This is a genomic window from Microbacterium sp. NPDC090225 (genome assembly GCF_044772365.1).
Taxonomy (GTDB): Bacteria; Actinomycetota; Actinomycetes; order Actinomycetales; family Microbacteriaceae; genus Microbacterium.
In genome coordinates this window covers 2,261,094-2,316,936 of the sequence record NZ_JBIVYS010000001.1, presented here as the reverse complement: position 1 = coordinate 2,316,936, position 55,843 = coordinate 2,261,094, and the positions used below count along the sequence as shown (strand labels likewise).

Annotated in this window: 53 protein-coding genes (1 of these 53 running past the window's edge); 24 read left to right on the top strand and 29 right to left on the bottom strand. The window is 69.0% G+C overall.

All coding sequences use genetic code 11. From position 1 onward, the window contains the following. On the bottom strand, positions 1-1,093 hold the 5' portion of the coding sequence (locus ACIQTT_RS11090) for a dihydroxyacetone kinase family protein (protein WP_402789579.1). It extends 656 nt beyond the left edge of the window; 1,093 of the gene's 1,749 nt are visible here — the first part of the coding sequence; its start codon is at positions 1,091-1,093; the stop codon falls past the left edge of the window. Between the two features lie 148 nt (positions 1,094-1,241). After that, positions 1,242-1,979: a FadR/GntR family transcriptional regulator gene (locus tag ACIQTT_RS11085; RefSeq protein WP_402789577.1), complete on the bottom strand. Its 738-nt coding sequence runs from the start codon at positions 1,977-1,979 to the stop codon at positions 1,242-1,244. A gap of 95 nt (positions 1,980-2,074) precedes the next feature. On the opposite strand from ACIQTT_RS11085, the gene ACIQTT_RS11080 reads away from it, so the two are divergent. The 5 genes from ACIQTT_RS11080 (at position 2,075) to ACIQTT_RS11060 (ending at position 6,539) form a co-directional block, all read left to right on the top strand. After that, positions 2,075-2,428, top strand: coding sequence for a hypothetical protein (locus ACIQTT_RS11080; RefSeq protein WP_402789574.1), 354 nt, complete (start codon positions 2,075-2,077; stop codon positions 2,426-2,428). Between the two features lie 348 nt (positions 2,429-2,776). Beyond that, entirely contained in the window at positions 2,777-4,585 is a 1,809-nt protein-coding gene (locus ACIQTT_RS11075; RefSeq protein ID WP_402789571.1) for a glycoside hydrolase family 15 protein, read from the top strand. A 32-nt stretch (positions 4,586-4,617) separates the two neighbouring features. Next, positions 4,618-5,514 (top strand): SDR family oxidoreductase, encoded by an 897-nt coding sequence (locus ACIQTT_RS11070; protein WP_402789568.1) that lies wholly within the window; start codon positions 4,618-4,620, stop codon positions 5,512-5,514. A 179-nt stretch (positions 5,515-5,693) separates the two neighbouring features. Next, on the top strand, positions 5,694-6,023 hold the full coding sequence (locus tag ACIQTT_RS11065; RefSeq protein WP_402789566.1) for a sugar ABC transporter ATPase: 330 nt from the start codon (positions 5,694-5,696) through the stop codon (positions 6,021-6,023). Positions 6,024-6,026: 3 nt separating this feature from the next. Continuing rightward, positions 6,027-6,539: a metallophosphoesterase family protein gene (locus tag ACIQTT_RS11060; RefSeq protein WP_402789565.1), complete on the top strand. Its 513-nt coding sequence runs from the start codon at positions 6,027-6,029 to the stop codon at positions 6,537-6,539. A 24-nt stretch (positions 6,540-6,563) separates the two neighbouring features. Here the strand turns inward: ACIQTT_RS11060 and ACIQTT_RS11055 are convergent, their stop codons facing one another. After that, positions 6,564-7,487 carry a DMT family transporter gene (locus ACIQTT_RS11055; RefSeq protein ID WP_402789562.1) on the bottom strand — a complete coding sequence of 308 codons (924 nt, stop codon included), beginning with the start codon at positions 7,485-7,487 and terminating at the stop codon, positions 6,564-6,566. A gap of 33 nt (positions 7,488-7,520) precedes the next feature. Between ACIQTT_RS11055 and ACIQTT_RS11050 the strand changes: the two genes are divergently transcribed. From ACIQTT_RS11050 to ACIQTT_RS11035, 4 genes are all read left to right on the top strand, one after another. Further along, positions 7,521-8,111 (top strand): TetR/AcrR family transcriptional regulator, encoded by a 591-nt coding sequence (locus ACIQTT_RS11050; protein ID WP_402789559.1) that lies wholly within the window; start codon positions 7,521-7,523, stop codon positions 8,109-8,111. A gap of 102 nt (positions 8,112-8,213) precedes the next feature. After that, a complete protein-coding gene (locus ACIQTT_RS11045; RefSeq protein WP_402789556.1) occupies positions 8,214-8,627 on the top strand; it encodes a DUF5684 domain-containing protein in 414 nt (137 codons plus the stop codon). Further along, positions 8,624-9,217, top strand: coding sequence for a DUF998 domain-containing protein (locus tag ACIQTT_RS11040; RefSeq protein ID WP_402789553.1), 594 nt, complete (start codon positions 8,624-8,626; stop codon positions 9,215-9,217). Before ACIQTT_RS11045 ends, ACIQTT_RS11040 begins: the two co-directional genes overlap by 4 nt. 69 nt (positions 9,218-9,286) lie before the next feature. Beyond that, the gene (locus ACIQTT_RS11035; protein ID WP_402789550.1) at positions 9,287-9,973 is read left to right on the top strand and encodes a spermidine synthase; all 687 of its coding nucleotides are present in this window, start codon (positions 9,287-9,289) and stop codon (positions 9,971-9,973) included. 67 nt (positions 9,974-10,040) lie between these two features. Here ACIQTT_RS11035 and ACIQTT_RS11030 read toward each other — a convergent pair whose 3' ends face one another. Continuing rightward, a complete protein-coding gene (locus ACIQTT_RS11030; protein ID WP_402791177.1) occupies positions 10,041-11,465 on the bottom strand; it encodes a CitMHS family transporter in 1,425 nt (474 codons plus the stop codon). Between the two features lie 265 nt (positions 11,466-11,730). Here ACIQTT_RS11030 and ACIQTT_RS11025 point away from each other — a divergent pair, with 265 nt between their 5' ends. Genes ACIQTT_RS11025 through ACIQTT_RS11015 form a run of 3 tightly spaced genes read left to right on the top strand, consistent with a single transcriptional unit; the run spans position 11,731 to position 14,831 of the window. Next, entirely contained in the window at positions 11,731-13,395 is a 1,665-nt protein-coding gene (locus ACIQTT_RS11025; RefSeq protein ID WP_402789547.1) for an ATP-binding protein, read from the top strand. After that, complete coding sequence (locus tag ACIQTT_RS11020; protein ID WP_402789544.1) at positions 13,392-14,054, top strand: response regulator; 663 nt, start codon at positions 13,392-13,394, stop codon at positions 14,052-14,054. The genes ACIQTT_RS11025 and ACIQTT_RS11020 overlap by 4 nt, the downstream gene beginning before the upstream one ends. A 45-nt stretch (positions 14,055-14,099) precedes the next feature. After that, positions 14,100-14,831 carry a hypothetical protein gene (locus ACIQTT_RS11015; protein ID WP_402789541.1) on the top strand — a complete coding sequence of 244 codons (732 nt, stop codon included), beginning with the start codon at positions 14,100-14,102 and terminating at the stop codon, positions 14,829-14,831. A gap of 50 nt (positions 14,832-14,881) precedes the next feature. On the opposite strand, the gene dnaB is transcribed toward ACIQTT_RS11015, so the two are convergent. Then, complete coding sequence (gene dnaB / locus ACIQTT_RS11010) at positions 14,882-16,228, bottom strand: replicative DNA helicase (RefSeq protein WP_402791174.1); 1,347 nt, start codon at positions 16,226-16,228, stop codon at positions 14,882-14,884. A 578-nt stretch (positions 16,229-16,806) separates the two neighbouring features. Here dnaB and ACIQTT_RS11005 point away from each other — a divergent pair. Beyond that, a complete protein-coding gene (locus ACIQTT_RS11005) occupies positions 16,807-17,847 on the top strand; it encodes a hypothetical protein (RefSeq protein WP_402789538.1) in 1,041 nt (346 codons plus the stop codon). Between the two features lie 107 nt (positions 17,848-17,954). Further along, a complete protein-coding gene (locus ACIQTT_RS11000; RefSeq protein ID WP_402789535.1) occupies positions 17,955-19,688 on the top strand; it encodes a chaplin family protein in 1,734 nt (577 codons plus the stop codon). Positions 19,689-20,142: 454 nt separating this feature from the next. Here the strand turns inward: ACIQTT_RS11000 and rplI are convergent, their stop codons facing one another. The 9 genes from rplI to ACIQTT_RS10955 form a co-directional block, all read right to left on the bottom strand. Next, entirely contained in the window at positions 20,143-20,595 is a 453-nt protein-coding gene (rplI, locus tag ACIQTT_RS10995; protein ID WP_247624087.1) for a 50S ribosomal protein L9, read from the bottom strand. An 11-nt stretch (positions 20,596-20,606) separates the two neighbouring features. Next, positions 20,607-20,861 carry a 30S ribosomal protein S18 gene (gene rpsR, locus ACIQTT_RS10990; protein WP_017829850.1) on the bottom strand — a complete coding sequence of 85 codons (255 nt, stop codon included), beginning with the start codon at positions 20,859-20,861 and terminating at the stop codon, positions 20,607-20,609. Positions 20,862-20,920: 59 nt separating this feature from the next. Next, positions 20,921-21,439, bottom strand: a complete 519-nt coding sequence (locus ACIQTT_RS10985; RefSeq protein WP_402789530.1) for a single-stranded DNA-binding protein — start codon at positions 21,437-21,439, stop codon at positions 20,921-20,923. A gap of 5 nt (positions 21,440-21,444) precedes the next feature. Continuing rightward, on the bottom strand, positions 21,445-21,813 hold the full coding sequence (rpsF, locus tag ACIQTT_RS10980; protein ID WP_029264265.1) for a 30S ribosomal protein S6: 369 nt from the start codon (positions 21,811-21,813) through the stop codon (positions 21,445-21,447). A 151-nt stretch (positions 21,814-21,964) separates the two neighbouring features. Further along, positions 21,965-22,804, bottom strand: a complete 840-nt coding sequence (locus ACIQTT_RS10975; RefSeq protein ID WP_247624085.1) for an ABC transporter ATP-binding protein — start codon at positions 22,802-22,804, stop codon at positions 21,965-21,967. Next, positions 22,797-23,585 carry an ABC transporter ATP-binding protein gene (locus ACIQTT_RS10970; protein ID WP_402789525.1) on the bottom strand — a complete coding sequence of 263 codons (789 nt, stop codon included), beginning with the start codon at positions 23,583-23,585 and terminating at the stop codon, positions 22,797-22,799. The genes ACIQTT_RS10975 and ACIQTT_RS10970 overlap by 8 nt, the downstream gene beginning before the upstream one ends. Then, entirely contained in the window at positions 23,582-24,490 is a 909-nt protein-coding gene (locus ACIQTT_RS10965; RefSeq protein ID WP_402789522.1) for an ABC transporter permease, read from the bottom strand. The genes ACIQTT_RS10970 and ACIQTT_RS10965 overlap by 4 nt, the downstream gene beginning before the upstream one ends. Beyond that, the gene (locus tag ACIQTT_RS10960; RefSeq protein WP_247624082.1) at positions 24,487-25,548 is read right to left on the bottom strand and encodes an ABC transporter permease; all 1,062 of its coding nucleotides are present in this window, start codon (positions 25,546-25,548) and stop codon (positions 24,487-24,489) included. The genes ACIQTT_RS10965 and ACIQTT_RS10960 overlap by 4 nt, the downstream gene beginning before the upstream one ends. 14 nt (positions 25,549-25,562) lie before the next feature. Continuing rightward, entirely contained in the window at positions 25,563-27,146 is a 1,584-nt protein-coding gene (locus ACIQTT_RS10955) for an ABC transporter substrate-binding protein (RefSeq protein WP_402789518.1), read from the bottom strand. A 206-nt stretch (positions 27,147-27,352) separates the two neighbouring features. On the opposite strand from ACIQTT_RS10955, the gene ACIQTT_RS10950 reads away from it, so the two are divergent. After that, a complete protein-coding gene (locus tag ACIQTT_RS10950; protein WP_402789515.1) occupies positions 27,353-27,886 on the top strand; it encodes an Lrp/AsnC family transcriptional regulator in 534 nt (177 codons plus the stop codon). A 5-nt stretch (positions 27,887-27,891) separates the two neighbouring features. On the opposite strand, the gene ACIQTT_RS10945 is transcribed toward ACIQTT_RS10950, so the two are convergent. After that, entirely contained in the window at positions 27,892-28,251 is a 360-nt protein-coding gene (locus tag ACIQTT_RS10945; protein ID WP_402789513.1) for a hypothetical protein, read from the bottom strand. Positions 28,252-28,299: 48 nt separating this feature from the next. Between ACIQTT_RS10945 and ACIQTT_RS10940 the strand changes: the two genes are divergently transcribed. The 3 genes from ACIQTT_RS10940 (at position 28,300) to ACIQTT_RS10930 (ending at position 31,345) form a co-directional block, all read left to right on the top strand. Beyond that, positions 28,300-29,271, top strand: a complete 972-nt coding sequence (locus tag ACIQTT_RS10940; protein ID WP_402789510.1) for a hypothetical protein — start codon at positions 28,300-28,302, stop codon at positions 29,269-29,271. Then, positions 29,268-30,395: a hypothetical protein gene (locus ACIQTT_RS10935; RefSeq protein ID WP_402789508.1), complete on the top strand. Its 1,128-nt coding sequence runs from the start codon at positions 29,268-29,270 to the stop codon at positions 30,393-30,395. Before ACIQTT_RS10940 ends, ACIQTT_RS10935 begins: the two co-directional genes overlap by 4 nt. A gap of 284 nt (positions 30,396-30,679) precedes the next feature. After that, positions 30,680-31,345, top strand: coding sequence for a Pr6Pr family membrane protein (locus tag ACIQTT_RS10930; protein ID WP_402789505.1), 666 nt, complete (start codon positions 30,680-30,682; stop codon positions 31,343-31,345). A 29-nt stretch (positions 31,346-31,374) separates the two neighbouring features. Here the strand turns inward: ACIQTT_RS10930 and ACIQTT_RS10925 are convergent, their stop codons facing one another. From ACIQTT_RS10925 to ACIQTT_RS10905, 5 genes are all read right to left on the bottom strand, one after another. Next, a complete protein-coding gene (locus ACIQTT_RS10925) occupies positions 31,375-31,764 on the bottom strand; it encodes a DUF779 domain-containing protein (protein WP_402789502.1) in 390 nt (129 codons plus the stop codon). Continuing rightward, the gene (locus ACIQTT_RS10920; protein WP_402789499.1) at positions 31,764-33,314 is read right to left on the bottom strand and encodes an aldehyde dehydrogenase family protein; all 1,551 of its coding nucleotides are present in this window, start codon (positions 33,312-33,314) and stop codon (positions 31,764-31,766) included. Before ACIQTT_RS10920 ends, ACIQTT_RS10925 begins: the two co-directional genes overlap by 1 nt. A gap of 108 nt (positions 33,315-33,422) precedes the next feature. Continuing rightward, entirely contained in the window at positions 33,423-34,745 is a 1,323-nt protein-coding gene (locus ACIQTT_RS10915; protein ID WP_402789496.1) for a GAF domain-containing protein, read from the bottom strand. A 159-nt stretch (positions 34,746-34,904) separates the two neighbouring features. Next, a complete protein-coding gene (locus ACIQTT_RS10910; RefSeq protein WP_402789493.1) occupies positions 34,905-36,332 on the bottom strand; it encodes a CCA tRNA nucleotidyltransferase in 1,428 nt (475 codons plus the stop codon). Between the two features lie 159 nt (positions 36,333-36,491). Then, complete coding sequence (locus tag ACIQTT_RS10905) at positions 36,492-36,785, bottom strand: hypothetical protein (RefSeq protein WP_402789490.1); 294 nt, start codon at positions 36,783-36,785, stop codon at positions 36,492-36,494. Between the two features lie 89 nt (positions 36,786-36,874). Here ACIQTT_RS10905 and ACIQTT_RS10900 point away from each other — a divergent pair, with 89 nt between their 5' ends. Both ACIQTT_RS10900 and ACIQTT_RS10895 read left to right on the top strand, forming a co-directional pair. Beyond that, the gene (locus ACIQTT_RS10900) at positions 36,875-38,668 is read left to right on the top strand and encodes an alkaline phosphatase family protein (protein WP_402789487.1); all 1,794 of its coding nucleotides are present in this window, start codon (positions 36,875-36,877) and stop codon (positions 38,666-38,668) included. A gap of 36 nt (positions 38,669-38,704) precedes the next feature. Continuing rightward, positions 38,705-39,181: an ASCH domain-containing protein gene (locus ACIQTT_RS10895; protein WP_402789484.1), complete on the top strand. Its 477-nt coding sequence runs from the start codon at positions 38,705-38,707 to the stop codon at positions 39,179-39,181. A gap of 117 nt (positions 39,182-39,298) precedes the next feature. On the opposite strand, the gene ACIQTT_RS10890 is transcribed toward ACIQTT_RS10895, so the two are convergent. The 4 genes from ACIQTT_RS10890 to ACIQTT_RS10875 form a co-directional block, all read right to left on the bottom strand. After that, the gene (locus tag ACIQTT_RS10890; protein WP_402789481.1) at positions 39,299-41,314 is read right to left on the bottom strand and encodes a collagen binding domain-containing protein; all 2,016 of its coding nucleotides are present in this window, start codon (positions 41,312-41,314) and stop codon (positions 39,299-39,301) included. 60 nt (positions 41,315-41,374) lie between these two features. Further along, a complete protein-coding gene (locus ACIQTT_RS10885) occupies positions 41,375-42,025 on the bottom strand; it encodes a dihydrofolate reductase family protein (protein WP_402789478.1) in 651 nt (216 codons plus the stop codon). Between the two features lie 213 nt (positions 42,026-42,238). Further along, positions 42,239-43,297 carry an LLM class flavin-dependent oxidoreductase gene (locus ACIQTT_RS10880; RefSeq protein WP_402789475.1) on the bottom strand — a complete coding sequence of 353 codons (1,059 nt, stop codon included), beginning with the start codon at positions 43,295-43,297 and terminating at the stop codon, positions 42,239-42,241. A gap of 29 nt (positions 43,298-43,326) precedes the next feature. Then, positions 43,327-44,832, bottom strand: coding sequence for a methyltransferase (locus ACIQTT_RS10875; protein WP_402789472.1), 1,506 nt, complete (start codon positions 44,830-44,832; stop codon positions 43,327-43,329). Between the two features lie 99 nt (positions 44,833-44,931). Here ACIQTT_RS10875 and ACIQTT_RS10870 point away from each other — a divergent pair, with 99 nt between their 5' ends. The 4 genes from ACIQTT_RS10870 (at position 44,932) to trxA (ending at position 50,141) form a co-directional block, all read left to right on the top strand. Next, entirely contained in the window at positions 44,932-47,070 is a 2,139-nt protein-coding gene (locus ACIQTT_RS10870) for a DUF6049 family protein (protein WP_402789469.1), read from the top strand. After that, positions 47,067-48,683, top strand: a complete 1,617-nt coding sequence (gene murJ, locus ACIQTT_RS10865) for a murein biosynthesis integral membrane protein MurJ (protein ID WP_402789467.1) — start codon at positions 47,067-47,069, stop codon at positions 48,681-48,683. The genes ACIQTT_RS10870 and murJ overlap by 4 nt, the downstream gene beginning before the upstream one ends. A gap of 93 nt (positions 48,684-48,776) precedes the next feature. Then, positions 48,777-49,751 carry a thioredoxin-disulfide reductase gene (gene trxB / locus ACIQTT_RS10860; protein WP_402789464.1) on the top strand — a complete coding sequence of 325 codons (975 nt, stop codon included), beginning with the start codon at positions 48,777-48,779 and terminating at the stop codon, positions 49,749-49,751. 66 nt (positions 49,752-49,817) lie between these two features. Continuing rightward, complete coding sequence (gene trxA, locus ACIQTT_RS10855; protein ID WP_247624063.1) at positions 49,818-50,141, top strand: thioredoxin; 324 nt, start codon at positions 49,818-49,820, stop codon at positions 50,139-50,141. A gap of 105 nt (positions 50,142-50,246) precedes the next feature. Here the strand turns inward: trxA and ACIQTT_RS10850 are convergent, their stop codons facing one another. From ACIQTT_RS10850 to ACIQTT_RS10830, 5 genes are all read right to left on the bottom strand, one after another. Then, entirely contained in the window at positions 50,247-50,765 is a 519-nt protein-coding gene (locus tag ACIQTT_RS10850) for a GrpB family protein (RefSeq protein ID WP_402789461.1), read from the bottom strand. Positions 50,766-50,776: 11 nt separating this feature from the next. Next, on the bottom strand, positions 50,777-51,112 hold the full coding sequence (locus ACIQTT_RS10845; RefSeq protein ID WP_247624061.1) for a tryptophan synthase subunit alpha: 336 nt from the start codon (positions 51,110-51,112) through the stop codon (positions 50,777-50,779). Positions 51,113-51,122: 10 nt separating this feature from the next. After that, positions 51,123-52,619, bottom strand: a complete 1,497-nt coding sequence (locus tag ACIQTT_RS10840; RefSeq protein ID WP_402791171.1) for a sugar porter family MFS transporter — start codon at positions 52,617-52,619, stop codon at positions 51,123-51,125. A 99-nt stretch (positions 52,620-52,718) separates the two neighbouring features. Beyond that, positions 52,719-53,693 (bottom strand): ParB/RepB/Spo0J family partition protein, encoded by a 975-nt coding sequence (locus tag ACIQTT_RS10835; RefSeq protein WP_402789458.1) that lies wholly within the window; start codon positions 53,691-53,693, stop codon positions 52,719-52,721. Beyond that, positions 53,693-54,616, bottom strand: coding sequence for a ParA family protein (locus ACIQTT_RS10830; protein WP_402789455.1), 924 nt, complete (start codon positions 54,614-54,616; stop codon positions 53,693-53,695). The genes ACIQTT_RS10835 and ACIQTT_RS10830 overlap by 1 nt, the downstream gene beginning before the upstream one ends. Positions 54,617-55,843 lie beyond the last annotated feature (1,227 nt).

Here is a 55,843-nt window from a genome sequence, read left to right as displayed (position 1 = left end):
GCGCCGCCCGCTGCGACGCGTCGTCGCCGGGCATGATCTCGTGCACCTCGACCGCGAACTCCTGGGCGTCGGACTGCGCGGCCGCGATGACCGACCCGCGGCGGTAGGCGGGGGCGTCGACCGGGGTGTCCCACAGGCGCTCGAGTTCGTCGTCGAGCCAGAAGAGCGTGAGCGAGGTGCCCGCCATGTCGAAGCTCGTGCAGTACTCACCGACGTGCGGGTCGACGAGCACGAGGCCGGCGGCTTCGAGCAGCTGTGCGATGCGCCGGTAGACGACGAACATCTCCTCGTACTTGAGTGAACCGAGTCCGTTGAGGATCGGCACGACGCGCGCGCCCTCGACCGAGACGCCCTCGGGGATCTCGTCGAGAAGACGTTCGACGAGCAACTGCGCGAGCCCGTCGGCGGTCGGGATGTCGGTCTCGTCGATGCCGGGTTCGCCGTGGATGCCGAGGCCGATCGCCATGCGCCCGCTCGGCACCGAGAACAGGGGCGCGGGGGCACCGGGCAGCGTGCAGCCCGTGAAGGCCACGCCGAAGGAGCGGGTGCGGTCGTTCGCGAGGGCGGCGACGCGGGTGACGCCGTCGAGGTCGTAGCCCGCCTCGGCCGCGGCCGACGCCGTGCGGAAGACGGTGAGGTCGCCGGCGATGCCGCGACGCTTGTGCTTCTCGGCGGGCGGGGCGCTGAAGATGTCGTCGGTGACGGTGACGGTCTGCGTGGGGATGCCTTCGGCGCGCAGCTTCTCCTGCGCGGCATCGAAGTTGAGCACGTCGCCGGCGTAGTTGCCGTAGCTGAGGAAGACCCCGGCGCCGCGGTCGACGGCCTTCGCGATCGCGTAGACCTGCTGGGCCGAGGGCGAGGCGAAGAGGTTGCCCATCGCGGCGCCGTGCGCGAAGCCCTGCCCGACCAGTCCGCCGAAGGCCGGATAGTGCCCCGATCCCCCACCGATCACGACGGCGACCTGCCCGTCGGGGATCACGGTGCTGCGGATGACGCCGCCGTTCGCGCGGCGCACCGACCGGCGGTGGGCGGCGACGAAGCCCTCGATCATCTCGTCGGCGAAGTCGGCGGGCGCGTTCCAGAGTCGGGTCATCGCGCGCTCGCGTTCGTCGTGCGGATGCTGTCCACGGTGACTCCTCTGTCGGTGGCCGTCGGTCGGGTCGCCGGTGCCGACCCGGGTCTATATTGACAAACCGGTTGACCAATTGCAAGCGCGGTGACGCCCGCTGCCGGGCAATGACTCAGCTTGCGGCGTCGCCGCTCAGTCGCAGCAGCGCGGTCGACATGTGCGTCGCCATCGCGGCGGCGGCGGCATTCTCATCGGATGCCGCGACCGCCCGCAGGATCGCGTCGTGCTCCTCGATCGCGGTCATCACGCTCTCGGTGTCGTGCACGGCGCGGTCGGAGTACACCTGCAGCAGCGACCGCACGACGTGCAGCATGTCGACGATCGTGCCGTTCGCGGCGGCCTCCGAGAGAGCGCGATGGAAGCGGCTGTCGGCCGCGGCGAATGCGGTGAAGTCGTCCTTCGATGCGCGCATCGCCTCGAGGGTCGTCGTGAGCGCGGCGACGGCCGAGGCATCCGCCCGTGCGGCCGCCAGGCGGGCGACGTAGATCTCGAGACCCGACCGCAGCTCGATGAGTTCGGCGGTGTTGCGGTCGCCGATGAGCAGCCCCCAGCGCAGGGTCTGCGGCAGCAGGTCGCTCGCCGATCCGCGCAGGTACGTGCCGGATCCGGGACGCACGTCGACGATGCCGAGGATCTCGAGCGCCGCGAGCGCTTCGCGTACCGCCGAGCGCCCCACCTCGAGCGTCGCGGCGAGCTGCCGCTCGGGAGGCAGCCGCGTTCCGGGAGCGATGTCCCCCCCGGTGAACAGGTCGAGCAGCCGCCGCGCCACCTCGGTCACTGGCGACCCCGGGGGCAGCGCGTTGAGCGAATCCGCGATGTTCAGCGTGCGGTTCTCGGGGTAGGCGGGCATGGGTTCGAGAATAGCCGTCGCCGTCGCGCTACCCGGTCGACGGCGTCCGCCGCAACCCCGCTCCCCTTTCGCCGACTCCCTGACAGGCTGTCGCCATGAAACTCGTCTCCTACGCCGCTCAGCAGCTCGTCACCACCGACGACGTCGCGGACGCTCTGGTCGTCCTCGCCGCCGAGATCGCGAACGAGGGAGGGTCGCAGGCCCTGCAGATCCCGATCCTCGTCGACGGCGAAGAGGATCTGGCCGAGCTCGTGGTCGGCGTCGGCAACGACGTCCTGGTCGGACCGCACGCCTCGACGGGCGCCGATCCGGACTTCTCGGAGCACGCCGCGCGCCTGCGCTCGCACCCCTCCTATCCGAAGCGGCGGGCCGCCGACGGCGATGCCGACGAGGAGGACGGCGCCTGGGTCGTCGACTTCGATCTCGACGCCGGGGCGAATCGACTCTGATCGCCCCTCGGAGGAAGACTGTCCGGTCCTCCGTCGCCCGAGACGGAGGACCGGCGAAGTCGACGAGAGGTGCGCAGAGCGCTCCGCCCCCCGGGGTGTCGCTCCTGACCGAGAGAGAGCAGAAGCGCGCCGTCCGGTTCGACCGACGCAGAACCGGCAGTGCCGACTCGTTGTACTCCGAGCGTACGAGCCACCCCCGAATCGACCTCATCGGCCCGCGACCATTGACGCACGACGCGCGCTGCTGCTAAGCGGTCGTACGAGCGGGTGCCGCCCCGCGCGATAGCGAGTGCGCGGCCATCACGCAAGGCTTTTGCCGCATCCGTCCGAGGCGCGCACGATGGCGACATGCCCTCCACCCCCACCGGTCGCCCGCTGGAGACCTACGCTCCGATCGGCGACGGCCGCACGGTCGCGCTGATCGGCACGGATGGCTGCATCGACTGGCTCCCGCTGCCCGATCTCACCGATCTCCCGGTGTTCGCGCGCCTCCTCGACGAGGAGACGGGCGGATGTTTCGAGCTGCGGCCCGTCGCCGACTTCCACGCCGAGCGGCGCTACGTGCCCGAGACGAACGTGCTCGAGACGACCTTCGTGACGGATGCCGGACGCGTCCGCGTCACGGACGCCCTGGTCTCGGGTGTCGCCGGGCGGCTGCCGTGGGCCGAGCTCGCCCGGCGGATCGACGGCATCGAGGGCTCCGTGGACATGCACTGGTGCGTGCGCCCCGGCACGTCGCTGCGCACGGCGGCACCCTGGATCGAGAACACCGACCACGGCCCGGTGGTGCGCAGCGGCGCCACGGCGTTCGCCATCGTGGGCTTCGATCACGGACCACGGCATCCCGATCCCGACGGAGCCGACGGGCCGCGGCTCGACGGCGCATTCTCGACGACGCCGGGATCCCGCCATCTGATCGCCCTCGCGGCCACGCACGACGAACCGCTCCACATCCCCGATCCCCACAACGTCGACGACGGCATCGACCGCACGATCGGCAACTGGGAGCACTGGTCGCGCGTCTTCTCTTACGACGGGCCGTGGAGCGAACACGTGCAGCGCAGCGCGCTCGCCCTAAAACTGCTCATCTACAGCCCGTCGGGTGCCATCGCCGCTGCCGCCACCACATCGCTGCCCGAGAACCCGGCCGGGGGCAAGAACTGGGACTACCGTCACGCCTGGGTGCGCGACCTCGCCTACACGGCCCATGCCCTGGTGCGCTTCGGGCTGCGGGAGGAGACCCAGGCCGCGCTGTCGTGGATGCTCCGCACGATCCGCGACCACGGCCCCGAGCTCCACGTCATGTACACGCTCGACGGCGGGCTCGTGCCCGAGCCCCACGAGTACGACGTCGAGGGCTGGCGCGGGATCGGACCGGTCGTGACCGGGAACCCCGCGGGCGACCAGCTGCAGCTCGGCGTCTACGGCGACCTCCTCGCGATCTGCCGCACCTACGTCGATGCGGGCAACGTGCTCGACATCGGCACGGCGCGGATGCTCGCGGGCGTCGCCGACCGCACGTGCGATCTGTGGCGCAACCCGGACTCGGGCATGTGGGAACTCCCCGAGGAGCGGCACTACGTCTCGTCGAAGATGGGCTGCTGGAAGGCCCTCGACGACGCCGTCGCACTCGCGGATGCCGGTGCGATCCCCGGGAGCGCCGATCGTTGGAGGTCCGAGCGCGAGCGCATCCGCGGGTGGATCGACGAGAACGGCTGGTCCCCCGACCGCTCGGCGTACGTCTTCTACGCCGGCTCGGAGGAGCTCGACGCCTCGGTGCTGCTCCACGCCCCCTCGGGCTTCGATCGCGGGGAGCGCATGTCGTCGACGATCGACGCGCTGTCCGACGAGCTCGGCGCGGGGCCGCTGCTCTATCGCTACAGCGGGGCGGATGCCGAGGAGAAGACCTTCGTGGCGTGCGCGTTCTGGCGTGCCGAGGCGCTCGCCTGCGTCGGCCGTCACGATGAGGCCCTCACCCTCATGGACGAACTCATCGCCCATGCCAACGACGTGGGCATCTACGCCGAGATGATCGACGCCGACGACGGCTCGGCCTGGGGCAACACCCCGCAGGCACTCAGCCATCTCGCTTTCCTCACCGCCGCCATGACCATCCGCGACGTCGTCCCTGACGAGCTGTTGCGCGACCGCACCTGACCGACCCACACGAAACAAGGAAGGGGAACACCATGTCCCGTGACCAGTACACCTTCACCAACCCCGCCGAGCTGTATGCCGACATCGAGCCGCAGAAGCAGCACATGCCCGAGCCGGGCCTCGATGCGGACCTCGCCCCGAAGGCCGATCTCGGTGAGGAGAGCTACCGCGGCTCCGGCCGACTGACCGGCCGCAAGGCCCTCATCACCGGTGGCGACTCCGGTATCGGCGCCGCCACCGCGATCGCCTTCGCCCGCGAAGGTGCCGACGTCGCGCTCTCCTACCTCCCCGAGGAGCAGGAGGACGCGGACCGGATCGCCGGCATCGTTCGCGATGCGGGGGTCAAGGTCGCGACCTTCCCCGGCGACCTGCGCGATCCCGAGTACTGCCGCACGCTCGTCGCCGAGACGGTCGGAGCCCTCGGCGGTCTCGACATCCTCGTCAACAACGGCGGGAAGCAGGTCTACCAGGAGTCGCTGACCGACATCACCGACGAGCAGTTCGACGACACGTTCAAGACGAACGTCTACGCGATGTTCTGGATCACGAAGGCCGCGCTCCCCCATCTGCCCGCCGGATCCGCGATCATCAACACCACGTCGATCCAGGCGTACTCGCCGTCCGACATCCTCGTCGACTACGCGTCGACCAAGGCCACGATCAACGCCTTCACGAAGGGACTCGCCCAGCAGCTCGCACCGAAGGGCATCCGTGTGAACGCCGTCGCCCCGGGGCCGATCTGGACCCCGCTGCAGCCGAGCGACGGCCAGCCCCAGGAGAAGATCGACCAGTTCGGCGAGGAGACGCCTCTCGGCCGCATGGGCCAGCCGGCCGAACTCGCCCCGGCCTACGTGTACCTCGCGTCGGCCGAGTCGAGCTACGTCATCGGCGAGACGCTCAACGTCAACGGCGGCATGCCTACTCCCTGATCGCTGCGGCGCTTCGTCTCGTCACTGCGCTCCTCGCTCAGGAACCGAACCCCGGTTCCTGAGCGAGCGCAGCGAGACGAAGGGCCGGCACCCCGCACGACGCGCAGTCGTCAAGGCCATCGCATCACGGCATCCGCCTCGACAGGCTGGATGCACCCACCATCCGACTGGAGGATCCCATGACTACCGAGAACACCGACGCCCACATCGTCTCGAACCCCGACGCGATCCAGCCGACCCGCGATGACGAGGCGACCTCGTTCGCCGACCCGTCCGACGATCCCGCTCAGGCCGAATGGGAGCGCACCGAGGCCATCGACGCCGGCGCCGACATCGACGAGAGCACCGCGATCGGCGCCGACCCCGACGAACTGCCGTCGGTCGACGACGAGATCCCGGCGACGGATCTGCCGTCGAGCGGCCTCCAGCCCGAGACGCAGGAGGGCGACCCGGTGATCGCCGAGATCGGCGAGGACGGCGAGGGCGACCTCTCGCCCAACGACCTCTGAGCAGTGGTCACGCGACTGCTGCTGCTCGCCGACACGCACGTGCCCGCGCGGGCGAAGCGCCTTCCGGACGACGTGTGGCGCGAGGTCGACCGCGCCGATGTCGTCATCCACGCCGGCGACTGGGTCGACCTCGCGACGTTCGAGACGCTCGACGCCCGGGCCGAACGGCTGATCGGGGTGTGGGGCAACAACGACGGCGACGAGTTGCGCGAGCGGATGCCGGAGTTCGCCGTCGAGGCGATCGAAGGGCTCACCGTGGGCGTGGTGCACGAGACCGGTGCGGCCACGGGCCGTGAGGGTCGCATGGACCTCGCGTACCCGGACGCCGCACTCGACGTTCTGGTGTTCGGGCACAGCCACATCCCGTGGGACTCTCGGACGCCCCGCGGCATCCGTCTGCTCAATCCCGGTTCACCGACCGACCGTCGGCGCCAGCCCGTCTGCACCCTGATGACGGCGGTCGTCGACGGCGATGAACTGCGCGACGTGACGCTGGTGCCGGTCGAGCGGGCCTGACCGTCACCACGCGGACCCCGCACCTCACGCGGCGAGCGCCGACTGCTCTCGCCGCGTCTTCGCCTCACCCCGGAGCACGGCGGCGACGCCGAGGCCGCAGAGCGCGAAGCCGATGAACGTCACGATCGTGAGGGGTTCGCCGAGCAGGATGCCGCCGGCGATCGCCGTCGCCGGCGCGATGAGGAACAGCAGCGCCTGCAGGGCGGTGATGCCGACGCGCCGCAACAACCACCAGTAGAGGCCGTAGGCGGCGAGGGTCGGGAAGAGAGCGGTGAGCACGACGGCGAGCCAGAACGATGCGGATGCCGGGGGCACGAGCGATCCCGTCGCCGCCGAGACGATCAGCAGCAGGACGGCGGTGACGGTGACGTGGATGGCGAGCGTCACGAGCACCCCGATCTGTGCCGTGGATCGCCGCTGCAGGAACGTGCCGACGATCAGGCACACCATCGCGGTGGCCGGCAGGAGGTAGGCGACCGGAGGCGCGGCCGACGACCCGAACTGCGAGCGCACGACGAGCAGCACCCCGACGGCGCCGATGGCGAGGCCGGCCCACTGCGATCCCCGCACGCGCAGCCCGAGGATCGGTCCGACGAGCACCGCGACGATGAGGGGCTGCACCGCATCGATCAGCGCGACCGTGCCCGTGGCGATGCCGGTCGCGACCGCTCCGTAGACGGCGGCGCAGTATCCGAACTGCGCGAAGAGTCCGATCAGGGCCTGGGTGCGCACGTCGCGACGGATGACCCCCTTCGCGGCCCCCGAAATCCGGACGATGAACAGGAGCACGATCGCCAGGGGCACGAACCGCCAGACGAGCAGCGTGAGCGGCGCGACGTCGACCGTGGCGAACGCCGGGATGATGAAGCCCGAGCTCCAGGTGACGATGAAGGCGGCTGCTGCTGTGGCCGTGAGCAGTCCGCGAAGTACACCGATCTGTTTACTCATGCCTCCGACTATACAGGTTGGTATAGTTTTTGCATGACCTCGTCCGTTCCCGAACTCGCGCCTCTGACCCCCGGAGCACGTCGCGTGCTCGACGCCGCTTCGCAGCTCTTCTACGAGCGCGGCATCCATGCGGTCGGTGTCGACACGATCGCCGAGGTCGCCGGCGTCACCAAGAAGACCCTCTACGACCGCTTCGGGTCGAAGGAGGCGCTCGTCGTCGCCTACCTCCAGCACCGTGACGCCCGCTGGCGCGACCACGTCGCCGCGCACCTCGCCCGGGTTCCCGAGCCGGGCATCGAGCGCGTGCTCGCGATCTTCGACGCCGCGATCACCTGGTCCGACGACAACAGCCCCAAGGGCTGCAGCGCCATCAACGCCCGCGCCGAGATCGGCGAGGGCAACGACGACCACCCGGTCTTCCCCGAGGTCTCTCGCCAGAAGGTGTGGCTGTTCGACCTGTTCGACGAGCTGTGCACCGAGGCCGGGATCCGCGACCCCCGCGCGATGGCCCAGGCGATGATGCTCCTCTACGAAGGGGCGATCGTCACGGTCGGCATGGCGACGTTCGCCGAGCCCTTCGTCGTCGCGCGCGGCTGGGCGCGCACGCTGCTCACGCAGAGCTGACCGCGCTGCGGGATTTTTCCGTGACCCGCGGGCAGTTCTGCGCCATACTGTTGCTCGACAACAGCGATATATCGGTAACCGGGGGTAATGATGGATGCTGCAATGGCCGTCGATCTGACGGTGGCGTACGTGTGGTCGCTCGTGAGCGGGTTGGCCGTGTACGTCTTCTACGGATTCGCCCTCATGGGGATCTTCCGAAAGGCCGGGCTGAAGGCCTGGCCCGCGTGGGTCCCGCTCTTCAACACCTGGCGCGTGCTCCAGCTCGGCGGGCAGAAGGGCTGGTGGGTGCTGATCGGGCTGATCCCGGTCGTGGGCACGCTGCTCTACCTGGTGTTCCTGATCATGGCGGGCCTCAAGATCCAAGAGGCGTTCGGCAAGCCCGGCGTGTTCTTCCTCCTCGCGATCCTGCTCACTCCGGTCTGGTACGGCATCCTCGCCTGGGACTCGTCGGTGTGGCAGCCGAAGCACACGCCGATCGTTCCGGCATCCGGCTACGAGGCGGCCTCGCCCGCATGATCACCGCACTCGCGGCGCTCACCCTGCTCGGGGTCGCCGTCGCGGTCGTCGCCCTGATCGCCCTGCACATCGTGCCGAGCGGACTGTCTCCCCTGCGCGACCCCGTCAGCGCCTACGGCATCTCGCGCTGGCGCGCCCTCTACCGTACGCAGACCCTCGCGACCGCGGTGGCGGCTGTCGCCCTCGCGGGAGCACTCCTCGCCGGCGGCATCCCGTCGGCCCTCGCCGCACTGATCGCCCTGGCGGCACTCGCGCTGACCCGCGGCCCGATCAGCTGGGTGCCGATGGATGCCGCGGACGCACCCCGCACGGCCACGGGGCGTCGGCACAACCTGCTCGCCTTCGGCGCGTTCGCCGCGGCATCCGTCGGTGGATTCATGACCGGCATCGCGTTCTCGGCCGCCGGAATCGACGGAGCCGCGAACGCTTCGACCCTTCTCGGCTGGGTGATGACCGCGGCGAGCGCCGTGACGATCCTGGCATCGGTCGTGCGACCTCTGAAACCGGTGTTCGGCCTCGCCGAGCGCCTGATCTACGTCGGCATGTTCGCGTGGCTGAGCGTCGCCGCGGTCGCACTGCTCACGAGCTGAGCCCTCACTCGGTCCGAGTGCGGGCCGACGTGCGCGTAGGGTGAGGGGTCGGCGATGAGAGGTGGCGGAATGATCGCGCGATTCGAAGAGCTCGACTGGCAGCCGACCCGGATGGGCGACCTCGTGCTCCGCCGCCGGGAAGACCCGGTCACGGGCGAGATGATCTACGAGGTGAAGCTCAAGGATGAGTACCTGATGTCGAGCCTGTTCACCGTCGCCGAAGAGGAGCTCGCCACCCTGGGCCTCGCCGCCGCCGATGGCGACGAGTTGAGCGTTCTCGTCGGCGGACTCGGACTCGGATACACCGCGGTGACCGCCCTCGCCGACGACCGGGTGGCCCGGCTCGAGGTGATCGACGCTCTTCCCGCCGTCATCGGCTGGCACGAGCGCGAACTCCTGCCTGTCTCGCCGCGCCTCGTGCGCGACGCCCGCACCACCCTCACGCACGACGACTTCTTCGCCGTCGTGCGCCAGGCACCGGATGCCGCGTCTCGACGCTACGACGCGATCCTCCTCGACGTCGACCACTCGCCCCGCCACACCCTCGACCCGAGCCACGCCGATCTCTACACCGAAGCCGGGCTCACGGCACTCGCGCAGCATCTCGCCGATCGCGGCGTCTTCGCCCTGTGGTCGGACGACCCGCCCGACCAGGAGTTCCTGACGACGCTCGCGACGGTGTTCGACGACACACGCGCCCACGTCGTCGACTTCGACAACCGACTCACGGGTGGCATCTCGTCGAACACCGTCTAAGTCGGCATCCGTCGGTAACGCACTGACCGCACTCGGGCGGGCGCATGCGGGCGGGCGCTCCCGAGTGTCACGCCGCGAGCGGCACCGCCCCCACCAGCACACCGACCGCGAGCATCACCAGCGACACCGCGCACGCACGCCACAGCACCTTCTTGTGGTGGTCGCCGAGGTTGACGCTCGCGAGCGAGACGAGCAGCAGGATCGCCGGCACCAGCGGGCTCTGCAGGTGCACGGGCTGTCCGGTGATCGACGCGCGCGCCATCTCGACGGGCTCGATACCGAAGTGCTCGGCACTCTGCGCCAGCACCGGCAGGATGCCGTAGTAGAACGCGTCGTTCGACATGAAGAACGTCAGCGGGATCGACAGGATGCCGGTGATCACCGCGAGGAACGGGCCCATGGCCGTGGGGATCGCGGTGGTGATCCAGCCCGCCATCGCGTCGACCATGCCCGTCCCGTTCAGCACGCCGACGAGCACGCCGGCGGCGAGCACCATCGACACGACACCCACGATGCTCGGGGCATGGGCGACGATCTCGTCGGCCTGACTCTTGAGCTTCGGGAAGTTGATCACCAGCGCGACCGCCGCACCGACCATGAAGACGTACGCGAGCGGGAAGATGTCGGCGACGAGCAGCACCATCACCGCCGCGGTGAGGGCGAGGTTGACCCAGATGAGCTTCGGGCGCAACGTGGCGCGGTTCGGGTCGAGCATGGTGTCGGCCATCGCCGTGTCCTCACGGTCGAGCAGCGCGGTCGCGGCCGGCAGGCCTCCGCGGCCACCGGCGAGGGTGACGATGTTGCCGGTGCGCAGCGTCGCGCGGGCACCGGGGGTGGCGTTGCCGCCGCGGAACATCTTCGAGCCGGTGCCCGCCGAGCCGCCGAAGCGCTCGGGGTCGATGCTGCCGAGGCGCTTGCGCTCCCCCAGGCCGAGGAACCAGGCGAAGAGCAGAGCCACGATGAGCCCGGCGCCGAGCGAGGGCAGCATCGGCACGAAGACGTCGGTGGGCTGCAGGCCGAGCGCGGTCGCGGCGCGCACGGTCGGGCCGCCCCAGGGGACGATGTTCATGGTGCCGTTCATGAGACCGGCGACGCAGGTGAGCACGACCGGGTTCATGCCCAGCTTCAGGTAGATGGGCAGCATCGCCGAGGTCGTGATGATGAAGGTCGTCGACCCGTCGCCGTCGAGCGAGACCGCGCCCGCCAGGATCGCCGTGCCGAGCACGATCTTCGCCGGGTCGTCGCCGAGCAGACGAGTGATGAAGCGGATGAGCGGATCGAAGAGGCCGACGTCGATCATGATGCCGAAGTACATGATCGCGAACATCAGCAGCGCAGCGGTCGGGGCCATGTCGGAGATCGCGTCGATGATCATCTCACCGAGGCCGAGACCGGCGCCGGCGAAGAGTCCGAAGACCGTCGGCACCAGGATGAGGGCGACCATCGGGGTGAGGCGGCGGGTCATGATGAGCGCCATGAAGACGAGCACCATTGTGAACCCGAGCGCCACGAGCACGCCCTCGGGCGGCAGGAACGCCGTCGCGTAGCCCTCCTCGGCGGAGAGCAGGATCCCAGGTTCCACGTTCACATCGACTCCTTCGTCGTGTCGTGCATCAGAGCGGAGCACCGCGTGCGGCGCATCCCGAGAGACTAGGTCGAGCGCAGACGGCGCGCGCGCTAAGTCGCATTGCCGCACGTTGTGCGCGTAGCGTGTGTTCTGCGCATTGTGCTCACGACGCGACGAGGGAGGTGCACCGGTGCGTTTCGCCACCCGTCTGCTGCTGGTTCAGCTCGCGACCGTCGCGGCGGTCGTCACCGTCTGCACCCTCGTCTTCGGGTGGCTCGCCGTGCAGCAGCTGCGCGCCGAGTCCGAGGCGACCGCGCTCAACATCGCCCGCACCCTCGCCGAGGACCCCGATGTCCGTCAGCTCGTCGCCGAGTTCTCGGCCGACCCCGGCACCCCCGAGGCAGCGGCGCTGCGCGACGGACCCCTGCAGCAGATCTCGATCGACGTAGCCGATCGCACCGATGCCCTGTTCGTCGTGATCACCGACGATCACGGCATCCGCCTCGCCCACCCCAACCAGGATCTGCTCGGCCAGGTCGTCTCGACCCCGTTCGAAGAGGTGCTGCGCGGAACCGAAGTCGTCGACTGGGAGGTGGGCACGCTCGGCGAATCGGCGCGAGCCAAGGTGCCGATCTACGCGGCCGCCGGAGAGCCCCCGGTCGGTGAGGTGAGCGTCGGATTCGAACGCGCGAGCGTCTTCGACGAACTGCCCGCCCTGATCGCGACGATCGCGGTCGCCGCGGTCGCGGCCCTGGGTCTCGCCGCCCTGGCCACCCTGCTGCTGCGCCGCCGCTTCGAACGCCTCACGCTGGGCCTGCAGCCCGAAGACCTCGTCGCGCTCGTGCAGAATCAGGCCGCAGTGCTCGAGGGAGTGGGCGACGGAGTCTTCGCCGTCGACCCCGACGGGGTCGTGCGCGTCTGCAACAGCGCGGCGGAGCGGATGCTGCGGCTCGACTCGCCCGTCGGTCGCCGCGCCTCGTCGCTCGGCCTCGACGACACCGTGCGACGCCTGCTCGACGGCCGCGGGGCGAGCGCCGAGACGGTGGTCGGCGACCGCGTGCTGTACCTCGATGCCCGCCCGGTCGTGCGCGAGGAGCGACCGCTCGGAGTGGTCGTCGTCGTGCGGGATCGCACCGACATCGAGGCCCTCGCCGGTCGCCTCGAGACCGTGCGAGCGACGACCGAGGCACTCCGGGTGCAGCGTCACGAGTTCGCCAATCGCCTGCACGTGGTCTCCGGCCTGCTCGACGCCGACCGCGGGCGCGAGGCGCGCGCCTTCCTCGACGAACTCACGCACCGCGGGTCGGTGGGCGTCGACGTGGCCGGCGTCGAGCGCGTGCCCGATCCTTTCCTGCAGTCGTTCCTCGGAGCGACCGCGGTCACGGCCCGCGAGCGCGGTGTCGCGCTGGTCATCACCGATGACACGCTCCTACTCGGAGAGGTGACCGCCGCCGAAGACGTCGCAGCCGTGCTGGGCAACCTGGTCGACAACGCGATCCGCGCCGCCGTTGCAGGCGTCGAGCCGCGACAGGTCGAGGTCACCCTCCTCACCGACGGCAGCGAGTTGGTGCTGACGGTCGCCGACTCCGGTGCGGGCATCATCCCGCCCGACCGCGACCCCTTCGCCCCGACCACAGAGACGATCGCCGTGCGCCCCGGTTCCGACGCATCGGATGCCGGACCCGTGCACGGCCACGGCTACGGGCTCCCGCTCTCCCGCGACCTCGTCCGCCGCCGCGGTGGGGACGTGTGGCTGATCTCGCCGGGCGGCGACGGCGGTGGCGCCGTCTTCGGCGCCCGCATCCCCTCGGCGGTCCGACCGCCCGACGACGACCGGCATCTGGAGGAACAGTGACCGACGACATCCGCGTGCTCGTGATCGACGACGACTTCCGCGTCGCGGGCCTGCACCGCGACGCGGTGGCGAGCGTGCCCGGGTTCACCCCGCTCGAGGCGGAGCACACGCTCGACGCCGCCCGCCAGGCGCTGCGCGCGCATCAGCCCGACCTGCTGCTGGTCGATGCGTATCTGCCGGATGGCGACGGCATCCGCTTCGTCGCCGACACCGAGCGCGACGCCTTCGTGCTGTCGGCCGCGACGGATGCCGTGACCGTGCGGCGGGCGATCAACGCCGGGGCCCTCGCCTACCTCGCCAAGCCCTTCGACGCCGCAGCCCTCGTCGACCGGCTGCGCCGCTACGCCCGCATGCGCAATCTGCTCGTCGGCGACGCGGCGCTCACCCAGGAGCGCATCGACCGCGCGATGTCGATCATGGCCGGCGGCGCCGAGCCCTCGACCGTGTCGCGCTCAGCGACCGAGCAGCTCATCCTCGACGGCCTCGGAGACGACGACGAGGCATCCGCTGCGGAGGTGGCCGAGCGCGTGGGCATCTCGCGCGCGACCGCGCAGCGCCATCTCGCGGCTCTCGCGACTCGAGGCCAGGTCGAGGTGCGCCTGCGCTACGGCACGACCGGGCGGCCCGAGCATCGGTACGTGCGGGTGGGGAAGCGGTAGGCGGATGCTGGCGCTTTCGGCGTCGGCGATGGGATGCTGGGCACGATGAAGCGTTCGACGAAGATCACGATGGTCGTGTCCGCGGCGACGGTCACGGGTCTGGCCATCCTCGCCGCACCGGTGTTCCTCGGTGCCGCATCGTGGGCCGACGGGTTCTTCGGTGCGGGGTCCGCGGAATCGGAGCCGACCGCTGACCCGGCATCCGACGACGGCCTGGTCGACCTCGGCGACGGCATCTCGGTGCCCGCCGGCGGCCCGGGCGACTGCACCACCAATGCGCGGATCAACACGATGGCCGACGACGACGGCCCGTTCTATTCGAAGCTCCTCGGAGAGCTCGTCGAGATGGGGCCGTCGGAGTTGGCGAGCGGCGAGGTGCTGAAGGACGACGACGGCGAGATCTACGCGTACATGGTCGCGCCGGGTGACAGCCCCATCGCGATCGGCGAGCGATTCTGCATCGACTACGTCACCGTGCAGTCGCACAACCACGTGCGGGTGAACATCAATCCGGGAGACGTCCTCTACCTGCGCCCGGATCCGACCCTGCCCTGGGTCAGCCCATACGAGCCGTTCGACGTGCAGCCCGGCGAGCAGACCGGCCCCTACTACGACGCCATCGATTTCATGCGCAACGCGGTCGCCGCCCAGGACCTCGCAGAGGCTCAGCGGGTGTGGGCGGGGCTCGGCCCGCGCGTCCATCCGGAGGCCCGCACGATCGCGACGCGGGCGCTCGAGGCGGGCGACTGGGAGCTGTTGCGGCAGATGTTCCCGTGAGTGCGCGAGAGGGGCGTTGATGAATTCATCAACGCCCCTCTCGTGACCTATCAGTTGAAGTCGCCGCCCGGCGCCATGTCCATGAAGCGTGAGTAGTGCCCCTGGAACGCCACCGTGATCGTGGCGGTCGGACCGTTACGGTGCTTGGCGACGATGAGGTCGGCCTCACCCGGGCGCACGTCCTTGTCGTAGACCGAGTCGCGGTGCAGCAGGATCACCATGTCGGCATCCTGCTCGATCGAGCCGGACTCACGCAGGTCGCTGATCGCGGGCTTCTTGTCTTGACGCTGCTCAGGGCCACGGTTCAGTTGCGACAGGGCGATGACGGGAACCTGCAGCTCCTTGGCGATGAGCTTGAGGCTTCGCGAGAACTCCGAGACTTCCTGCTGACGCGACTCGACGCGCTTGCCCGACGTCATGAGCTGGAGGTAGTCGATGATGACCATGCGCAGTCCGGCGCGCTGCTTGAGGCGACGGCACTTGGCGCGGATCTCGACGAGCGTCATGTTGGGGCTGTCGTCGATGTAGAGCGGCGCGTCGTTGATGCGTCCGCGGGTCGCCGCGACGGTGGTCCAGTCGCGGGGGTCGAGGGTTCCCTTGCGCATGTTCTGCAGCGGGATCGCACCCTCGGCGCTGAGCAGACGCATCGCGATCTCGCTCTTGCCCATCTCGAGCGAGAAGAAGATCGACGGGAAGTCGTGGCCGATCGATGCCGCGCGCGCGAAGTCGAGCGCGAGCGTCGACTTACCCATGGCGGGTCGGGCGGCGACGACGATCATCTGCCCACCGTGCAGGCCGTTGGTGAGTTCGTCGAGCTCGCGGAATCCGGTCGGGATTCCGGTCATCGAACCGTCGCGGCCGTTGGCGGCTTCGATCTCCTCGATCGCGGCGTCGACCGCGTTCGTCAGCGGAACGTAGTCCTCGGCGGTCTCGGTTCCGGTGACGGAGTAGATCTCGGCCTGCGCGTTGTTGACGATGTCGGTGGCGTCGCCCTCGCCCGCGTAGCCGAGCTGCACGATGCGGGTTCCGGCGTCGACGAGACGTCGAAGGATCGCACGCTCCGACACGATGCCGGCGTAGTAGCCGGCGTTGGCCGCGGTCGGAACGATCGAGGTGAGGGAGTGCAGGTAGTCGGCGCCGCCGGCGCGGCCGAGCTCGCCCGTCTTGATGAGCTCGTCGGTGACCGCGACGACGTCGGTCGGCTCACCGTGCGAGTAGAGCGAGAGGATCGCCTCGAAGATGAGTTCGTGCTTCGGCACGTAGAAGTCAGCGCCCTTGAGCGTCTCGATCACATCGGCGACGGCATCCTTCGACAGGAGCATGCCGCCCAGGGCGCTCTGCTCGGCGAGCAGGTCGTGGGGCGGGGTGCGCTCCGGTCCGCGCGGGCGTCCGCCCATGCGCTCTTCTGAGATGTCGGCGATCGACACACTGCTCCCTTCGCTGCGACGTTCTGCGGTACCGCGACACCCGGGACCTGGGGCGTCGTGCTGTCATCCGGGCCGAGAACGGCCATCTGTGCAGCACATCACGGACTTCCGACATTGGGTCGCTCGCCCACGCTACGAGCGGCGTTATCCACACGCAACACAGCCTGTGGATAACTCTGTGGAGAGCGTGCGAACAAGTCCGGAGAGTCTGTGCACAACGCATGTGGATAACCCGGTGGAGTACCCCGACTTCAAAGTTTCTTTTTCGCCTAGACCTGGACTTTTCTGTTTCCCCACCCTGTGGATGGGAACGGGCTTCAACTGCACATTTAAGGTTTGTTCATCTCGACGACACATGTGTAGAACTTGGGGAAAGTCAAGCCGGAGTTTCACCGGGCGCGTCACACGGCGACACGCGCGGAATCCTGCGGAAGCTGTCATCGGATTCGCGCGAGATGGTATAGACATCGCGATATACCGGGAGTATCGTCACCCGGTATCGACGCAGCGCGCGTCGGAACGATCGTCTTTCGGAGGGGGAAGTCGACGTGAACGCTCGAGCAACCCGTCGCGGCGTACCCGCGATCGCCCTGTGGGGCGGTCTGGGAGCGCTCGCCTGGGCGACGATCACCGTCCTCACCGGCGGCGGATCCGCTCATGCCGACGAGCAGAACGAGCCCTCCCTTCTCGGAGAAGTGTCGTCCCTCGTCACGGGAACCGTCTCCACGGTCGGCGACACCGTCACGGCCGTGACTGACCCGATCATCACCCAGGTCGTCACGCCCGTCGTGAACCAGGTCGTCGCCCCGGTCGTGCACGAGGTGGTCGCTCCGGTTCCCGAGACCATCCCCGCCGTCGTCGAGGACGTCACCGACACGGTCGCCGAGGTCCCGGTCGTGGGAGAGGTGGCGACCCCCGTCGTCGAGGCCGTCACCGACACCGCGCAGGCCGTCGTCACCCCGGTGGCCGACCTGCTGCAGGATGCTCCGGTGTCGCAGATCGTCGATCCGGTGCAGGATGCCGTCGCCGCACTGCCGGTGGTCGGCGGACTGCTCCGCGACCTCGGCGTCACGCAGCTCCTCGACGACGTGACAGGTGTCGTGGACGACACCACGGGAATCGTCGGCGAAGTCGTCGAGAACACGCTTCCGCCGGTGCTGGTCGGACTCGACCCGACCGAGTCGCTCCCGCCCGTCGTGCTTCCGCCGGTCGTGGTCCCGGATCCCGGGTTCTCTTCCGTGCCGACCGCAGCGCTGGCGGCGTCTCCTCCCGCCACGACCGCTTCGACACTCGCGTCCGCGCCCCGGCATCCGCTCGACGAGTCTGCACTCTTCGCGCCTACCGAAACCCCTGCGCCAGCGACGACTGCGTCCGCATCCGGCCATGCCTCCGGACCCGCCACGGCCCCCGCCGGCGGGCCGCTCGCGCCGTCTTCCTCCGCCACGTCCGGCGGAGCATCCGCTGTCTCTCCCGCCGGTCTCACCGATGCGGGAGTTCTCGCGCTCCGTGCCGTGGAGCGCACCTCCGGCGCAGCCGACGACGTCCTGCCGACGTCGTCGGTCGCCGACACCGACGTCTCCCCCGACTGACGGGTCGTCACGTCGTCCCCTCGAGGACGACAGATGCCGTGCTGCGCGCGCACATCTTCGCGCGCACCCACATCAGACACCCCAGTCCAGTCAAGGAGAAAGTCATCATGCGTACTTACCTCAAGCGGGCCCTGTGGGGAACGCTTCTCGCCGGCGGGATCACCCTGCTCGGCGCAACGGCCGCGAACGCGGCAGACACCTCGGGAGACGACAGTGTCCTCTCGGGCACCCAGGTCGAGGCCCCGGTCTCGGTCCCGGTCACGATCGTCGACAATGCGATCTCCCTGCTCGGAGACTCCTCCGCGCAGCAGGCTCCTGCTCCGGTACCCGCACCAGCGCCTGCCCCGGCACCAGCCCCCGCCCCGGCACCGGCGCCGGCGGCCACGACGAACGGCGACTCCGGCACGGCATCCGGAACGCAGGCGGTCGTGAACGTCACCGTTCCGGTGACCGTCACCGACAACTCCATCAGCCTGCTCGGCGACTCGTCGAGCGAGCAGGCGGCGGCACCCGCCGAGGCTCCGGCCCCGGCTCCCGCCGCGCCGGCCCCGTCGGTCACCACGACCGGCGTCGACGGCTTGCTCTCGGGCACCCAGGCGCTCGTGCACGTCGACGTCCCGGTCACCGTCTCGGGCAACGCCATCTCCCTTCTCGGGGACAGCGAAACCGCAGGTCAGGATGCCGCGGCACCGGCACCCACGACCGCACCGACGGGGGCCGTCGCCCCGAGCACGTCGGGCGATGACGCGATCGGCGGCGGCACGCAGGTGATCGCGCCGATCTCGGTTCCGGTCGACATCTCGGGCAATGCCATCTCCCTTCTCGGAGACAGCGGCGTCGCGGGCGGCGAATCGGCACCGGCGGCACCGGGAGACGATCTCGGTGACGTCGAGGCGCTCCCGGCTCCGTGGTCCACGACGAGCGGCGACGACGGTGTGCTCGGCGGCAGCCAGGTGACCGCTCCGGTCACCGCTCCCGTGAACGTCACCGGCAACGCCATCTCCCTCCTCGGCGACAGCGTCTCGACCGGCACGTCGGCTTCGGCCGGCGACCCGACGACCGCTCCGGCGACGGGTGGCACCACCACCGGCAGCACCACCACCGGCGATGACGGCATCCTCGGCGGCACCCAGGTCACCGCCCCCGTCACCGCACCGATCGACGTCACCGGCAACGCCATCTCCCTCACCGGAGACAGCGCCGTCAGCGGCACGACCGGCACCGGCACCACCCCGGGCGCCCCCACCACCGGCAGCACCACCACCGGAGACGACGGCATCCTCGGCGGCACCCAGATCACCGCCCCCGTCACCGCACCGATCGACGTCACCGGCAACGCCATCTCCCTCACCGGAGACAGCGACGTCAGCGGCACGACCGGCACCGGCACCACCCCGGGCGCCCCCACCACCGGCAGCACCACCACCGGCGACGACGGCATCCTCGGCGGCACCCAGATCGGTCTGCCGATCACGGTTCCGGTCACGATCGGTGACAACGCCATCTCGGTGATCGGTGACAGCACGGTGACCACGCCGACCGGCACGGACCCGGGAACCGATCCGGGGACCGACCCCGGTACCGACCCGGGAACGGATCCCGGCACGGATCCTGGCACCGACCCCGGAACCGATGCCGGAACTGACCCCGGCACGACGCCGGGTACAGACACCGGAGTCGGTCCGAGCTCGGGCGGCACCATGGCCGCGGGAATGACGACCTCGTCCGGAGGAGCTGACGCCCTCGCCACCACCGGTGGTGCAGCGTCGTTCGCTCCAGTGGTCGTCGCCGTTCTCCTGCTCCTGACGGGAGTGGGCCTGCTGCGCCGCCGCACGGCGTAACGCGGACCCCGGTGGTCCGGCGCCCTGGAGGGAGGAGGCGCCGTACCACCGGAACGCCGCGTCGCCGAGATAGCGACGAGTTGCCCCCGGGTCCCCAGCCCGGCGTCGACCCCGACGCGGCTGCAAGGGCGGATGCCCCGTGCCCCCAGCACGGGGCATTCGTCGCGCCCGTTCACAACTCCTCAGAACCGGCCCGACCCCGCGCCGAACCCTCGCCTTTCTCCGTCTCGGGCCCGTTCTTGAGGAGTTGTGCGTCCCGCCGCGTGCACTAACTCAGGAAGAACGCACCAAACCCGCCCAGAACGGCCCGTAATCGGTCCCAAACCCGCGTTTTTCCTGAGTTAGTGCACACCCCTCCCGGGCCGCCCACCCCCGGAAACGCCGAACGCCCCCTGTCCCGAAGGACAGAGGGCGTTCGCACTTCGACAGGCTCGGTGGCCCATCGAAGACAGGATTATTTCGCGGCGACGACCTGCAGCGTGATGACCGCGGTCACGTCGTCGTGCAGACGAACCGTGGCCTCGTGGTCACCGGTCGACTTGATCGGCGAGGTGATGTGCACCTTGCGCTTGTCGATCGAGCCGAGGCCCGCAGCGGCGACGGCGTCTGCGACGTGCTCGGTCTTGACCGAGCCGAAGAGACGACCAGCGGCGCCGGCCTTGACGGCCAGACGGACCTTGGTGCCCTCGAGGGCGTTCTTCAGTGCGACAGCGTCGTCACGATCGTGGATCGCGCGTGCCTGACGCGCGGCCTGGATCGATGCGACCTGCTTTTCGCCACCACGGGTCCACGCCGTAGCGAAGCCCTGGGGGATGAGGTAGTTACGGGCGTACCCGTTCTTGACCTCGACCACGTCACCGGCACTACCCAGCCCGGCGACCTCGTTCGTGAGAATCAGCTTTGCCATCTCGATACCCCTTACCGGCCGGCGCCAGCGTAGGGCAGGAGCGCCATTTCGCGCGCGTTCTTGATCGCCGTGGCGATCAGACGCTGCTCCTGCACCGAGACACCGGTGATACGACGGGCACGGATCTTGCCGCGCTCCGAGACGAACTTGCGAAGGGTGGCGACATCCTTGTAATCGATGACTCCGACCCGGATCGACTTCGCGGGAGCGGTGGGCTTGCCACCCTTCCGCGGCTTGCGGCGGTCGCCGCTCGACTTTCCAGCCATGGTTTTTCCTTAGTTATGAGCGGATGCCGTCCCCGAAGGGGCGGATCCAGAAGTGTTGATCAGAACGGGGTGTCGTCGCCGAAGCTGCCCGGAGTGCTCCAGGCGTCGGCGCTGGTCGACGAGCCGGGGGTAGACCACGGCTCCTCCGACACCTGCTGCTGCTGCTGTGCGGGGCGAGACTGTCCTCCGCCGCCACCGCCGGCACCGCCGGTCGAGGCCGCACGGGTGACCTGCGCGGTCGCGTACCGGAGCGAGGGGCCGATCTCGTCGACCTCCAGCTCGATCGCGGTGCGCTGGTTGCCCTCGCGGTCCTGGTAGGAACGCTGACGCAGACGGCCCTGCGCGATGACGCGCATGCCCTTCGTCATCGTGCCTGCCACGTGCTCGGCGAACTCGCGCCAGACGGATGCGCGGAGGAACAGCGCTTCGCCGTCCTTCCACTCGTTCGCGGCACGGTCGAAGTTCCGAGGCGTCGATGCGATGGTGAAGTTCGCCACCGGCAGCCCGTTCTGCGTGTAACGCAGCTCGGGGTCGGCCGTGAGGTTTCCCACAACGGTGATGACGGTTTCGCCGGCCATGGGACTTAGGCCTTCGCAGCCTTGGCGGCCTTGCGAGCAGCCTTCTCTTCGGAGCGCTTGGCTTCCGAAGCGACCATCGCCTGAGCCTCTTCCGAGCGGAGGACCTTGGTGCGCATGATCTGCTCGTTCAGCTTGAGCTGACGGTCGAGCTCCTGCGTGGCCTCGCTGGTAGCGGTGAAGTTGACGACGGCGTAGATGCCTTCGTTCTTCTTCTGGATCTCGTAGGCCAGACGGCGCTTACCCCAGATGTCGACCTTGTCAATCGAGCCACCATCGTTGGTGATGACCTTCAGGAACTTGTCGAGCGTAGGTGCGACCTGGCGCTCGTCGATCTCGGGGGTCAGAATGACCATGAGTTCGTACTGGTGCGTCACTTACCCACCTCCTTCGGACTAGAACGGCTTCCGAGGATTTCTCGAAAGCAGGAGGGTGTGTGAACGTGCCTGCCAGAAGGCAGACAACCTGGACAGTCTAGCGGAGTTCTCCGCAGGCCGCGACCGAGCGCGAACCCGGCCCTCGCACCCCTCAGTTCAGGACGGGCGGGATCTCCGACCACACCTCGCGGTCCTCGGTCGACGGGGCGTCGGGGATGCGGCCGGCGCCGTCGGGCTCGGGGATCGCGGCGAGCAGCGCCTGCGTGTACGGATGCTGCGGCGCGGCCCAGAGCCGATCGGTCGGCCCCGACTCGAGCACGCGACCGGAGTACATGACGAACGTGCGGTCGGCGATGCGTCGCACCACGGCGAGGTCGTGCGAGATGAAGAGCATCCCCGCGCCGGACTCCGCCACGAGGTCGCGCATGAGGCCGGCGACGCTGGTCTGCGTCGAGGCGTCGAGCGCCGAGATCGGCTCGTCGGCGACGAGCAGCGAGGGCCGGGCGGCGAGCGCCCGGGCGATCGCGATGCGTTGCTTCTGCCCGCCCGAGAACTGATGCGGGAAGCGCGAGGCGACCGAGGTCGGCAGGCCGACGCGCTCGAGCCATTCCTCGACGGTGGATCCGGCGGCACCGCGCGCTCGGGCGGTGGCGATGCCGTCGGAGATCTGGTCGCCCACCCGCCGGCGCGGGTTGAGCGAGGTCGACGGGTCCTGGAAGACCATCTGGATGCCGGTGAGGGCGATCGAGCGTCGACGGATGCCGAGGGGCGAGACCGGTGCGCCGTTGAACAGCACCGTCCCTCCCGCGGTCTTCTCGATGCCGACGACGGCGCGAGCGAAGCTCGACTTGCCGCTGCCGGACTCGCCCACGAGGGCGACGGTCTCGCCGGCGGCGACGGTCATCGACACCCCGTTCACGGCGATGACGGGCGGGTTCCCCGGGTAGCGCACGACCATGTCCTGCGCGTCGAGGACGGAGACCTCACTCATCAGCGTCCTCCTCGATGCGGGAACCGGGCAGTGCGGCGAGCAGCATCCGCGTGTACTCGTGCTGCGGGTCGCGGAACAGAGTCGCGCGATCGGCCTTCTCGACGATCAGGCCGTCCTTCATGACGGCGACCTCGTCGGCGATCGCGCTCATCACGCCGAGGTCGTGGGTCACGAGCAATACGGCGAGCCGGCGCTCGATGGCGAGGTCGCGCAGCAGCTGCAGGATGCCGGCCTGCACCGTGACGTCGAGAGCGGTCGTCGGCTCGTCGGCGAGCAGCACTTCGGGGTCGCAGGCCAGGGCGCACGCGATCGCGATGCGCTGGCGCTGGCCGCCCGAGAACTGGTGCGGGTAGCGCTTCAGCGCCTCGGCGGGGTTCGGCACCTGCACGGTCTGCAGTAGTTCGACGGCCTTCTCGCGCGCGGCCGCACCGCGAAGACCGAGGTGCACGCGCATGTGATCGGTGAGCTGGCGGCCGACCGGCAGCTGCGGGTGCAGCGACGCCGAGGGGTCCTGGAACACCATCGCGATGCGCTTGCCGCGCACGCGGTTCATCGCCCGGCGCTTCAGCCCGACGAGCTCCTCCCCCGCGAGGGTGATCGATCCGCCGGTCTTCGCCTGCCGCGGCAGCAGTCCGAGCACGGCGAGCGAGGTGAGGGTCTTACCCGAACCCGACTCCCCGGCGAGACCGTGGATGCGGCCCGCCTCGAGGTCGAGCGAGACGCCCTTCACGAGCGGGCGGCCGATGTCGATCGTCAGATCGCGGATGCTCAGCGCGGTCATGCGGGCACCCCCGCGGCATCCGTCTTCTCGGCCTGCTTCTCGTGCGTGACTTCGGCCGTCGGGTCGAGGATGTCGCGCATCGCGTCACCGAGGAAGTTGAACGCCAGCACCACGGTGAGGATCGCGAGACCCGGGAAGACCCCGAGCCACCAGGCGTCGAAGTTCTGCATGGCCGACGAGATCATCGACCCCCATTCCGCCGTCGGCGGCTGTGCGCCGAGGCCGAGGAACGACAGCCCCGACAGCAGCAGGATGGCGGCACCGATGTCGAGCGTGGCGAGCACCAGCACGGGGCCGGCGATGTTGGGCAGGATGTCGACGAACAGCGTGCGCAGGGGCGAGTGGCCGAGCAGGCGGCCGGCGATGACGTAGTTCTGTCCGCGCAGGCCGAGCACGATGCTGCGCGTCACACGGGAGTACTGCGGCCACGAGACGACGATGGCGGCGATCACGGCGTTGAAGAGCGACGGCCCGAGGGAGGCCGCGACCACCATCGCGAGGATCACCGTCGGGAACGCCATGAAGAGGTCGGTGATACGCATGAGCGTCTCGTCGACCCATCCGCCGAAGTATCCGGCGAGCGCACCGATCAGGGTGCCGATGATCATGGCGGCGACGACGAGCATGAGCGCGAGCGGCAGACTCACGGTCGCCCCCGTCATGAGGCGCGAGAAGATGTCGCGGCCGTTGCCGTCGGTGCCGAGCAGGGTCTCGACCCCGGGCTCCTGCAGGCGCGGGAAGATCTGCGCGTTGGGGCCGTAGGGCACCCACCACTGCGCGGTGAAGGCGATGATCACCCAGGCGCCGGCGATGACCGTGCCGATGATGCCGAGGGGCGTGCGCCAGGCGCGCGGCCAGCGGAAGCGGAACCGCCAGGGCCCGGATGCTGCGTCGATGCGGCTCATGCGATCCTCACTCTCGGGTCGAGGACGCCGTAGAGCATGTCGACGACGAAGTTGATGAGGAGATAGATGAACCCGACCACGAGGCCGACGCCCATGATGCCGGGCAGGTCGAGGTTCGCGGCCGAGTTGTAGGCGTAGGTGCCCAGGCCCGGCCATGCGAAGACCGATTCGACGAGCACGGTGCCCGAGAGCAGGGTTCCGAACGCGACGCCGACGACGGTGAGGATGGGGAGGGATGCTCCGCGCAGCACGTAGTCGAGGATGACGCGCATCGCGGGGAGGCCCTTGGCGCGGGCGGCGCGCACGTAGTCGCTGCCGAGCACTTCGAGCACCGAGGTGCGGATGAAGCGGGTGAGCAGGCCGATCGTCACGAGCGACAGCACCATGACCGGCAGGGCGAGGTGGGCGAGGGCGTCGAAGTAGCCGACGGCGTCGCCGTTGAGCAGGTAATCGACCGTGTAGAGCCCCGTCACGCGCGGCGGCGGGGTGATCGACGGAGAGATGCGGCCCGACCCGGGGGCGATGCGCAGCTCGAGGAAGAAGACGTAGAAGCTGACCAGCGCGAGCCAGAAGGTCGGCACGCTGAGGCCGACGAGCGTGACGACGCGGATGACCTGGTCGGTCACGAGTCCGCGGCGGTAAGCGGCGAGCGTTCCGAGCACGATGCTGACGACGAGACTCAGGATGATCGCGCCGATGGCGATCTCGATCGTCGCCGGCACAGCGGTGGAGAGGTCGCTGGTGACCGCACGGCCGGTCACCAGCGACGTCCCGAGGTCCCCGCGGAGCAGGTTCCCCATATAGATGAAGTACTGCACGATCAACGGCTGATCGAGTCCGTGCTCCCGGATGAACGCTTCTCGCGTCGCCGGGTTCTGCGATGCGCCCTCACCGAGCGCGGCCGAGACCGGGTCTCCCGGCACCAGGTTGGTGAGCAGGAACGTGACGATCGTCACGCCCACCAACAGGAGCAGGGAGGTGCCGGCCCGCCGCAGCAGGTATCCGATCAGGGGAGACCTGCGCCTACGCGCCTGTCTCTGCACCGCCACCGTTGTCATGCGTCGTTATCCGTTCAGCCGGCCGGGGTGATCTCGGCGATGTCCATCTCCCACACCGAGTTGTACACGGCGCCCGAGACGGCGGATGCCGAGGCGATGTTGCGACCCGGAACGATGAGCGGTACGAACGGGCCTTCGGCCTGCATGGCCTCGGCGAACTCGGTGAACAGGGCGGTGCGCTCGTCGGCATCCGTCGCTGCTGCGGCGTTCGCGGCGATCTCGGCGATCTCCGGGTTCGCCTCGGCTGCCCAGCCGGCACGGAGGCCGACCTTCAGGCCCGGGCCGAACGGCAGGAAGTTCGCGGAGTCGGCGTAGTCCGGACCCCAGAACCAGAGGCCGAAGCCCTCGGTGCCGTTGACGTAGGCGTCGAGCTCGGTGGCGAAGGGCGCCGGGGCGAGCTCCACCGCGATGCCGGCATCCTCGAGCTGCGCCTGGATGCGCTCGGCGAGCGGGGTGAACTCCACGCCGCCGACCGGGTAGTCGTTCGGGAACTGCAGCTTCAAGGTCTGGCCCGTGTAGCCGGCCTCGGCGAGGGCGGCCTTCGCCGCGTCGAGGTCCTGCGAGACGCCGCCGTCGAGCGAGCCCTCGAATCCGGGCGGGATGACGCCGGTCGCCTGCACCGCGCCGGCACCGGCCAGCTCGAGCAGCGCGTCGTAGTCGAGCGCGTAGCGGATCGCTTCGGCGATCTTGACGTTCGCGAGGTCGCCTCCGGCCTCACCCTGGTTGAGCAGCAGGAAGATCGTCTGGCCCGAGGGCACGGAGTCGACCGTGAGGTCGTCGCCGAGACCGGCGACCTGGTCGCCGTTCAGGTCCATCGCGACCATCGAGTCGCCGCCCTTGAGGTTGGCGAGCTGCGTGGCGCTCTCCGAGACGTTGCGAACCACGACGCGGTCGTAGGCCGACTCCTCGTCGCCGTTGTACTCGGTGTTCTTGGTGAGCACGACCTGCGACGAGAGGTCGAGGGTGTCGAGCACGAACGGACCGGAACCGGCCGATTCGCCGTCGAGGAAGCTCTGCGCGCTGTCGGAGCCGTCGGTCGCGCCGCCGTTCTCGATCACGACGTCGGAGTTCACGATGCCGAGTGCCGGGTTCGCGAGGATCGCGGGCAGCTGCAGCAGCGGGGTCTCGGTCGTGAAGCTGATCGTCTTGTCGTCGACCTCGGCGATGGTGACGCCGGCGAGCAGGAAGTTGGGCTTGGCGTCCTCCATGCCCTGGATGCGCTGCAGCGAGAAGACGACGTCCTTCGCCTCGATCGGGGTGCCGTCGGAGAAGACGCGGTCGCCCTCGAGCGTGAAGGTGAACTCGGTCGCGGTGTCGTTCTGCTCCCAGGAGGCGAGTCCGGGAACCGGCGTCGAGACGTCGGAACCCTCGAAGTCGACCAGGGTCTCGTAGATCGCCTTGGCGATCATGTTGCCGGTCGGGTCGTAGGTGTGACCCGGGTCGGTCGTCTCGATCGAGAACGCGGTGTCGATGACCAGCGAGCCGGAGCCCGACGAATCATCGCCGTTGTTGGCGGAGTTTCCTCCCGAGCAACCGGCGAGCGCGAGGAGCGCGACCGCTCCGAACGCGAGGGCCGGCAGGATGCGGCGTGACGACATGAGAGCCTCCAAGGGCGAGGAGTACATTCGGGTGTCGGCCGCCACTGGTGTGGACGACCGTGGATCAGATTCGCATCATATGCGACGATGTGTCCAGCAAGTGTCGGGATGACCGGCACGGTCTGTCCAGATCAACAACCGTGGGGAGCAATATGTCCAGCAAGGATGCCGAACATCTGAAGCATTCTGGACGAAGTGCCACCGGGTTGGACGAGATCGCGTACAAGATTCTCGAAGTCCTCCGTGATAACGGTCGCATCTCGATCGCCGCACTCGCCGACCGGGTCGGGATCTCCCGCGCCAGCGCTTATTCGCGTGTCGAATCATTGGTGAGCGACGGCGTGATCACCGGGTTCAGCGCCCGGGTCGATCAGGCCAAGGCGGGTCTCTCGATCGGCGCCCTCGTCTTCGTCACCGTACTGCCGCAGGCCTGGGCATCGTTCCGCGATCGTGTGAGCGAGATGCCCGACGTCGAGTGGTGCGCGATCACGACCGGTGAGCACGACGCCATGCTGCTCATCCGCGCCGTCGACGTCAGCGGCGTGCACGAGTTCTCGACCGGGGTCATCGCGCAGCTGCCCGAGGTGCGCACGGTGGTCAGCGTCGTGGTGCTCGACGAGGTCATCCGCCGCCCCTACCTGCTGCCCTCCGACATCCCCGAGCGCGAAGCCGAGATCCCTCTCGGCATGACGCGCTGGACCCCGGCATCCCCCGGCCGCGACGCACTGCCGCCCCGCTGACCGGGTCAGGCGGCGGGGATCTCCTCGCACACGCTCAGCTGCGGCAGGCCGTGCATCTCGTAGTGCTCGATCAGGCGGATGAGTCCATCGTCGGTGAGCTCGAGCTCGCTCTCCCCATCACCCGTGACGACCTGGCCGTCCGCCACGAGCACGTGCACGAACGACACCCAGATCGTGTCGGCGGTGCGGGTGCCCACGAACTTGCCGAAGGTCACAGTGTCGCCGGTGTACCCACCCCAGATCGCCCCGTCCTTCTCGAAGTACTCGAAGATGCTCGGCGCCTCGGGGTCGACCGCCGAGGTCGTGGACGAGATCATCCGGAAGCGGCGGCCATCGAGCGAGGGAAGGGTTGCAGTCGCAGTCACCCTTCGATTATGACGGGCGCGACGACACTCCCCGGTACCGTGGGTCGCATGGAGTGGATCGCGAACCCGACCATCGGTGACTGGCTGCGGGAGCGGCTCGACAGCGATTTCCCTCCCATGCATGGCGTGGTCCCGCAGGGTTTCCCCGCCTACGCGCGCATCTTCCATCCCGGCTTCGTGCGCGAGCTTCCGGGCCGACGGATGCCGAGTGCGGAGGAGCGGGTGCGGATGCCGGCAGCCGACCAGGAGCGGCTGCAGAGCGAACTCGTCGAAACCACGACGACCTGGGGCGACGCCGCCGCCGTGTTCGGCACGACGCTGCATCCACTGGCGCAGTGGGCGGGTATCGTCGGTGCCCCCGGGGAGCGCGACTGGATCGAGCGGATCGCCCCCGACGGACGCGAGTTCTCGTCTCCCGCGATCGGCGAGCTCGACGTCGAGAGTCTCGCCGCCCTCACCGCGGTTCTCCTGCGCCACACCTCGACGCCCGACGCCGGTGTCGCCGGGCTCTGGGAGGGTCGTGGCGGTCTGCTGGGATTCTTCGGCGATCTGCCCTCGCGCGGCTTCTACACCGTCGGCGACGACGATCCGAATCACCGCGCGATGCTCGCCCGCAGTCTGCGGGATCCGTTCAACAACGTCTTCCGCAAGCCGACCTGGCAGGAGGGGATCCTGTCGCGCGAGATCTCCGAAGGCGCGCGGCTCGAACTCCCGAACCGCGGGTACGTGCTGTTCGACGCACCACCGAGTGCGTTCGCCGAGCCCGAGTGGATCCTCGATGCTCCCTGGCGCGATCGGCCGGCGGAGGCGCACGGCGCCCCCGCCTCGGCGCAGAGCCCGGGCCTCCTCTGGCCTGACGACCGCGCGTGGGTGATGGTGAGCGAGGTCGACTACGACTCGACGATCGTCGCGGGCTCGGCGGCTCTGGTCGCCGCGATCTGTGCAGAGCCGGGGCTCGAGGCGCTCGAGATACCGAGCGGCGCCGACCTGTCGTGGAACGCCGACGAGGTGAATCGATGAGCGTGCCGCAGCATCCGGCATCCACCTTCGATGCCCGCGCGCTGACCGGACCGGTCGACCCGCGGGCGGTCGGGGCGTTCACGGCCGACCTCAAAGCACGACGCGCTCCGGCATCCGCCGGCACGATCGCCGGCACGGTGATCGGCGTCATCGTGCTCGGATTCGCCGCTCTCGTGGGCGTCTTCGTGCTCGGTGGAGTCGTCACCAGCATGATGCGCACGGGAGGGTCGACGGGCGCCTCGATCTTCGCCGTGCTGCTCGTGCTCACCCTGGGCGCCGGCGCCGCGATCACGATCTTCGTGGTGCGCGCCAACCGCGTCCGCCGCTATCGGATCGGCATGTTCGCTCAGGCGAACGGCATGAGCTACACCGAACGCATCGCGAACCCGCCGCTGCCGGGCATGATCTTCAGCCTCGGCTCGGGGCGGCTGGCGACCGACCTGGTGCGCGGCACCCAGCCGCGGTTCGTCGAGTTCGGCAACTACCAGTACACGATCAAGCACGGCAAGAGCTCGACCACGTACCGCTGGGGCTACATCGCCGTGAAGCTCGACGTGCCGCTGCCGAACATCGTGCTCGACGCGCTCGGCAACAACGGTTTCGGCTCGAATCTGCCGGCGTCGTTCCAGCGCGCGCAGCGCCTGTCGCTCGAGGGCGACTTCGACCGGCACTTCACGCTCTACTGCCCCGAGGGGTACGAGCAGGACGCGCTCTACCTCTTCACGCCCGACATCATGGCGCGGTTCATCGACCACGCCGCGCAGCTCGACGTCGAGATCGTCGACGACTGGATGTTCCTCTACACGAGGCGCGAGGCGTCGACGCTCGATCCCGCGACGTGGGCCTGGCTGTTCGGTGTGGTGGGTGCGCTGATGACGAAGTTCGACCAGTGGGCGCGTTGGCGTGACGACCGCCTGCACGCCGCGCACCCGCAGATCTCGGATGCCGTCGCGCCGGGTGTCGCGGCATCCGCATCGCTGCCCTTCGCGCCGCCGGCCGGACTGCTCACTCCCCCACCGGGCGTCGCTCCGCAGGGCCGACGGCTGAAGCGCCGGATGACGTGGATCCCACTCGTCGTCGTGATCCTCATCGGCGTCGCGTACGCGTTCATGTCGATGCGCTGACCCGCATCAACGGGTGCGGACGTCGAGTGTGGGGGTGGGTGCCGTTTTGGGGACCAGCGCCCACCCCATCCCCCCTCGGGATCAGAGGGAGTTCGACTCTCCCTCTGCAGACGGCTCTGCCGTCAACGCCTTCGCCTGCTGGGGACAAGCGGTATATCGGCGCCTGTCAAAATGGTATGCCGCCCTACGTTGCACTTCGTTGCACAGTTATTCAGTCTTCACACCCGTCGGTTCCTGAGCGAGCGCAGCGGGACGAAGGGCCCACCCTCATTAGGGTGAACGTCATGCCCGACGCACCCGCACCCCGCCCCTCGCGCACCATCGGCATCGCCCGCATCGCCGTCGGGCTCGCCGTCATCACCGTGCTGGTGCACACCTATTTGCTGGGCATCAGCGCCGGGCGCACGAGCCTCATCGACTATGTCGGCTACTTCACGAACCTCACGAGCCTGCTCACGAGCGCGCTGTTCCTCGCGGCCGGCGCGCTCGCACTGCGAGGGCGACGGCATCCGCTCTGGGTGTCGTACGCACGCGGCGTCGCCGTCACCTGCATGCTGCTCGTGGCCGTGATCTACAACTTGGTCGTGCCGGGCACGGGGTCGGCGCCTGTGTGGGTGAGCGTGGTGCTGCACGCCGTCTTCCCGCTGCTCGTCGCACTCGACTGGCTGCTGATCCGCGACCGCCCGGCGCTGGCCTGGCGGCACCTGTGGGTCGTCACGGTCTATCCGCTCGTGTGGATCGTCGTCGTGCTCATCCGCGGTGCGACCGACGGCTGGGTGCCGTACGGATTCCTGCTGCCGTCGCACGGCCCCGCCGTGCTCGCCGCGCACGTCGCGGGTCTCCTCGCCGCCCTGCTCGCTCTCGGCGCACTGGTCTGGCTCACCAGCCGCCTGCGGGTGGGGGACGCTTCGGCAGGCTCAGCGGCCCAGTCACAGACACCGGGTCCCTGAGCCTGTCGAAGGGCCCCACCGCGCCGAACTCACCCCAACCCGAAGTACTCCAGCTCCGCGTCGTTGAGCATCCGCGACCGGATCAGGAACCGCATGCCCGTCGGCCCTTCCACCGAGAACCCGGCACCACGACCGGGAACCACGTCGATCGTGAGGTGCGTGTACTTCCAGTACTCGAACTGCGACTCCGACATGAAGACCTCGACATCCTTCTCCAGCCCGACGTCGAGGCTCCCGAGTTGCACGTCGCCCGGCCCGGTGAGGAACATCCCCACCGGGTAGCACATGGGCGATGAGCCGTCGCAGCATCCGCCCGACTGGTGGAACATCAGCGGGCCGTGCTGCGCCGTGAGGTCGCGGATGAGGGATGCCGCAGCATCCGTCACCGCGACCCGCTGGTACGTGCCGATGCCGACCATCAGAAGAAGCCCATCGGGCCCTCCGCGTACGAGACCAGGAGGTTCTTCGTCTGCTGGTAGTGGTCGAGCATCATCTTGTGGTTCTCGCGGCCGACGCCCGACTGCTTGTATCCGCCGAACGCGGCGTGCGCCGGGTACTGGTGGTAGGTGTTCGTCCACACGCGCCCGGCCTCGATCGCCCGGCCCGCGCGGTAGGCGGTGTCGCCGCTGCGGCTCCACACACCCGCGCCCAGCCCGTACAGGGTGTCGTTCGCGATCGAGATCGCGTTGTCGAAGTCGTCGAACGAGGTGACGGACAGCACCGGGCCGAAGATCTCCTCCTGGAAGATCCGCATGTCGTTCGTGCCCTCGAACACGGTCGGGGCCACGTAGTAGCCCTCGCTGAGATCGCCGCCGAGGTCGACCCGCTCGCCGCCCGTGAGCAGCCGCGCGCCACCCTGCTTTCCGATGTCGATGTAGCTCAGGATCTTCTCCAGCTGATCGTTGGAGGCCTGGGCGCCGATCATCGTCGCCGGATCCAGCGGGTTGCCCTGCACGACCTTCCCGACCCGCTCGAGCCCGTCGGCGAGGAAGCCGTCGTAGATGGAGCGCTGGATGAGCGCCCGCGACGGGCAGGTGCAGACCTCGCCCTGGTTGAGCGCGAACATCGTGAAGCCCTCGAGCGCCTTGTCGTAGAACGGGTCGCTGGTCGAGCGCGCGACGTCTTCGAAGAACACGTTCGGGCTCTTGCCTCCGAGTTCGAGCGTCACCGGGATGAGGTTCTGCGAGGCGTACTGCATGATGAGCCGGCCGGTCGTCGTCTCGCCCGTGAACGCGACCTTGCGGATGCGCTTGTGCTGCGCGAGCGGGGCGCCCGCCTCGATGCCGAAACCGTTGACGATGTTCACGACGCCCGCGGGCAGCAGGTCGCCGATGATCTCGAACAGGAACAGGAGGGATGCCGGTGTCTGCTCGGCCGGCTTGATGACGACGCAGTTGCCCGCGGCGAGCGCCGGGGCCAGCTTCCACACGGCCATCAGGATCGGGAAGTTCCACGGGATGATCTGCCCGACCACACCCAGCGGTTCGTGGAAGTGGTACGCGACCGTGTTCTCGTCGAGCTGGCTGATGCCGCCCTCCTGCGCCCGCAGCACACCCGCGAAGTAGCGGAAGTGGTCGACGGCGAGGGGGATGTCGGCGGCGAGGGTCTCGCGCACCGGCTTGCCGTTCTCCCACGTCTCGGCGACGGCGATGCGCTCGAGGTTCTGCTCGATCCGGTCGGCGATCCGGTTCAGGATCACCGAGCGCTCGGCGGGGCTCGTCTTGCCCCAAGCGGCGAAGGCCTTCCAGGCGACGTCGACCGCGCGGTCGATGTCTTCGCCGGTGCCGCGGGCGACCTCGGTGAACGGCTTGCCGTTGACGGGGCTCACGTTCTCGAAGTACTGGCCCTTGGCGGGTTCGACGAACTCCCCACCGATGTAATGGCCGTAGCGGGGGCGGTAGTCGGCCAGGGATCCCGGCTGACCCGGGGCGGCGTAGGCAGTGGACACGTCTTCTTCGACGATGGTCATCGTGACTCCTCGGGCTGGGCCGCGCCTCGGTGCGCGGCTGTCCTCTGAAGGTAGGTCGCGCGACGTTGCACCCGGGTGCGCAACGTTGCGCCCGGTTGCGGGTGCCCCTCAGGCCTGGGAACGCTCGAGTCGCTCGATCCGGGCGACCAGTCCGGGCCGCTTCGGCGAGCGCGCCGGCAGCATCTCGAGCGCGAGACGCAGCGCCTCGGCATCCGACTGCCCCTCGGGGATCTCGGCGTACGACAGCAGCACGTCGAGGCTCGCCTCCGACAGCATCGCCTCTCGCAGCGCCGCCCGCACCGTCTCGCGGAACTCCTCGACGCCGGGCGAGGTCGACTCGGGCAGCACCGGGCCGCGATACGCGGTGAGCGCGACGCGGTGAGCGCCGCGGTCGAGCAGCGACATCACGTCCTGCGCGTCGGTGTCGAGGGTCACGGGCAGGCGGTACGGCCTCGACTCGGGCACCAGTTCCGGCATCCGCTGCTCGAGCACCTTGCGCAGCCGCACCATCTCGGGGCGCAGCGTGTCGGGCGAGACGTCGGCGCCGTAGACGAGTTCGGTGAGGCGCTCGGCCGACAGGCCCTGCCGGTTGACGGCGAGCATCAGCAGGATGGCCGCGTGGCGGGCGCTGAGCTCGATGACCGATTCCTCATGATCGGATGCCGTCTCGAGCCGTGCCCGGTCTCGCCCGAGCACGTGCAGGGTCGCCCGCGCCGCGGCGCGGGTGCGCGTCGGCAGGGCATGCAATCGCGGCGCCTCCTCGGCCCGGGCGCGCAGTCGGGTGATGAGCAGTTCGGACTCGACGGCGCGGGCGGTCGCATCGACGAGCAGCCGAGCCTGCGGGGTCACGACCTCCGGGCCGCCCGTGATGTCGATCACCCCGAGAACGCGCTGCGTCTCGGGATCGCGCACCGGCGCTGCGGTGCACGACCACGGGTGCACGAGTCGGTTGTAGTGCTCGGCGCCGCGGATCTGCACGGACTGTCCGAGGGCGAGCGCGGTGCCCGGCGCGGTCGTGCCGACGGCATCCTCGGCCCAGTTCGCCCCGGCGACGAAACCCATGTCGTCGGTGAGGCTCTGAAGCTGGCGGTCGCCCTCGATCCACAGCAGTCGCCCGGCCTGGTCGCCGATCGCGATCACCACTCCGGCGTCTTCCGGAGTGCCCGGCAGCAGCAGTCCGCGAATGGTGTCCATGACGGCGGCGAGCGGGTGCGCACGCCGATACTCCTCGAGCTCGTCGAGACCGAGTTCGAGCGCGGGCGGGCTCTCGGGGCCGACGCGGCCGCGCCACGACCGCTCCCACGACGCCCGCACGAGCGGACGCACCTGCTGCAGGCGCTGGTCGTCGAGATTGCCGGCGAGCAGCTCTTCGTGCGCTCGCTCGATGATCAGGCGAGAGGCCTCAGGCGAAGACTGCCACTGCGACGGCACAGGGACTCCGTTCCTCGGGGGTGGAGCGTGCTCCCAGTGTAGGAGCGGACGTCGCCGGTGGGAACCCTCCCACACGCGGGCGCGTCGCGCCGTTCGTCCGGGAGGTCCGCTGCTCCGGACCTCTCCGCGGAAGACAGGGCTCTCGCGTGGACCGTCGCCTCAGCCCCGCGCGGCCCACCACTCCCGGAGGCGCTTCTCGGCGACGTCCGGACCGAGCACGCCCTCGTCGAGGCGCAGATCGAGCAGGAACTTGTAGGCCTCGCCGACCTCGCGACCAGGGCGGATGCCGAGCACCTCCTGGATGCGGTTGCCATCCAGCTCCGGACGCATGGCGTCGAGCTCCTCCTGCTCGGCGAGCGCCGCGATGCGCGACTCGATGTCGTCGTATGCCGACGACAGTCGCCCCGCCTTGCGCTTGTTGCGCGTGGTCACATCGGCACGGGTGAGGATGTGCAGGCGTTCGAGCAGGGGGCCCGCGTCGCGCACGTAGCGGCGCACCGCGGCATCCGTCCAGGCGCCCTCGGCGTAGCCGAAGAACCTCAGGTGCAGCTCGATGAGGGTGGCGACCGCATCCGTCGTGGCGGTGTCGAACCGCAGGGCCTGCAGGCGCTTGCGCGCCATGCGTGCGCCGACGATGTCGTGGTGGTGGAACGTGACCGCTCCGCCGTCTTCGAGCTTGCGGGTGCGCGGCTTGCCGATGTCGTGCAGCAGGGCCGCGATGCGCAGCGCCACGTCGGGCTCCGCGCCCGGATGCCGGGAGTGCTCGAGCGAGATCGCCTGGCGCAGCACGGTCAGCGAGTGCTCGTAGACGTCCTTGTGATGGTGGTGCTCGTCGACCTCGAGCTTGAGAGCGCTCACCTCGGGTAGGAACTCGTCGATGAGTCCGGTCTCGACGAGAGAGCGGATGCCGCGCACCGGGTCGTCGGTCTGCATGAGTCGCACGAGCTCGGACTGGATGCGCTCGGGGCTGACGATCTCGAGCGTCGCCCGCAGCCGGGTGATCGCGTCGGCGGTGTCGTCGTCGATGCGGAAGCCGAGCTGCGCGCTGAACCGCGCGGCCCGCAGCATGCGCAGCGGGTCGTCACCGAACGAGACGTCGGGGTCGGTCGGGGTGCGCAGCACTCCCGCGATGAGGTCTTCGACGCCACCGGTCGGGTCGACGAGCTTCACCGAGGGCACCTGCATCGCCATCGCGTTGACCGTGAAGTCGCGGCGCACCAGGTCGGCCTCGATCGTGTCGCCGAACTCGACGGTGGGCTTGCGCGTCATCCCGTCGTAGCTGTCGGCCCGGTAGGTCGTGATCTCGACCTGTTCCTTCTGCACGCGTGCACCGATCGTGCCGAACGCGCGGCCGATGTCCCACTGCGCGGTCGAGATCGGAGTGACGATGCGCAGGATGTCATCGGGCTGAGCGTCGGTCGTGAAGTCGAGGTCGTGGGTCGGACGCCCCAGCAGCGCATCGCGCACGGGACCGCCGACGACGGCCAGGTCGAACCCGGCATCCGCGAACGCCGTGGCGAGGGTACGCACCACCGGATGCGCGGCGAGCGCGCCGAGACGGTCGAGGCCTTCGGCCATGTTGAGCATGGGTTCCAGCGTAGTCGGGCGGTGTGCGGATGCTTCGGCTGCGGCATCCGCCCCTTCTGCTGTCAGAAAACCCAGGTGATCCGTCACCAGCCCGGAGTGTCGCGCGGCGACGCGCCGTCCGCTGCCCGCTCGGTCTCCGTTCTCGTCCACCGCCTCGACTCAGAACAGCGGGTTCTCGCCCCTGGCCTGTGCGACCGCCTGCGCACGGCCCTGGATGAGGCGCAGCAGCAGCGTGCTCAGCACGCCGCCTCCGATCACGGCCACCGCGACGAGGAACCACACGCCGACGTCGGGGTCGACGATCTCGAACCCGTAGATGAGCACGGCGCCGATCAGGAGCAGCGGGCCTTCGATCAGTGCGAAGGTGACGAAGAGGCGGGTCTGCCGGGAAAGGTACTCCTTGTTCACGGCGGCGACACGGGCGTTGATCGAGGAGTCTCCGGCGGTGCTCATGCCTCCACGGTAGCGAGGACGCGCTCTCGTGCCCAGCCTGGCGGCGCTCCGGCATTCCGCATGCGGCCGCTCCGTCCTAGGATCGGCGCATGGCCGACGACCACACCGCTCCCCCGGCATCCGACCCGGCATCCGAACCCGCTCGCGACAACCGCGACCCGTCGCGCCGCGGATTCCTCAAGATGGGCGGCGCCGCCTTCGCGGGTGCAGTGATCGGTGGGGCGGGTGGCGCTGCGATCGGCGCCACCATTGCGGCGAACAACTCGCGCAACGGGTTCGCATCCGAACCCGATCCCTTCGCAGCCCTCACCCCGCGCAGCGAGCCCGGATTCGACCACCTCGTGGTCGTGATGGGCGAGAACCGCTCGTTCGACAACCTGCTCGGCTACCTGTATTCGCAGCAGACACTGCCGACCGGCGAGACCTTCGAGGGCCTGGCCTTCGGGAAGCACAGCAACACGGCATCCGACGGCACCGTCGTCGACGCGCACGTCCACACCGGCGACACCGACCGCATCATGAGCCTGCCCGACCCCGACCCGGGCGAGGAGTATCCGCACGTCAACACGCAGATCTTCGGCACGGTCGACCCGAAGGGCAACGCCGATCTGTTCGTCGATGAGATGACCGCGCCGTTCAACGCTCCGACGCACGGCGAGAAGGCCACGATGTCGGGGTTCCTCGAGGACTACATCATCAACTTCCGGCGCCTGCGCAAGGGCACGGAGCCGAAGCCCGAAGAGGCCGCGCACATCATGGGCTCGTTCTCGCCCGAGATGCTCCCGGTGCTCTCGACCCTCGCGAGCGAGTTCGCAGTGTTCGACCACTGGTACGCCGGCGTGCCCTCGCAGACCTTCTGCAACCGCTCCTTCTTCCACGCGTCGACCTCGCACGGCTTCGTCACCAATCAGGCCGGCGGCGGCTACAAGAAGTGGCTCGACGCGCCCGCCGCCCCGACCGTCTTCAATCGACTCGAAGAGAAGAAGGTGAGCTGGAAGATCTACATCGACAAGCTGCAGCTCGTCTCGTTCACCGGGATGCTGCACGCCGCCGTGCTCGAGAAGTACTGGCGCACCGACCACTTCGGCACCATGGAGGACTTCTACGCCGACACGAAGAACGGCACCCTCCCCGCCTACGCGTTCATCGAGCCGCGCATGGTCTACGACCACAACGACTTCCACCCGCCGTTCGGCTCGCCCCGCGAGAGCACGGTCGACGGAGAGCCGGTCTACGACAGCGCCATCTCCGACGTGCGGGCCGGCGACCGGCTCATCCACGACATCTACGAGGCCGTGCGCACGAGCGCCTCACCGAAGGGGTCGAACGCGGTCAACACCCTGCTACTCATCACCTTCGACGAGCACGGCGGATGCTACGACCACGTGCCGCCGCCCGCCGCGACCAAGCCGACCGCCGACACCGGAGCCGGCGAGATGGGGTTCACCTTCGACCGCCTCGGATGCCGCGTTCCCGCGATCGCCGTGTCGGCGTACACGAAGCGCGGCACGATCGTGCACGACGAGATGCACCACGGCACCGTCACCGCCACGCTCTCGCGGCTCCACGGATTGAAGCCCCTCAACGATCGGGATGCTTCGGCGAACACGCTGTTCGAGGCCATCAACCTCGATCAGCCGCGGCATCCGTCGGACTGGCCCGTCACGACTCCCGCCTACACGCCGCCGAACCCCGAGGAACTCGAGCCGAAGCCGGGAGACCCCTCCGGCATGAAGCCCCTCACCCCGCCGGCGCGGGGGCTCCTCGGACTGCTGCTGTCGCGCTACGGAAAGCCCGGCGAGCCCGACCCCGAGACGTTCGCCGACGCCTACCGCCTGCTGCACGAGCACGGTGAGGAGCTGTTCGGGCCGCCCGCCTCCTGATCCGTTCGACAGCCGACGGATGCCTAGGCTGAGGTCATGATCACCGCCGACCCCGCAGCCCTCACCTCGTTCTGGGAGGGGGTGCGGGCGGAGCATCCGGATCTGTCCCCCGCCGTGCCCGCTGCCTGGGCCTTCGGCGCGACCCCCGCGCACGCGGATGACCTGCTGGCTCTGGTGCTCGACGGCATCAAGACGCGAACCGCGTCGTCGCTCTGGGATTACGAAGCCGCAGATGATCCGCTGCCCGTCGAGGGCGAGCTGAGCATCATCCTCGACGGCACCGGGGCACCGCGCGCGGTGATCGAGACGACGAGCATCCGCATCGTGCCCTTCGACCAGGTCGAGGCCGCGCACGCCCACGCCGAGGGTGAGGGCGACCGCACGCTCGAGTACTGGCGCGCCGCGCACGAGCGGTACTGGCGCGCACACTCCGAGAATCCGCGGGGGTTCGCGCCGGATATGCCGGTGGTGTGCGAGCTGTTCCGGCTGGTTCGCCCGGTCGGCCGTACCTAACTCAGGAAGATCGGCCGCCGAACCGGCGGCTCGAGGTTGTCCGGGTCGATTCAGCGTCGATCTTCCTGAGTTGGGTACACCTCGCACGGCTGCGGCGGCCCGCTCCGGACGGATGCCTCACCCCTCGTCGCGACCACGCGCCCGCCGACGCGACACGATGAGCAGCGTCGCCCCGAGCAGCAGGACGACCGCTCCGCCCGCCGCCCAGACGAAGGTCTCCGGGCCGAGACCCGTGCCGGGGAGCGTGCCCGTTCCCGCACCACCGGTTCCGGGACCCGGAGCCGGGACGGTCGGCGTGGTCGGCGGGTCGGGATCCGGCGACGGGCTGGGCTCGACCTCGACCGCGGCGAGCGCGAAGTCCTGCGCCACGACGGTGCCTCCTCCCTGCGGGGGGAAGCCGAACGAGCGGCGCGCGAAGTCCACGGCCTGGGTGCCCTCGGGCGGGATCACCGTCAGCACGTAGTCGCCGGGGGCGAGACCGCCGAGGCTGTACGTGCCGTCCTCCGCGGAGACGAGCTGCTGCGTTCCGCCCGGCCCCTCGAGGGTGAGCACGACTCCGGCGACGGGAGCGCCGGACGAATCGCGCACGGTCCCCGAGAAGCTCCCGAGCACCGCCAGCTCGAAGTTCACGTCGGTGAGGTCGTCGGCCTCGAGCGAGACCGTCGCACTGATCGGTCCGAGAGGCGCGTATCCGTTGGGCGGGGTGATCGTCACCGTGTACTCGCCGGCCGGGAGCCGCGGGATCGTGTACTCGCCGAGGGGACGCGTCACGGTCGTCGCGACGATGTTGCCATCGGCGTCGGTGACGGTCACGACCGCTCCCGCGACGCCGAGACCGGTGGCGGGGGATGTGACGACGCCGCCGAGGTCGGCGTTCTCGATCAGCACGAAGTCGTCTTCCGCGGGGATCGTGATCGGCTCTTCGGTGTCCTCGGGAACGGAGATCGCACGCGTGTCGTCATCGGTCGAGAAGCCCCCGGGGGTGACGACCCGCACGTCGTAGTCGCCGGGTTCCACCCGGTCGAACAGGTAGCGCCCGTCCGATCCGGTCACGGCGGTGAGCTCGGTGCCGTCGACGACGACGGTCACCCCGCCCACGCCGTCGCCGTTCCCGTCGACCACCCGCCCGGAGACGGCGACCGGAATGATGTCGCGCACGACGAAGTCGACGTAGACGGCATCCGTCTCGCTCAGGTTCACGGGCCGGGTCGATCCGCCCTCGGCGATCTGCCCCTCGGGTGCGGTCACGCGAACCGTGTATCCGTCGCTGCCCAGCACTCCGGGGAAGGAGTAGGTGCCGTCGGTTGCGGTGGCCGTCGACGCGACGACCCGGCCGTTGGCATCGGTGAGGGTCAGCTGCACTCCCGCCTGGGGCACGGCGCCGTCGTCGACGACGGCTCCGCTGATGTCGCGAGCGAGCGAGGCGAACCACGTCTGGTAGACGGGCAGGCCGGAGCGGCGGGTGAAGATGAAGCTCAGGGTGGTGATCGGGGCTTCGGGCTCGAACCAGGCGGCCGCACCCGAGGTGTCGATCGCGGCCGCGTTCCCGGTGAGGGTGAGGGTCGTCTCGTCCCAGGTGGGCACGTCGGTCGCCGAACCGGTGCACGACGGCTTGCCCGTGATCCCCGGGGCGCAGTAGTTGAATCCGCCGCGGAAGCCGAGCTGATCGGCGGTCAGCGCCTGCCCGTCGGGGCCGATCGCCTGGATGCGCACGGAATCGGCGTCGATGTCGCCGAGCACGAACGTCCAGCCGGCGGTCGGTGTCGGGTTCTGGAAGGCGTAGGTGGTGGTCGATGCTCCGGTCGGGGTGTCGGCCTTCGGGCGCAGGTTCAGATAGGGCTGGTCGCGACTGGACCCGTACTTCGCCCCGACGGGGGTGCCCTCGGAGAGCCAGGTCGATGCCCCGGAGATCACGCCGACCTGACCCGCACGGGAGTCGCTGGTGACGTTCGCCGTCATGGTCGGATCGGGGGTGATCTGCACCGAGGTGGCGAACGCGCCCCCGGTGCCGGTCAGTGGTTGCCAGGTCGCCCATTGCGTGGTGGTCGCGGCCGACGCAGGGCTCGCGACCACCGCGACAGCAGCCACCAGGGCCAGGACTCCGATGAAGATGCTGCTCCGCTTCGCGCGCATGGCGCCAGGCTACATCGGTATACCAACGAGGCGAAGAAAAACTTCCGGGGCGGCCGGCCGTCAGTTCGCGCGTGAGAACGTGACGTGCACGACGCCGGACTCGGCCGTCTCCGACACGACGGAGTATCCGGATTCGAGTCCGCGCAGGTCGTCCCACAGACGGATGCCGCTACCGATGAGGATCGGGGTGATCCCGACGTGCAGCTCGTCCACCAGTCCCGCGCGCAGGTATTCGCGCACGGTCGACGCTCCGCCACCCACCCGCACGTCTGCGCCCTCGGCGGCCTCCACCGCGCGTCGCAGCGCGTCTTCGGGCGTCGCGTCGATGAACTCGAACGACGTGCCGTTCTCGAAGTCGATGCGCTCGCGCGGGGTGTGCGTGAGCACGAACACCGGCGCGTGGAAGGGCGGCTCGTCGCCCCACCAGCCGCGCCAGTCGGCGTCATCGGGGTTCGCGTGCAGACCGAACATCCCGGCGCCCATGATCTCGGCGCCGATGTTCTCGAAGTAGCGTGCGGCATACTTCTCGTCGACCCCGGTCGTGCCCGCACCGCTCGTGTCGTGGAACACCCGCTCGCGGAACGTGCGCGTCGCGACGTAGGCGGCCGTGATCCGGCCCCAGTCCTCACCGAACGGGTTCTCCGGGGTCTGGTCGGTGGTCGTGGCGAAGCCGTCGAGAGAGATGTTGAGATCGACGCGAACGCGGGTCATGGGGTCTCCGATGTCCGAGGAGCGGATGCCGCGGCATCCGACACGGCGAACCCACTGTCGACCATCCCGGGCGTCGTGTCAACGACCCCGCGTCGCCGACATCCCCGTCTACGAACGAGGCACCCCTTTTCGCACGGCACTTTCGGGGGTGCCCCGTACGGAAAGGGGTGCCTCGGCGAGCGATGGCGGACGGATGCTCCGCCCCGGCCAACCTCAGACGACGGCGTCGCCCTGTACCGGACCCTCGGTGTTCGGCTTCCAGCCGAGCGCCGGGGCGACGTGCGTCGCGAACGACTCGAGCACGTGCAGGTTGTAGGCGGGGCCGAGCTGGTTCGGGATCGTGAGCAGCAGTGTGTCGGCGGCCATGACGGCCGAGTCGTTCTTCAGTTGCTCGATGAGCGCGTCGGGTTCGGCGGCGTAGGTCTTACCGAACGTCGAGCGATAGCCGTCGATGATGCCGATCTGGTCGCCGCTGTCCTCGCTGCGCAGACCGAAGTACGCCCGGTCCATGTCGGTGATCAGCGGGAAGACGCTGCGGCTCACCGAGGCTCGAGGCGAACCGGTGTGACCGGCCTCCTTGTAGGCCGCACGGAACAGCGCGATCTGCTCGCTCTGGAGTTCGTGGAACGGCACGCCCGTAGCCTCGGTGAGCAGGGTCGAGCTCATCATGTTGAGGCCCTTCCGCCCGGTCTCCTCGGCGGTGGCGCGCGATCCCGAACCCCACCAGATGTGGTCGCGGAGCGTGGGCGACTGCGGCTCGATCTGCAGGTAGCGTCCGGCGCCGACCATCCGCGGGTCGCCGGGGGCGAGACCCTCGCCGTCGATCGCGCGCAGGAAGAGGTCGAACTTCTCGCGAGCCATCACACCGCCGCGCTCGGGATCTTCCTCGTCGTGGAAGCCGAACGTCTCGTAGCCGCGCAGAGCCGTCTCGGGTGACCCACGGCTCACGCCGAGCGCGATGCGTCCGTCGGCGATCAGGTCGAGCGCGGCCGCCTCTTCGGCGAACTGGAACGGGTTCTCGTACCGCATGTCGATCACGCCGGTGCCGACCTCGATGCGCTTCGTGCGCGCGGCCATCGCCGACAGCAGCGGCATGGGCGAGGCGGCCTGGCGGGCCCAGTGGTGCACGCGCACGTAGGCGCCGTTCACCCCGATCTCATCGGCGCCCTCGGCGATCTCGATGGTCTGCTTCAGCATGTCGCCCGCGGTGCGGGTCGCCGAACCCTGGACATCGGCGTAGTGGCCGAACGAGAGGAATCCGAAAGCCTTCATGGTGTATTCGAACGCATGGATGCCGCGGGTTATTCCGCCGCGAGGAACCCGTCGATCAGCAGCGCCCGGATGCGCGGCTCCAGTTCGACCCACAGATCGGCGAGCGGCACGTCGAAGAGGTCGGCGAGGGCCGCGGCGATCTGACCGACCGTCAGCTCGCCGTCGCAGGCGCCCACGAATGCGGCGAGCGCCGGGTCGACGTTCACGGTGCGCCCGAAGCCGCCGCCCTGACGCAGTTCGATCACGCTGGGGTCATCGTTGCCGGGCAGCAGGTGCCGGGCCTCGGTGACATCGGATGCCGTGACGAGGGTCGCGGGAATCCCGCTGGCGAGCAGGTCGTGCGCCACGAGTCCGCGGCCGAGCGCCTCGCCCACACCCGACACGGGCTGGCCGACGCGTTCGCTGCGGCGTAGCACCGGCGCATCACCGCGGCGGATGAGCACGTATCCGAAGCCGATCGCGGTCACCCCGCGTGCGGCGAAGTCGTCGAGCCACGCGCGGAGAAGAGGGGTGAACGAGTCGTCGCGCGGGGTGGTGCCGCCGTCGCGGATCCAGAGCTCGGCGTAGGCGAGGGGCGAGAGCTCCTCGCGCTCGACGACCCAGAGGTCGAGGTCGCCCGGCACCCAGGCGTCCAACCGCGCCAGGCCCTTCACACCGTCGCGCGACTCCCAGTTGCCGAGCAGCTGGGCACTGCCGCCCGCAGTGAGGAAGGCGGGGGCGGTGCGTACGAACTGCTCGACGAGCGCGTCGCCGATGAGTCCACCGTCGCGGTACTCGTACTCGGGCACGCCCTCGGTGCGCGGAGTGATGACGAAGGGCGGGTTCGAGACGATCAGGTCGAACGCCTCCCCCGCGACGGGCTCGAACATGCTGCCCAGGCGGAACTCGATGTTGCCGATCCCGTTCAGGCGGGCGTTGAGCTCGGCGTAGGCCAGGGCCCGAGAGGAGATGTCGGTCGCGACGACCCGGCCGGCACGGCGCGACACGAGCAACGCCTGGATGCCGCAGCCGGTGCCGAGGTCGAGCGCGCGCTCCACCTCGATCGGCACGACGATCTCGGCAAGGGTGCGCGAGGCACCGCCCACTCCGAGCACGTGGTCGGCCGGCAGCGCGGTGCCGAGCGCGACCTCGTCGAGATCGCTCGCGATCCACCACTCCCCGACCCCGTCCGCGTCGACGAACGACTGCGGGCGCAGGAGCGCGGTGGGCGTGACGACGGTGTCGGATGCCGAGGCGAGCCCGAGAGCCGTCAGCCCGTGGACGCCGAGCCGCGGGAGTGCCTCCTCCACGGCGCGCCTCGGCTGCGGCATCCCGAGCACGAAGAAGCGCCCGAGGGTCGCGAGAGTTCCGTCGTCACCCTCGATCGCGCGCAGGATGGGTTCGCGCATGCCGCGGGCCAGGGCGTCGTCGGCCTCTTCGCCCCACAGGCGGCGCAACGGTGCGGAGCGCAGGTCGGCGGCGTCGAGGTCGGCGGCGAGCGAGGCGCATCCGAGCGGGTCGGGGACGGGCGTTGCAGAGGCGGACACGGCCGTCACTCTACGCGTCTTCAGGGTTCTCCTCCGCCGCTCCTTCTAGAATCACAAGGTCAGTACTCACGATTCCGCCCTCTTCCCGGGCGTTCGAGGAAGACCTTCATGACCGCGAGCACCCCCGACAGACGCCTCCGTGCGCGTCTTCGGCGACTCACGAGCGCGGCCGCCGCGTTCGCCCTCGCGGCCGGTCTCGGCGCGGTCGCGTCTCCGGCGATGGCCGCCGACGGCGACGACGAGGCGACGGATGCCGGGATCGTCGAACTCTCTGTCGCGATCGGCTCCCACGGCCGGATCACCCCCGGTGCGTCGGCCACGGCATCCCTCTCGGTGCAGAACGACACCGACGCGCGCCTGTCGAGCGGCACCGTCACGGTCGAGATCAACCGCACCCCACTCACCGACGGCCCTGCCGTCTCGACCTGGCTCGACGAGACCTCGGCGCCCGGAGAGTTCGAGACGCTCGGATCGAAGGCGACGGATGCCGTCGATGCGGGCGGCTCCGATCGTGTCTCGGTCGACATCCCGCCCGAGTCCCTCGCCGAGCTCGCTCCCGGCGTCTATCCGATCCGGGCGGGACTGAGCGGAGCGAGCACCGGCACGGTCGGCAGCGACGACTTCGTGTCGCGCAACGTCTCGGCCGACAGCGTGCTCGTCGTGACCGCGGATGCCGTGCAGGTCGGCGTGATCGTGCCCATCACCGCCTCCCCGGCCGACGGCGTGCTGCTCACGGCCGACGAGCTCGCCGAACTCACGGCAGCGGACGGTGAACTCACGGCGGCTCTCGACGGCGTCTCGGGCACGGCGGCCGTGATCGCCATCGACCCCGCGATCATCGCGGCGATCCGGGTGCTCGGCACCTCGGCGCCGGCGAACGCGACCGACTGGCTCGAGCGCTTCGACGATCTCCCCAACGAGCGCTTCGCCCTGCAGTTCGGCGATGCCGATGCGACGGTGCAGGCGCAGGCGCAGCTGCCGGAGCTGCTGCAGCCCACGACCCTCGCGCCCTTCGTGAACCCCCTGAACTTCCCGAGCACCCCGGCGACGGCCACGCCGACCCCCGGCACCTCCACGCCGTCTCCGACGCCCGCCGCGACCGACGCGCCCGTGCTGCCCGACGACGAGACGCTCACGACCATCGACGACGCCATCGAGGGAATCGTCTGGCCGCTGGCGGGCGCCCGCTCCGAAGACCTCGCGACGTTCACCTCCTACTTCGGCGGCGAGGTCACGACGATCGTCTCGTCGTCCGCGACGGATGCCGTCGACACCGCGCACGCGACGACCGACGGGCACGACCTGCTCGTCGTCGACGAGGCGATCTCCGCCGCGATCTCCGGTGCCGCGGGCGAATCGGCTTCGGGCGCCCGGCAGCGCTGGCTCGCCGCAGCGAGTGCACAGCTCTACTTCGCCGGGCAGGCGGCGCCGCAGGGCCCGCTCCTGGTCGGCCTCGACCGCGACGAGACCCGCGACGCCGCAGCGCTTCGTGAGGCGATCGCCGCGGTCGACTCCCCCGGCTTCGACCTGTCGTCGGTGCGCTCGGCTCCCGCTGCGGCCGTCGGCCTCACCGGCGCCGTCGACGACCTCCGCGTCAGCGCCCTCCAGAACATGCTGGTCGACGAGGGCACGCTCGCCACCTTCGCCACGATCCTCGACGACCCCCAGGTGCTGCTCGGCCGTGAGCGCATCCGCGTGCTGCGCGAGATCGCGGTCGGCGTGCCCGAGACCAAGTTCAGCACCAACGTCGCCGTGCACCGTGCGGCGACGAACGACACGCTTCGCGCCGTCAGCATCCCCCCGTCGAGCACGATCCAGCTGCTCAGCGCCAATGCCGACCTCCCGTTCAGCGTGCGCAACGACCTGCCGTGGCCGGTCAATCTGCGCCTGACGGTCGCCCCGACGGATCCTCGTCTCGAGGTGCAGGGCAGCAACGAGGTCGTCGTGCAGGCGAACTCGAGCGCCCGGGTGAAGGTTCCCGTGTCGGCGCGCGTCGGCAGCGGCGAGCTCGACCTGCGCCTGAACCTCTACAGCCCGACGGGCGCACTGATCGACGGCCCGCAGACGGTGCGCGTCGCGGTGCGCGCCGAGTGGGAGACGATCGGTCTCGTCATCTTCGGCGGTCTCGCCGTGCTGCTGATCGTCGGAGGTGTGATCCGCACGGTGCTCCGTCGACGTCGGGAGGCGGCGGTCGACGCCGACGAAGCGGATGCTGCGGCCGACGCCGGAGAGAAAGAAACCACGTGAGCAGTCTCGGGCGCGCGAGCGCGATCATCGGCGCCGGCACCCTCGTCTCCCGCATCACGGGGCTTCTGCGCAGCATCGTGCTCGTCGGGGTTCTGGGTTCGGTCGGTTCCGAGGCCGCCGATGCGTTCACGGCCGCGAACCAGCTGCCGAACAGTGTCTTCTCGCTGATCTCGGTGGGCATCCTCACTGCCGTGATCGTGCCGCAGATCGTCAAGGCGACCGCGGATGCCGACGGCGGCAACGCCTTCATCTCGAAGCTCTTCACGCTCGGCACGGTCGTGCTCCTGATCGTGACGACGATCGCCACCGTCGCAGCGCCCTGGCTGGTGCACCTGGTGGCCGGCAAGGCGAGCGGCGAGATGCAGGCTCTGGCGACCGCACTGGCGTACTGGTGCCTGCCGCAGATCCTGCTCTACGGCCTCTACGCGATGCTCGGTGAAGCGCTGAACGCCCGCAAGATCTTCGGGCCGTTCACCTGGGCGCCCGTCGTCAACAACTTCGTGTCGATCGCCGGCTTCCTGGCCCTCGGCGCGGTGTTCGGGCCGATCTCTCGCGACGCCATCGACTGGTCTCCCGGAATGATCGCGACGCTCGGCGGCACCGCCACCCTCGGCATCGCGCTGCAGGCAGCGGTGCTGCTCGTCTTCTGGCGCCGCACGGGGCTGGCACTCAAGCCCGACTTCCGGTGGCGCGGTGTGGGCCTCGGCAACGTGGGCCGCCTCGCGGGGTGGACCTTCCTGATGGCCTTCGCGAGCCTCGCGGCCGGCATGTACCAGGGTTACCTCGTGAGCGAGGCATCCGGTCTGGGAGCGTCGGCGACCGTCACCGCCAACGCTTGGTTGATCTTCATGCTCCCTTACTCGGTGATCGTGCTCTCGATCGGCACCCCCTACTTCACGCAGATCAGTGCGCATGCGGCGGCCGGTCGCGACGACGAGGTGCGCGGAGACATCGCGCAGAGCATCCGCACCCTGCTGTTCTTCATCGTCGCGGCCACCGCCGCGGTCGCGGCGGCCGCGATCCCGGCATCCCGCGTGTTCACCGACACGGCCGCCGACGCGCAGGCCGCCGCTTGGGTGCTCATCGCCTACCTGGTCGGTCTCATCCCCCTCACGATCCTCTTCATCGTGCAGCGCACCTTCTACGCGTACGACGACACCCGCACCCCGTTCTGGTTCACGATCTTCCAGTGCGTGCTCATCGTGGGCACGGCCCTCGCGGCGCTCGGCCTGAAAGAGGCCGGGATCATCCCGCTCACCTCGCTCGCCGCCACCGTCGCCCTCGGTCAGTCGATCGCGAGCATCGTGCAGACGATCGTGGCGACCTGGCTGCTGCACCGGAAGATCGGCGGCCTGCAGATCCGCTCCTGGATGGCGGCGATCGGTCGCTTCGCCCTCGCCGGTATCCCCGCAGGTTTCGCCGGCTGGGGATCGTTCCTCCTTCTCGGCGGCATGGACGGGTGGATGCTCGCCGACAAGTTCCAGGGCGCCCTCGGCACCGCGATCATCGGACTCGTCGTCGTGGTCGTCTATCTCGGCATCCTCGCCCTGCTGCGCGCCCCCGAGCTCAAGGCCGCAGGCACCCTCGTCCGTCGCTTCCTGCCCGGTCGCTGAGCGTCTCCCGTCGCGGGAATGCCGCGCGGTTACCATGGGTTGAAGCTGTCGGACATCATTCGATGGCATTGCAGTTCTCACAGGGAGCATTTCATGCGTCAGGTCGTCATCATCGGCTCCGGCCCCGCCGGTTTCACCGCCGCCATCTACGCGGCGCGCGCGAACCTCGAGCCGCTGCTCATCGCGAGCTCGGTCGAGGTCGGCGGTGAGCTGATGAACACCACAGAGGTCGAGAACTACCCCGGCTTCCCCGAGGGCATCCAGGGCCCCGAGCTCATGGCCAAGTTCCAGGAGCAGGCCGAGAAGTTCGGCACCGAGGTCGTCTACGACGACGTCACGTCGCTCGAGCTCGACGGACCGGTCAAGAAGGTCACGCTCGGCAGCGGCACGGTGCACGAGACGCAGACCCTCATCTACGCGACGGGCTCGGCCTACCGCAAACTGCACATCGAGGGCGAAGAGCGTCTCTCCGGCTACGGCGTCTCGTGGTGCGCCACCTGCGACGGGTTCTTCTTCCGCGAGAAGACGATCGCGGTCGTCGGCGGCGGCGACTCGGCGATGGAAGAGGCCACGTTCCTCACCCGCTTCGCCGACAAGGTCTACGTGATCCACCGCAAGGACACCCTCCGTGCCTCGAAGATCATGCAGGAGCGCGCGTTCGCGAACGAGAAGATCGAGTTCATCTGGAACAGCGAAGTCGCCGAGATCCTCGGCAAGGACTCGGTCGAGGGCGTGCAGCTGCGCTCCACCGAAGACGGCACGCTGCGCGACCTGCCCCTCGACGGGCTCTTCGTCGCGATCGGCAACGACCCGCGCACGCACCTCGTGCACGACAAGTTGAAGCTCACCCCCGAGGGCACGATCTGGGTCGACGGCCGTTCCTCGGTCACCTCGGTTCCCGGTGTCTTCGCCGCCGGCGACGTGATCGACCCCACCTACCGTCAGGCCATCACGGCTGCCGGTTCCGGAACGGTCGCCGCCCTCGACGCCGAGCACTTCCTCGCCGACCTCGAAGACGCCTCCGTCGAGTTCCCCGCGGCCGAAGCGGCCGAGATCATCACCGCCTGACCCGCGGGAACACTTTTCCCCGGTCGGCTGTTGTATCCGACGAACCTCGAACAAGGAGAAACTCTGATGAGTGCACAGGCTACGAGCCAGGCGACCTGGGAGCAGGACGTACTGCAGGCCGAAGGTCCCATTCTCGTGGACTTCTGGGCCGAATGGTGCGGACCGTGTCGTATGGTCGCCCCGGTGCTGGACCAGATCCAGGCCGACAACCCCGACAAGATCACCATCCTCAAGCTCAACGTCGACGAGAACCCCGAGCTGGCGATGAAGTACCAGATCACGTCGATCCCGGCGATGAAGGTGTTCCAGGGCGGTGAGGTCAAGACGACCATCATCGGCGCCAAGCCGAAGCCGGCCCTCGAGAAAGACCTCGCGGCGTTCATCGGCTGAGTCTGCGAAGTTTTCGGGCCGTCACTCTCTTCGGAGGGTGACGGCCCTTCTCTTTCCCCACCCCGTCGCTGGGTCCCTGAGCCTGTCGAAGGGCCCACCCCGCGCCTACTTGTCCGACACGTCCACCGACGGCAACCCCCGCGCCGCACGCGCGCGATCCACGATCTCCTGGATCACCGGCCCCTTCGCGGCGTTGTAGCTCGAGGTACCGCGGGCAGCGGCGGCCACGGCGGCGCACTTCGCGTGCCGGTAGCGATCGGCATCCGCGGGGTTCTCGAGCAGCCAGTCCCGCAGGATCCTCTGGTTCACGGCATCCCAGTCCGCCGCGGCGAAGAAATGCGCGATGTGCGTGCGCACGCCCTCCTGCTCCCGCACCATCACCGGATGGCTCCGCACCGCGCTCCCCTGCCGCCATCCTCCGGACTCGAGCGAATCCCGGTGCCGTTCGAAGTCCGCGGCATCTGCGATGCGCACCGCGAGGTCGATGATCGGTTTCGCCCTCATGCCGGGGATCGCGGTCGAGCCGATGTGCTCGATGACCCAGTCCGAATCGCCGTGAGAACGCAGTTGAGCGGCGGCGGCGGCGAACTGCTCCGGCCACGACGGATCGTAGGCGACGAGCATCCGCGGCATCGTCAGGAGGCGTCCGCGACCGTCGGGTCCCAGCGGCGGTAGCGCTGCTTCTCGTCGAGCAGGCCCCAGACGGCCGGCGTCAGCTCCGGGTACTCGAGCGCGATCTGCCGCAGCACGCGGTAGTGGCGGGCTTCGTTCGGCCGCACGCCGTCGTTCGCGCTGATGTTGTCGGCGCGCAGCAGGTAAACGACGAGCTCGTCGATGCTGGGGAGCTCCTCCATGAACTCCCACGGGTCCTCCCCGCCCAGCAACCGCTCCTGCACGATCACGGCGAGTTCGTCGGATGCCTCGGCACGCAGTACTTCCAGGCTGGCGCGACGGGGGACGGACTCGCTCATGCCTTCCAGCCTACGCGCGTGTGCGACGGGGTCGGCGCTCGACCTTCACATCCTCGCTCATGTCCTCGAGCTCCTTGCCCTTGGTCTCGGCGACCTTGAAGTAGACGAAGAAGAACGACAGCAGCGCGAAGAACGCGTAGAAGCCGTAGGCGAACGGCAGGCCGATGTTGGCGAACGCGGGGAAGGTCGTCGAGATGAAGAAGTTCGCCGCCCACTGGGCCGCCGCCGCGACCGCGAGCGCTCCCGCGCGGATCGAGTTCGGGAACATCTCCCCCAGCAGCACCCACACGAGCGGACCCCACGTCGCACCGAAGAACACGACGAACGCGTTGGCGCAGACCAGGGCGACCGTCGACCAAGGTTCGGGCAGAGTGACGGCACCGGCCGAGTCGAGGGTGCCGAACGAGAACGCGAGCGCCATCAGGCCGAGCGAGATCGTCATGCCCACCGAACCGACGAGCAGCATGATGCGGCGACCGACCTTGTCGACGAGCAGGATCGCGACGATCGTCACCACGATGTTCGTCACCGAGGTGATCACAGTGATCAGCAACGCCTCGGATTCACCGAATCCGACCGACTGCCACAGCGTCGTCGAGTAGTAGAAGATCACATTGATGCCGACGAACTGCTGGAAGACCGACAGCAGGATGCCGACCCAGACGATCGGCTTCAGGCCGAGACGATTGCCGCGCAGGTCACGCAGGGATTCCTTCTTCTCGGTGTCGATCGTGCCAGTGATCTCGGAGATCTTCGCCTTGACGTCGACGGTCCCGGTGACGGTGCTCAGCACCTCGGATGCCTTGTCGATATCGCCGTTACGCACGAGATAGCGCGGGGATTCGGGGAGTTTCAGCGCCATGATCCCGTAGACGATGGCCGGGATCGCCTCCGCGATGAACATCCATCGCCAGGCGTACAGGCCCCACAACGACTCGGCCGCACCCCCGGCAACCTGCGCGAGCAGCGCATCCGAGAGCAGGGCGACGAAGATACCGGTGACGATCGCGAGCTGCTGCAGTGAGCCGAGTCGGCCGCGCATGCTGGCGGGCGAGACCTCGGCGATATAGGCGGGGGCGATGACGGATGCCGCGCCCACCCCGAGTCCACCGACGACGCGCCAGATGATCAGGTCGACGACACTGAAGGCCAGTCCGGAGCCGATCGACGAGACGAGGAAGAGGACCGCCGCCACGACCATGATCGGGATCCGGCCGTAGCGGTTCGCCAGGGGGCCGGCGAACCAGGCACCGACGGCACAGCCGATGAGCGCTGAGGAGACGGCGAAGCCCTTGAGGCCGGCACCCAGGTCGAAGCCCGATTGGCTTCCGGCGAGAGCATCCACCGCTCCGTTGATGACCGCTGTGTCGAATCCGAAGAGGAACCCGCCGAGGGCGGCCGCGATACTGATCGCGATCACCTTCCCCTTGATGCCGGATCCCGATGCCGTCGCTGCCATGATGCCCTCCCGTGCGTCTTCCTCAGTGAGTCTAGGACTCCCGAGAATCTTGCGGGGGTGCTTGACATTCGCGTGGGTGAAAGAGAATCGCGCCCGGACTCCCTGCTGCTCAGGGTGTCGGGCGCGATGCTCTGCGGCGGATTCGGCTCAGTTGCCGTAGCTCTCCTCGCCGAGTTCGCTGAGGATGCGGTTCAGATCCTGGATCGACGCGAAATCAATCGTGACCTGGCCTTTGCGCGAACCCAGGGAGATCTTCACGCGAGTGTTGAGACGATCGCCGAGCTTGCCGGCCACCTCGTCGAGGTAGGCGCGGCGCGCTCCCGGTGTGGCCTTGGTCGTCTTGGTGCCGCTGCTCCACTGCGTCTTCGCTGCCTCCTCGGTCGCGCGCACCGAGAGGTCTTCGTTCACGACCTTGTCGGCGAGGCGCTGCATCGACTCGGGCGTCTCGAGGCTGAGGATCGCACGGGCGTGGCCCGCCGTCAGCACGCCGGCCGCCACACGCTGCTGCACGGGAACCGGCAGCTTGAGCAGACGGATCGTGTTGCTGATCTGAGGACGGGAACGACCGATGCGCGTCGCGAGTTCCTCCTGGGTGATGCCGAAGTCTTCGAGCAGCTGCTGGTAGGCCGATGCCTCCTCCAGAGGGTTGAGCTCCGAGCGGTGGAGGTTCTCGAGCAGCGCGTCGCGCAGGAGGTCTTCGTCGGCGGTCTCACGCACGATCGCGGGAATCGCGGAGAGGCCAGCCTCACGCGCGGCACGCGTGCGGCGCTCCCCCATGATCAGCTCGTACTCGCCCTCGGAGTTCGTGCGCACCACGACCGGCTGCAGCACGCCGAACTCGCGCACGCTGTGCACCAGCTCGGCGAGGTCATCGGCGTCGAAGTGCAGACGCGGCTGACGCGGGTTCGCGACGATCTTGTTCGGGTCCACCTGCACGAGGTGGATGCCCGGCACGACGGCGAGGTCCACGGCATCCGCGTCGGCCGGAGCCTCGGCGGTCGTCGTCGACTCCGACGGACGGATGCTCGCCCCCGGGAAGAACACGTCGACCGGACGCTCCGTCTGATCGGCCGTCGGGATGAGTGCGCCGATTCCGCGGCCCAGACCAGTGCGCTTCGCCATCATTTCTCCTTGCTCTGCGTCGCACGCGACGCGATTTCGACAGCGGCCTCACGGTATGCGATCGCTCCGGCGGACTGGCCGTCGTACGCGATCACCGTCTGACCGAAACTCGGGGCCTCCGACACGCGTACCGATCGCGGGATCATCGTCTCGAGCACCTGCTCGGGGAAGTGACCGCGCACCTCCTCGGCCACCTGCTGGGCGAGGCGCGTGCGTCCGTCGTACATCGTCAACAGGATCGTCGACAGGTGCAGCCCCGGGTTGAGGTGCTTCTGGATCATCTGAATGCTGCCGAGAAGCTGGCTCAGGCCCTCCAGTGCGTAGTACTCGCACTGGATGGGGATGAAGACCTCGGATGCCGCGGTGAACGCGTTGATCGTGAGGAGACCGAGCGACGGCGGGCAGTCGATGATCACGAAGTCCATCGGGATGCTCTTGAGGTACTCGTCGAGCGCCGTGCGGAGGCGGTGCTCGCGCGCGACCTGCGCCACGAGCTCGATCTCGGCGCCGGCGAGGTGAATCGTACTCGGGGCGCAGAAGAGATTCTCGTCCTCGGGGCTCTGCTGAACGATCTCGGCGAGGGGCGTGCCCTCGATCAGGACGTCGTAGATGCTGGCCGTCTCCGCATTGTGCGGAACTCCGAGCGCCGTCGACGCGTTACCTTGCGGATCGAGGTCGATGACGAGGACCTTCGCCCCCAGGCCGGCGAGGGCCGAAGCCACGTTCACCGCGGTGGTGGTCTTACCGACCCCACCCTTCTGGTTGGAGACCGTCATCACTCGCGTATCTCCGGAGAACTCCACCTTCGTGGACTCCAGAGCACGACGTCGAGCAGATAGGTCGGCGAGCTCCCGCGCGAGCGGTGTATCCATCCCGAATGATTCACTCGGGGATGCCTTTTCGGACTGTTTCACGTGAAACATCCACTCCTTTCGGGGCCGCGTTCCACTCTAATCGCTTGGACCGACGTCGGAACGCCGAGGGTTGGTTTCGGAGGCTGCCGGGGGGTGAATCATGGGATTCCGGGGCTCTCCGGGGGTGTGGAGTTGGGAGCTCCGTGGGGTGTGAAGTAGAGCAGTTCTTCGGGGTGTGGAGGCAAAGCACTCCCTTCGTTCACAGCACGGGGACTCTCCCGCTGCGCGGGCCCATCCCGATGCTCACTCCCGGGAGTATTTCATCTCCACATAGCTCCTCCATGGGGCATCAGCCGTAGCTAGCCCTCTGTGCCTGCACCTCGTTTCACGTGAAACATTGGGCTTGCGGACTCCAGCTTGGTGTCACCGATAGCAAGCCAGTCCTCACGCCAGGAGTCGCCGCCGATGACACGGATCGTTAGTCCATCTCGTTAGCCCATCGAACGCTGCACGCGCGCCGGGGCAAGTCATCTCCTTCGATCAGTTCTCCCGAGCGCTGCACGTCGGCACGGACTCTCGACATGCGTTTCACGTGAAACACAAGTGGAGAATCGATCGAATGAGGAAGGTTCGAGTGCACGCGGGGTGAGTATCACGAGCGCCGGCCCCTGAGCGAGCGAAGCAAGACGAAGGCCACGACGATATGGACTATCCACCTCAAAGCCAGAACTAGGGCGTGTCAGCGATACCCCCACCGTGTTTCACGTGAAACAGAACTCCCTGGACGCCGATTGTGATGTGGCAGCACCCCCGCAGCACCACGTGCAAGAGACCGCGTGGAGGGGACCTGCTCCCGGGAGCGGAGTATCGCGGGCGCCCACGAAGTGGGAGGGTCCCCGCTCTGTAGCGACGGGGAGCACCCCTCCACACCCCGAGACGCGACGACCTCCCGTCGAACACGCTGCCCGGACAACGCATGTTTCACGTGAAACATGCACTAGTCGACACCGATGGTCGTGTCACTCCCACGCCGAGACGCACCTGCAAGAAACCGTGTGGAGGCGGTGTGCTCCCGGGAGTGAGCATCGGGAGGGGCCCACGAAGTGGGAGGGTCCCCGTTCTGCGAACGAAGGGAGCACCCACCTCCAGACCCCCGCGACACCAAAGCCCTTCACTGAGACGGCAGACAGCAACAACACATGTTTCACGTGAAACACCCACCAAGCGACACCGATGCTCAATAGCTGGCACCCAGCTACAGCACCTGCAAGAAACCGTGTGGAGGTGGTGTGCTCC

What these genes read in the sequence shown, in the direction of transcription:
- ACIQTT_RS11085 (WP_402789577.1), bottom strand. Translation starts at nt 1,979, where the DNA reads ATGCCCGCCTACCCCGAGAACCGCACGCTGAACATCGCGGATTCGCTC.
- ACIQTT_RS11080 (WP_402789574.1), top strand. Translation starts at nt 2,075, where the DNA reads ATGAAACTCGTCTCCTACGCCGCTCAGCAGCTCGTCACCACCGACGAC.
- ACIQTT_RS11075 (WP_402789571.1), top strand. Translation starts at nt 2,777, where the DNA reads ATGCCCTCCACCCCCACCGGTCGCCCGCTGGAGACCTACGCTCCGATC.
- ACIQTT_RS11070 (WP_402789568.1), top strand. Translation starts at nt 4,618, where the DNA reads ATGTCCCGTGACCAGTACACCTTCACCAACCCCGCCGAGCTGTATGCC.
- ACIQTT_RS11065 (WP_402789566.1), top strand. Translation starts at nt 5,694, where the DNA reads ATGACTACCGAGAACACCGACGCCCACATCGTCTCGAACCCCGACGCG.
- ACIQTT_RS11055 (WP_402789562.1), bottom strand. Translation starts at nt 7,487, where the DNA reads ATGAGTAAACAGATCGGTGTACTTCGCGGACTGCTCACGGCCACAGCA.
- ACIQTT_RS11050 (WP_402789559.1), top strand. Translation starts at nt 7,521, where the DNA reads ATGACCTCGTCCGTTCCCGAACTCGCGCCTCTGACCCCCGGAGCACGT.
- ACIQTT_RS11045 (WP_402789556.1), top strand. Translation starts at nt 8,214, where the DNA reads ATGGCCGTCGATCTGACGGTGGCGTACGTGTGGTCGCTCGTGAGCGGG.
- ACIQTT_RS11040 (WP_402789553.1), top strand. Translation starts at nt 8,624, where the DNA reads ATGATCACCGCACTCGCGGCGCTCACCCTGCTCGGGGTCGCCGTCGCG.
- ACIQTT_RS11035 (WP_402789550.1), top strand. Translation starts at nt 9,287, where the DNA reads ATGATCGCGCGATTCGAAGAGCTCGACTGGCAGCCGACCCGGATGGGC.
- ACIQTT_RS11030 (WP_402791177.1), bottom strand. Translation starts at nt 11,465, where the DNA reads ATGGTGCTCGTCTTCATGGCGCTCATCATGACCCGCCGCCTCACCCCG.
- ACIQTT_RS11015 (WP_402789541.1), top strand. Translation starts at nt 14,100, where the DNA reads ATGAAGCGTTCGACGAAGATCACGATGGTCGTGTCCGCGGCGACGGTC.
- dnaB (WP_402791174.1), bottom strand. Translation starts at nt 16,228, where the DNA reads ATGGGCGGACGCCCGCGCGGACCGGAGCGCACCCCGCCCCACGACCTG.
- ACIQTT_RS11000 (WP_402789535.1), top strand. Translation starts at nt 17,955, where the DNA reads ATGCGTACTTACCTCAAGCGGGCCCTGTGGGGAACGCTTCTCGCCGGC.
- rplI (WP_247624087.1), bottom strand. Translation starts at nt 20,595, where the DNA reads ATGGCAAAGCTGATTCTCACGAACGAGGTCGCCGGGCTGGGTAGTGCC.
- rpsR (WP_017829850.1), bottom strand. Translation starts at nt 20,861, where the DNA reads ATGGCTGGAAAGTCGAGCGGCGACCGCCGCAAGCCGCGGAAGGGTGGC.
- ACIQTT_RS10985 (WP_402789530.1), bottom strand. Translation starts at nt 21,439, where the DNA reads ATGGCCGGCGAAACCGTCATCACCGTTGTGGGAAACCTCACGGCCGAC.
- ACIQTT_RS10975 (WP_247624085.1), bottom strand. Translation starts at nt 22,804, where the DNA reads ATGAGTGAGGTCTCCGTCCTCGACGCGCAGGACATGGTCGTGCGCTAC.
- ACIQTT_RS10970 (WP_402789525.1), bottom strand. Translation starts at nt 23,585, where the DNA reads ATGACCGCGCTGAGCATCCGCGATCTGACGATCGACATCGGCCGCCCG.
- ACIQTT_RS10965 (WP_402789522.1), bottom strand. Translation starts at nt 24,490, where the DNA reads ATGAGCCGCATCGACGCAGCATCCGGGCCCTGGCGGTTCCGCTTCCGC.
- ACIQTT_RS10960 (WP_247624082.1), bottom strand. Translation starts at nt 25,548, where the DNA reads ATGACAACGGTGGCGGTGCAGAGACAGGCGCGTAGGCGCAGGTCTCCC.
- ACIQTT_RS10955 (WP_402789518.1), bottom strand. Translation starts at nt 27,146, where the DNA reads ATGTCGTCACGCCGCATCCTGCCGGCCCTCGCGTTCGGAGCGGTCGCG.
- ACIQTT_RS10940 (WP_402789510.1), top strand. Translation starts at nt 28,300, where the DNA reads ATGGAGTGGATCGCGAACCCGACCATCGGTGACTGGCTGCGGGAGCGG.
- ACIQTT_RS10935 (WP_402789508.1), top strand. Translation starts at nt 29,268, where the DNA reads ATGAGCGTGCCGCAGCATCCGGCATCCACCTTCGATGCCCGCGCGCTG.
- ACIQTT_RS10930 (WP_402789505.1), top strand. Translation starts at nt 30,680, where the DNA reads ATGCCCGACGCACCCGCACCCCGCCCCTCGCGCACCATCGGCATCGCC.
- ACIQTT_RS10925 (WP_402789502.1), bottom strand. Translation starts at nt 31,764, where the DNA reads ATGGTCGGCATCGGCACGTACCAGCGGGTCGCGGTGACGGATGCTGCG.
- ACIQTT_RS10920 (WP_402789499.1), bottom strand. Translation starts at nt 33,314, where the DNA reads ATGACCATCGTCGAAGAAGACGTGTCCACTGCCTACGCCGCCCCGGGT.
- ACIQTT_RS10910 (WP_402789493.1), bottom strand. Translation starts at nt 36,332, where the DNA reads ATGCTCAACATGGCCGAAGGCCTCGACCGTCTCGGCGCGCTCGCCGCG.
- ACIQTT_RS10905 (WP_402789490.1), bottom strand. Translation starts at nt 36,785, where the DNA reads ATGAGCACCGCCGGAGACTCCTCGATCAACGCCCGTGTCGCCGCCGTG.
- ACIQTT_RS10900 (WP_402789487.1), top strand. Translation starts at nt 36,875, where the DNA reads ATGGCCGACGACCACACCGCTCCCCCGGCATCCGACCCGGCATCCGAA.
- ACIQTT_RS10895 (WP_402789484.1), top strand. Translation starts at nt 38,705, where the DNA reads ATGATCACCGCCGACCCCGCAGCCCTCACCTCGTTCTGGGAGGGGGTG.
- ACIQTT_RS10890 (WP_402789481.1), bottom strand. Translation starts at nt 41,314, where the DNA reads ATGCGCGCGAAGCGGAGCAGCATCTTCATCGGAGTCCTGGCCCTGGTG.
- ACIQTT_RS10885 (WP_402789478.1), bottom strand. Translation starts at nt 42,025, where the DNA reads ATGACCCGCGTTCGCGTCGATCTCAACATCTCTCTCGACGGCTTCGCC.
- ACIQTT_RS10880 (WP_402789475.1), bottom strand. Translation starts at nt 43,297, where the DNA reads ATGAAGGCTTTCGGATTCCTCTCGTTCGGCCACTACGCCGATGTCCAG.
- ACIQTT_RS10870 (WP_402789469.1), top strand. Translation starts at nt 44,932, where the DNA reads ATGACCGCGAGCACCCCCGACAGACGCCTCCGTGCGCGTCTTCGGCGA.
- trxB (WP_402789464.1), top strand. Translation starts at nt 48,777, where the DNA reads ATGCGTCAGGTCGTCATCATCGGCTCCGGCCCCGCCGGTTTCACCGCC.
- trxA (WP_247624063.1), top strand. Translation starts at nt 49,818, where the DNA reads ATGAGTGCACAGGCTACGAGCCAGGCGACCTGGGAGCAGGACGTACTG.
- ACIQTT_RS10850 (WP_402789461.1), bottom strand. Translation starts at nt 50,765, where the DNA reads ATGCTCGTCGCCTACGATCCGTCGTGGCCGGAGCAGTTCGCCGCCGCC.
- ACIQTT_RS10845 (WP_247624061.1), bottom strand. Translation starts at nt 51,112, where the DNA reads ATGAGCGAGTCCGTCCCCCGTCGCGCCAGCCTGGAAGTACTGCGTGCC.
- ACIQTT_RS10835 (WP_402789458.1), bottom strand. Translation starts at nt 53,693, where the DNA reads ATGGCGAAGCGCACTGGTCTGGGCCGCGGAATCGGCGCACTCATCCCG.
- ACIQTT_RS10830 (WP_402789455.1), bottom strand. Translation starts at nt 54,616, where the DNA reads ATGTTTCACGTGAAACAGTCCGAAAAGGCATCCCCGAGTGAATCATTC.